Here is a 57,671-nt window from a genome sequence, read left to right on the forward strand (position 1 = left end):
ATGTGTCACGTCTCCCGGTGGCCACACGCCCGAGCCGTCTGGTGAGCGCAGACGACATTGTGGCGGCCGCGCCAGCGGACATACAACCGGCCTTGCGCAAAACGATCGAGGAAATCTTTGTTCCCGTAGGCAGCCGTGCCAAGTACCGCGGTCAGCCGATCGGCCTGGCTCTGTTCAACGATTACCAGCAGTTCTTCGCGGGGGCAATGGAGTTGCGTGCGAATTCAGCAGCGGAACTGTATGGACCGATCGTGGACGCTACCTTACTGCCCACGCTGGGCCAGCGCCTGGAACGGTGGCGCAAGTGGGACGCACCCGGGTTCGGCGGCAAGCCAGTGCAGCAGCATTACCTAAGGCGGCTGTCGGCTAATCGAGACGCACTCCTGTTTCCGACGGCGCGCGAGCATTTCATGGACCGCGACAAGCCCGCTGTCGCGGATAGCGACCGGGCTCGCGTCATGCTAGCCCTGTCCGAGGCGCTGGAGGCCTCTGAGAGGGCCGGAAAGCAGATAGTGCACAACGCTTATACGGCTTCGGTGGATCCGGCCTTTCTAGAACCGGAATGTGGCATCGCGTGGTTCGACCAGGCAAACGTCACCATGCATCTGGCGTTCGGCGCGCAAAGCATTGCAGGCGACCGTGGACGGATCAACAGAATGCTGGGCAATGTCGGGGTGGAAATTACGCCTTTGCCCATGGGCGGCAGCTTTGGCGGGCGCGAGAATTCGGGATTTCCCGAGCTGCTCGCTGCCGCCGCCTTGGTCGCTACAGGACCGGTACGTCTAGCGCACGATCGCTACGAGCAATTCCAATCCGGCTTGAAACGCCACGCCTGCGCTTCCCGCACCGCATTGGCCTACGATGCCGACGGCACTTTCAGAGCCCTGCAAAGTCATCTGGTCTTCGAAGGGGGCGCGATTGCTAACCTGACCGCTTCAGTCATGAAACTCGGTACGTTGCATGCCGCCGGGCCTTACGCCTTCGAGCTTTCGGCCGTGCATGGCGCCGCATGTGAGATGCGCGGCCCGGTCGCAGGTTCCATGCGCGGGTTCGGCATCCCGCAGTCGTGTTTCAATATCGAAGTTCTCGTGGATCGGGTGGCTACGCAATTAGACATGGATGCCATCGCATTGCGACAAAAAAACCTCTTCGTCTCGCATGGTGAGCATCACGTCGCGAACTTTGATGCAGGGGGCGCGCCCCTTGACTTTCATGTCGGGATCGCCGAAGTACTGCGACTGGCAGCGGGCGACAGCCTATGGCGTGAGCGCGATACCTTGCGCAGCCAGAAGTCCAGTGAACACAAGAGATACGGCGTGGGATTCGCCTGTTGCGCTGAGGCCTATGGCACCAGCAGTGACGGCGCTTGCGCTATCGTCCATCTTTCCCCAGCGGGAAAGATCACGGTCTTTACCCAGGTCTCGGAAATGGGGCAGGGCGCTGCTGCGGCGGTCGAAAACGCCACCTGCTTTGGTCTGGGCCAGCCCGCGTCCCACGTCAGGTTGTCCGAAGATCTTGTCTTCGAGGCGCTGCGCATGCGACTTGAGAAAGAAGCGGGTCCGGGCGACTTTTCGACCAAGGTGCTTTCTGCGCAAGGCACAAGTGCCTCGCGCACGGCTTTCTTTCACGTACACGCTATCCGACAGGCAGTCGAGGCGCTATGGCGCGAGAGCCTGCTGCCGGCACTGTGCATGTTGTGGAACGTAAGCGAGGAATCGCTGGCGAACCTTGCCCCTGAGTGGAAAGACGGGGTATTGCAAGTAGGCGATGCTCGTCCCGTGACGCTCGCAGACTTGGCTACGGTCATCCACAAGCAGGGCTGGAGTAGCGCCGCCATGGTTCATTCTTATTTCAAGCAAGGCTGGGTCGGAGCATCCTTCAAGACAGTGCGTGGCCGGTCGTTCGACCTTTATGCGGACGGCCTGGCCACCGCCAGCATTGAAAACCCTGATCAGACAGACGGCTGGCAGCGCGCTGAACGCAGCGAGCTAAAAACGCCGCCAGACGGGTCGCACTATCGCACGCTCTACGCAGCAGGCGGCCATCTGGTCGGCGTCGTGGTCGACACTCGTAGTGGCGAAGTAAGGGTCTCCGACGTAGTCAGCATCATTGATGCCGGCACTCCCTTGCACCTGCCTTCGCTAGAAGGGCAGATCGAAGGCGGGCTGGCGATGGGGCTGAGCCATGCCCTTTTCGAGAGTATGCCGGACCACGTAGGTTGCACTCGAGCGCTCAACTTCGATACCTACCGGATTGCGCGCTCGGAGAACATGCCGCTTACACACAAGAAGTACCTAGTAGAACTGGACAGGTCGATCGTGCCAGGCGGGCCGCCCCACCTGCGCCATAAGGGCGTTGCCGAAGTGACCATGACAACCGTGGCGCCGGCGATCGCCAACGCGATTGCGCACGCGCTTGGTCATAGTTTTTGGCCAAGCACCTTACCAATTAGACCGCAGCATATTTTGTCGCGGCAGGGAGAACGAAATGCGTGAGGGCAAAGTCAACGTCAGCTTCCTGGTCAATGGGCACCGTTGCGACCCCACCGTGCGTGGCGACTTGCCGTTGCTGCATTATCTGCACGAAGAACTCGACAAAACAGGTACCAAGTTTGGCTGCGGCGTCGGCGAATGCAGAGCATGTACTGTTAATATCCGTTACTCCTCCGACGGCCCCCTGTATGCGGCCCAAGCTTGTATCACTCCTTTGCGCCATCTCGACGGATGCGAAATCCTAACCGTTGAATCCTTGGCCGAAGGTGGTCAGCTGCAGGACCTTCAGCAAGCTTTCTTGGAGCACTTCAGCTTCCAGTGCGGCTATTGCACGTCCGGCTTCCTAATGGCCAGTCAAGCTTGCCTTGATTTGCTTGAGCGTGAGCCGCCCACCGAAGCAGACTTAATGAAGCGAATTGGGGCGTCGATCGGACAGCACCTGTGCCGCTGCACGTCCTACGAGCGCTACCATCAGGCTGTAGCCCAGGTGGCGCGTCAGCGTGGCTTGGTGAAAGTGCCGAAGCCTGACGTGCGCGAGGACGATAGAGAGACCGGCGGCGCGCCTGCCGCGAATGGCGGCTGGGTGTTCGAGTCGCCGCGCATGGAATTGATTCGCTTGCTGCGCATTGCCTGCGAAATCGAGCATAGCCTAATGGTGCAATACCTGTATGCGGCGTTCTCCATTCGGGTGCCTCGCTACAGTACTCTGGCCGGCTGGGGCAATCACCAGTATGCCGGGCGCCCCATGCACCTGCTTGGAGTGGCAATCGAGGAAATGGGACATCTGCATATCGTCAACCGCATGCTCGTGGCTCTGGACGCCGCGCCGAACCTGGAACGCGAGCAGTTCCCGTTCGAGGTTGATCTTTATCCCTTCCCGTTGACGCTGGAACCGCTGAGCTTGAGCAGCCTTGCTAAATATGTTTATGTTGAAGGCCCGAATGACCTGTTCTCTGCGCCCGACGGGAAATACGATCCCGCCTTCATCGCCGAGTTGGGCCACGTGTTGGGACAGAATCATTCAAATAACCGCATCGCGCCGTTATATGAACGTATCCTCAAACAGCTTGACCGGTGCGAGGAGCGCGAGCCGGCGATGATCGACTACGACAAGTGGCGTCAGCAGCTCATTGAGGTCTCTGAGGAAGGCGAAACTGAGCATTTCGAGCTGTTCAAGGACATCTTCATGGGTACACACCCGGCTTTTGACAGCGGCAATCCGTGGGACCTGCCTAATGAGGATCCTAACTATCCGTCATTGCAAACCCCGATCAACCCAAGTGCTTTCCGCGGACGCGGCAATCAGATCCGCAACGAGCGTATGCGTAACGTCGCTTGGCTGGGTAACCTGCACTACTGGTTAGTGTGCGTTCTGCTCGACCTGTCCTACACCGGCCATGACCGCCTGTTGTTGTGCGCCAGGCGTCATATGGCTGGGCCTTTACGCGCGCTCGGTGGATACCTAGCCACGCAGGGCGCGGGACTGCCGTTCGATCCGCTCAACGGCGGTTACCGGCTGGGCCAGAGCCGTGGCAGCAATCGCGAGGTGGCGGGCATGCTTCTTGACGAAATCGACCGGGTGGAAACAGAAGTGCAAGCCGATCTTCCCCAGGACTATGTGCTGCGCCTGAGCGAGTCGACGCGCGATGGATTGCGGTTGGATGCGGCTGAGTTAGACGGAAATCGAAATTGACGGGAGGCGGACAATGATTAAACATGCCGCGTGTATGGCTGGCGTGACCGCAAAGGATGTGTCCCACGGTAAACACCAGGGCAGGCTTGGGGACGTTCTTACTCTTGGCGGCACACTGCAAGCAAGCGCGCCGTTAACAAGGCGAGCAAACGGCTCTTGTGCTCGCGAAGACCGGTCTCCCTGAACAAAGTGACGCGCATCCTTGCAGATGAACGGGTCTCGGCTGCACGGACTGGCTCAAGGCGAGCGAAGCGAATAAGCGTTCAACTTCAATAGGATGGTTACGCGCGTCAGTACTTCCAAGACTATCCCCCAATTTTCTGCAGCGTCGCCCCAAGGATCTCGGCATAGCACTCTTGCATACGAGTGGCCGCTTCGCTCACCGATTGTTTCGCTTGCGCGAGCAGATCGACTCGCAGCGTATATGCCGGAATCAAGCTTCGCAATACAGCAGGCCGCAGCGTAGTGGCCGTCGATATCGCTGTTTCCACTGACAAGTGAGCACGGAAGGCCTGCTGCTTCGTGTATGAGTGACGAACGAGACATCATGTGTTCTTGCACAGGTAGGCACGGCGACGCCTTCTTACAACTGTGGAGCAAGCAATACTTACATTGGCGCCTTGCTCAGCAACATAAGCGAGCAGAACAGGCTCGCCGCTTTGATTGTGCCGCAGGAATCGGAGCGCATGTATCGTGCTTGGGTTTCCTAGTGAGGCGTACCCCGGCGGCCCTTGTCGACGACGTACTGATAAAAGCTCAGACATTCCACTTTGACACCCTCGTTCGTCAGGCGCGGCGATTTGGGATCCGCCTCATCTCGGTGGATGACTTGATGGTCGACCAAAGCCTGTTCGGCCTCGAGAAAAATCTTGTAGGCAGCCTCAGTGCACAGAAAGGCCGTCATTCCATTGCGATGCTTTTCGTAGAAAGCGTTGTAGGCCGCGTTGAGCTTGTCGAACGCGTCCAGCCCGACCAGGCTCGCTGGAATAGGGCGTGGAGCTAAGTGCTTCTCACCCGGGTTTATCGGGGCAGTAAGCCGATACATTATGTTGCCGATCTTATACTGTCCTGGATCCTCCTGTAGATAGATCACGTCTTTTACGTTGCCTAGTGTCATGATGCCAGAACATTGTGCGCATGATTCGAGCGACGTGTAGATGGTTACGCCGCGCAGTGCGTTGCCGTAACGGTTCTCTGCCGGCTCGTTTGGTTGCGGGCCAATGGCCCAGCTGTCATGGATTTTGCTGAGCTTGAAAACGCGATTAAGCAATCGGGCCTCAGCGTGCTCGACAGAGCTATTGAAGAGTTCATTGTGGTTGAAATCAAAGTCGATGATTTGGCCATTCCGGTCAACAGCGATAGCGGCGATGTTGTGACCGAGATAGTCTCGGTTCAAGAAAATACCGCGCTTGGCATATTCATGATCGGGTGGTAATAGTGGATTTATGCCATGTCCATCCGGCGCAGGCTTGTCCTTGGCTTTAGGACGATTCCCGCAAAAGTTAAACGCCACGATAGCCATCAACAGCAAACAGTAAATCCGGTGGCGTTCTTGTTCCTGTGGCGGCATTTTAATTTGGATCGGCTCTACCAATTTCCTAACAGGGCCATCCATATACTTGCTAAGTTCACTCATGATTCGGCTCCTTTATGGCGGACAATCAGGTTGGTCAGCTGCTCCCTGTTGGGTGCATCAAGCAAAGGCATCATGTAAGCTCATCCACAAATTGTCAGGCCCCGTCAACTATATCCGCGCTTCTGATGTTTTTAACTGATTTGCTTATATAAGCTTTGCCTCGCATAAATGGGCGTGTAACATTCGTACGAGATCTGGTTTCTGGAGATGAGAATGATACGACAATGCCAAAGTTGCAAGTTCATAAGGCGAAGTGGCGGCGCCTCTAAGTTCATTAAATCGCAGAAAATGATCGAGGTGCGAAAGTCCGTCAATTAATGCTCGTGATAACGCGTCATTATCACGTTCCTCTGCATCGAAAAGTGCAGGCCATTTAGCAGTATTGTCTGGCCGAATAAAGCGCTGGATGGCAAGATATATCTTGTTGTTCAGCCCTATTTGTTCAGAAAGCTTATTCAGGCACGACACATAAATTTTTTCAGAAAATGCTTCCAATGCATCAAGATATTTTTCACGAGAAGTATAGATACGTTCTACGGAACTTCTCCTAAACCGAAGAGACGGCCATAAGTAATCCCACCCTTCACCATCACCTACGGTCCTAAGTACATAAAGTAACGCTGGTTTCTCCAGGGACCACAAACTATGGATTCCTCGTTCTCCCGTCGAAATTATCTCGCAGTCTCCAACGTTTAGTACGCGTGTGTCCGTCCATTTTAAGGTTCCTACTTCCACGCCGTTGTGAGGATGGCTAGAACTTTTGAACTCATACCCGTTCAAAATTTGTGGACCTGTTACGACCTTGAACGCTCCCTCGAAGGTATGCTCGTGCATGCTAGTTGAGCGCATGTTCCAAGCAATGATTTCAAAGATCCAGTTTTCATTTAGTGCCATCGGGAACGAGGGTTCCCCAAAGTCGTGAATATGGGGTAATGTTGTAACGCTTGTGTCTTGCACTCTACTCGCGATGGCATAAAGAAATTCCTCAAAGCTGATCAGCGGTGCATGACGCAACAACCGGAAGGCCTTGCTGCGCGCATCTTCCTCAGTGCAAATATTTGCCTTAGCAATTGCGTCGATGGCGAATGCTTTTAGTTCTATTGTCCTCATGTCCCAACTAGCTCAATTGAATGATTGCTGCCCCGTCAGACGCTATCGCTACAATAGCAAATAGTTCGTCGCTCGGGATCGATGAATGTACGATTTTTGCTAAGTCCGCAGCCTTCAGGTGGGCCACTGGAAAGTGTCCAGATCTATGGTTGACAATCACGGCCCAAGTAAGCCCAGAGTGAGTTGTTCTTGGAACAAACGAAATCTCGCCGGCGGCACAAATCTTAAATTGAAACTGAGCGGCCAGGATAGGGTGTATGATTCTGCCGCTTTGCCAGCTCCGAGCGTAGAAGGTGTCATCAATGCTTGCTGCCTCTGTGCACCATAAAAGGTTCCCATTCATTGGAACAACATATAAATACTCTTCCAATCCGAACGAAACATTTAAAGGCTCAGTCGGCATTTGATTGCTAAGTAATGTTGAATGCTTCTCAGAAAGTGCTACAAATTCTGTCAAATATTGAGGTGTAGTCAGTGATATTTCTTTTCGAGGGATTTCTTCTGGTGAAACAGCTAAAATTCTCTTAACGTCAAACAGTGCTGTAGCTAATTTTTGAAGCCAATAGAAAGTTGGAGCAGACAACGTGTGATCGATAGAAATACCGATCGTAAGCGCTAGACATATACGTGCATAGTGATAAGCTGCCGTTGAATTTTCGCCACACTTACTTGCGACATCTCTGTATCGCTCCGTCATCTGCTCCAAAATACTCATTCAATAAGCCTTAAACAAAGTTGAGTTCATCAAGCCAATCTCTCGGAACCCGCTGATAGCGCAGGACTGGGGAAAGGAAGAATCCTGCTTGTTCCACCAAGCCAACAACGTCGCGAAGATCGTCATACGTTTCTGGGGAGTCCAGTTCGACTTCAACCAATTTAAAAGAAAGATTTTTTGAACGGTCTTTAGAGGTTAAATTGATGTCGTGAAGGCTGAGCCATGCAACTGTTTTGCCTTGTTCTCTCACCTGCCGCGTTGTTTTGGTAGACTTGCAACTCGATATAGAACGCAATTTCAATCCCAAAAGATCAGGTCTTGCCGAATAAAGGGCTTGCATTACGATCGATGGGAATTGAAGGGAGAGCGCGAGATCGATCTGGAACTGGTTATCCGCTTTTTCTATTTCATATTTTCGAGCAGTTACCTTAGGTCGTATATAGAAACTTGGGCCCTTAAATTCGAAGAAGTCGATAGACCCTGACTCGTTTGCTCTAGTTCGAAGCACGAGACCTGTGCTGTGGAGGTCCCCAAAGGAGGTATCGTAGAATGTGTCCAAATAAGTGACTTCAGCATCTGTGGATAGGTCGAAGTCGCCAAGCACGCCACTTTCAAGCAGATCACTATATGACTTTTCCGATTTCGGTAGTAGTTGGGTTTCAACGTGAAGAAAGCGGGCTTCCATATGTCACCTCAATCTGTCTGCTGGTTGAAAATCCCGGGACACTGGATCGTACCCTGACGGTCTTTCCAGAATAGCGCGGCTTGCGTTAAGCTTATTTTTCGTTACGGCAGAATCGATCTTATCCGATAACCGTTTTACAATTGCATCTATCTCCGCGACACTTTGGTTATCTAAGGTATTCTTTAGATTTTCAATTGCTTTTTCAACGGCCGGATCTGGTTTCTTTGCCATTTTTTAATCCTTTTTCATTTACATTTGATTAAAGTCACCTTTGAATATTCTTTAGGTCCCTCCTTTCAAATTTTGTGATGCCACGTTAATCGTTCAATTCGATGGTGTTGTAAACAGAAGACCTGCTGGAGCGCCAGGGCGGCTATCCGGCAGCTGGACACAGCGATCATGGTATTTCGTCCATGGCCAACTGGGTGTTGCAGGCGGGTGTGTGCACTTGGCAGGCATACGAAACGTTGGAGCTTGAGAAGCGTGCTCGCACTTGTCCATTGTCAAAGGTGCTTAATAGGCGCTTGCTAATAAGGAGCGGTGAAGTGTTTCGTCCATCCCGGCATGCGAGATCGAAGCTCTTTTTTCGACGCTATCGACTTGCAAAGCAAACTTGGTTACCGTTGAACAACGCAGATACCTGTACACGCGGTATTTGCGCTAACAGCCCTGTTCGCGGACAAAGCCGCAATGGCCATGGTGCGCTATTGTTGCCGCCGGTGTCGGCGCCCTGAGGCAAGCCGATCAGAAGCGCTGTCCTGTCCAGATCGAGGCCGATCCTGTCCGCGTCGTCCAGCGCACTTTGCTCCGTGACAGCCTTGGCGTTACCTGCGAACACGATCGAATAGCCGCCGCAGGAGAGCCTCACCACCGCGCTATCCGCGTTTTCCTTCGACTCGGGGAGGGGCGTTCCCGCCACCTTGGTTGCGTTCACGGTCAGGGGATTGAACGTGGCGCTGCCGCGTGCCAGATGCTTATCGTTCGCCTTGCACTCGTCAGCTTTATAGAACGCCGGAGCCGACCTGGCAGCGAGTGCCCAATTGGGAAAAGCTTGTAGGGTAGTTAGCTGGCGACTCGCCAAGGAGGATGCCGATGATATATCTACCACCCAGCCGTGCTCGGCAGTGCTGTCGTGTACTAAGCAGTGCGTTGCGAGGCCCATGCTGATCTCCTGACTTGTTAAGGCGCGTGGTGCAAGTTGACCAACAGTATGCGCTTTGGTTACGGCTCCGGAATTCCACCTTAGGTGAGAGAACAAAAAAGCAACGATTCAGCGAGTCGCTTTGATGCTGGGAAGCGCTATTGAACAGGCCAAGCGGCGCCAGCGCTCATGCTCACAGCCGCTCACCTGCCTGCGCGCCGATTTTGGGTTCTGGATCGGCCGGCCGCGCATACCGTAAGCATTTGATGTAAGCAGATTTCGCGGGTGTACGCGTCCACCCCAACCTCGACAAACGGGCTGCGAGAGGTGGAGCGTTAGTACCCTTTGTAAGGTCGCCGTACTCGATGGCATCCTCGGCCACCAGCTCGGCCGCAGAGGCGGCCTGCGCTCGGCTGACTCTGCGGTTCTCCGAACGCGCCTGCCTGTCCGCGAATGACGCCACCGCCTCCATGCCCAGTTTCTGCGGCTCGGCTCGTGTAACTTGGTGTAGGCCGCGAAGACCCTTGCCGTAGAGTTATTCGCTCCCACTGGCTGCCGGAAGCCACCGAGACCGGGAAGGCTGAATCGCTCAGGCTACCAGCAGCAATCTAAATAACTTCAGGAGGTGAAAAATGTGGTTTTCGCCTAAGTTCTTGATATTGTTGAGCTAAAGACGCCCTGCAAAGCCGTCTAGACGGGTTCGACTCCCGTCCTCGCCTCCAGAATCCTTCAAGAGAACGGGCCCTTTCAGGGCCCGTTTGCGTTGGTGTCGGTATTACTTGCCGCGATCGGCAGCCTTCAGGACGCCGGCAATCCATGCCATCGCCTCTGGTACATCAAAATTGCCCGCATGCGGCTGGTTCCAGGCCAGCGCATAATTCACATCCTTAACACGCTTGTCGGCCTGTAGCGCACGGCTCAGGTTGATCGAGATAACGAACGAGGTATCGCGATCGCGCGTGCCGTGGCGAACATACCAGTATGGGGCCGTGTCGGCGTTCGAGCCGATATAGCGCATCGGGTTGATCAAGGCAGCCTGCTCGTCGACAACGGTGTCCTGTTGCTTGAGCAGGTTTACAAAGCTCATCCCGGTGTCGTCGTAGCCGATCCCGTCGCCCTTGATGTCGTTGCGGTCCCAGCCGTAAGCCGTGAAGTTCGAGTACGCCTGGTACTTGGTGCCGAACAGGTTCGATTCGCCGGTGGCGCCCGTGATCGTCAGGCCGGTCTGGTCGAATGCGGGCGCCGCTTTCAGCGTCGCCTGGCTTGCAACAAACGCCAGGTAGCGCTCCATGTCGAGCGACACGACCTTTTTCCTCGCATTGTCGACCTGGATCCAGTCGTTGGGATAGGTCCTGGTCGTCGGTCCGCTCGTGATGGTGAAACTTTCGCCAAGGGCGGGAATGATGCCGCCCGCCTGCATGTAGCGCACGGCGGATTTCGCCACTTCATCCTTGATCGTGTCCAGCATGTTCCCGGCACTCAGGCTGGCCGTCTTTCCCGTGCTGTCCTTCGTGCGCAGATGCAGGCTCTTTTGGTAAGCGGGGAATGCTGCTGCCATTTCCGCACTGCCCGAAGGATTCGGATTGCGTCCAACGGTCGCGCGGGTGTTCAGAACGGTGTACAGCCACTCGTAGGCCAGGTCGGCATTGGCCAGGTCGGTGATCGGACAGTAGGCGTTGATTGCCAGCACGTCGTCGCGCAGTGTGCTGCGAACAGCGCCACGGTTGCTCACGATTCCGGCGGCGCCGGCTTCGTCCAGATAGGGCAGATAGTCGCGGCTGTTGCCCGACGCGCCGATGATCGAGGACAGCGCCCCGCCGCCGCTGGTGCCGTTGACCACGATGCGCTCGGCGCTGCCGGGCATCAGCGCATCGTTCAGGCGCAGGTAGCGGATGGCGGCCTTGGCGTCAACAACCGGTGCCGGAGCCTTGCCGGGATAGCTGTCGTCGGCCGCGACGATCCCGCGGCTGCGCGTGGCCACGTCGATGTACACATAGCCGGCTTTCAGGGCGGCGCCGATGTTGCTGGTGGCGCTGTTGTAATTGGCGCCCTCGGTCACGCTGGCCTTGATGTAGCTGGCCCACCAGCCGCCGTTGTTGACCGCGAAGTAGATGGCGGTCTGGCGATTGTTGGCGGCGCTCTCCGGCACGAAGATGTTCATGCTCTGGTAGCCGCAGCCGGTATTCGAGATCGTGACGGGACCGCGCAGGTCGCGCTGATCAGGCTTCATCTGCGTGGGCTTCGCCACGTAGCACACTTCCTTGTACCAGCGCACCGGTACGCTCTGGCCATCAATGGTGACGTTAATGGTGGTGAAGCTGCTCGCGTCAAAAGAAAGCAGGCGGTCGTATGTGCCTGCCGTGTTGCTGGCGGCATGCGCGGCCGCGCTGGACAGCATTGATACGGCGACAGCAACGCCAGCCGCGGTCTTGCGAAGCGCCGGAAGGCGGCGCAGGGTGGATCGGTTCATGCAAGTCTCCTTATGTGAATGGCGAATCAGAACGCATGTTTGATACCGGTGATGATGCCGGTCTGGCTCAGGCCGGCGCCGACCGAACCACCGGCGGAAATGGCGATCGCCGCAGCCCCGTCGTTGTCGACCCGGCCTGCCGCCGCGTAGATTGCGGTGCGCTTGGACAGCTCGTACACCCCACGCACCAGGATCTGCTTGGTATCGTTGGCGCTGTTGCGGTAATCCAGCTTCGACACCTGCGCATCGATGCTGAGAGCCGGGTTGACGCGGTAGGTGGCGCCGACGTACAACATGTTGCTGCGCTGTGCGGTGCTTGAGCCCTCGTTGTCGCGTGCCAGCACACCGGCGCCGATCTTCCAGGCGCCGGCCTTGGCGTAGCCCGCCACGTGCAGGCGGCTGTCGCTCAGGCTGCTGCTGTTCAGGCCAGCCGCGGCCGTCGGCCCACCATAGATGCGGTCGTAGGCGCCTTCGATGCCCCAGGTCGGCGCGTCGTAGCGCAGTAGCGCCGACCATTCGCGGCACTGCTTGCTGTCGACCGCGTTCTCGCCGGGGCAGTTGGTGGCGGCCGGGCCGCCCGCATTGGAGGTGTCGCGGCCGAAGCTATAGGTTCCTGCCACGGTCAGGCCATTGAATGTGCCCTTGTAGGCGATCGAGTTGTCGTGGCGCCCGTTCGGGATGGCCGGATCGAGCTGGCCGAGGCCGTACTGCGAGGCCGCGAACACGTCCACGTCGAAGCTCGACTGGAAGATGGCGTTGTACTGGCGCCCGAAGCTCAACTGGCCCCAGGATCCGGCCAGGCCCACCCAGGCCTGGCGGCCGAACAGGCGGTTGCCTTGGCCCGACATGCCGGTATCCACGTAGAATCCGCTCTCCACGTTGAACACCGCCTTCAGTCCGCCGCCGAGGTCTTCCGAACCCCGGAAGCCGACGCGCGACGGGAACATGCCGCCGCCCAGGCTGGGCATGCGGGTGACGCTGTTGCCGGCGGCATCGGCGTTGGTGTAGTGCTCGACGGCGCCATCCACGATGCCGTAGACGGTGACATTGGTCTGGGCCGACGCCGTTCCCAGGGTGCCGGCAATGCTGCAGGCCGCGATGGCGGCGTGGGCGACGATCTTCTTCATGGTGCTCCTCCAGTCTTTGTTTTAGTGGCGAATTCGGGATGTACGGACGTGCGCCGGGAGCCGCCCTCGCGGGAGGGCGTTCCGGGTGCTACGGTCAGGGAAGGGGGCTCAGGACTTGTTCTTGTCCCAGGCGGCGGCCGAGGCGGTAGCACCGCCGGCCACCGAATACAGCGCGCGCGTGTTGCGGGTCTTCTGGAAGTCTTCCAGTGACTCGCCGCGCATGGCCGCGTAGATATGCAGGTTCGATACGCCGACCACGGCGCCGAGCTTTTCGAGCAGGAAGAAGATCACGCCGTAGCGGATTAATCCCTGCCAGTCGCGACGGGTGATCATGTCGCGCTCCTGCGCAGTGAGGCCGGCCTCCTCGTAGGTGGCGTCGGGGTCGACCAGGAAGCGTGCGCGGAACTTCGGCTGGATCAGTTGGTGCAGGTACTTGTTGATGCGGTAGCCCTGGACGCTGCGCTCGAGGGTGAACGGGTAGGTGCCTTCGAGTTCCTCGACGCCCGCCACCTGGTGCCGCATGTGGGCGCGGTGCTGCTCGTTCGCTTTTGCGCTCAAGGCCGGGTCGCGGCTGGCTTCGCTCTCGTACAGCGCCACCGCGATTCCGGTCATCGACGGCAGGTAGTACTCACGGTGCAGGCAGTGCAGCTTGGCCGACATGGCGCCGCGCATCACCATCCACATCACCACTTCCGCGCTTTCCCAGCCGCCCAGCCGGGCGAAGTCGGCGTGGGTCATGTTCAGCAGGGTCTCAGGATCCTTCTCGAACAGGTCGAGGAACTGGTGGTCCCAGGGCGTGTTGTTGAAGCCGGCGCGCTCGCCGTGCACCTGGTGCGACAGGCCGCCGGTGGCGACCAGCACCACGTTCAGGTCTTCCGGGAAGCTCTCGATGGCGCGGCGCAGGCCCTGGCCCAGCTTGAAGCAGCGGCGCGCGGACGGCACCGGGAACTGCAGCACGCCGCACTGCAGCGGCACGATCTGCCCAGGCCAGGTTTTGTCATGCGGCCAGAGGATCGACAGCGGCGAGAAGCAGCCGTGATCGAGCGGCTTGTCCTGGAAGAAGGACATGTCGAACTCGTCGGCCATCAGCGATTGGCCGATGTGGCGGGCCAGGGCCGCGTGGCCGCCGACCGGGGGCAGGGGGCGCGCGCCGCCGCCTTCGTCAGCCACCCTGTATTCCTCGCCGATGCCCAGTGTGAAAGCCGAGTAATGGTCGAAGAAGAACGAGGTGACGTGGTCGTTGTACACCACAAGCAGCACGTCGGGCTTCTTCTCTGCCAGCCACTGCTGCACCGGCTCATAGGCCTTGAAGATCGGCGCCCAGGCAGCGTCGTTCTGCTTGTTGGTGTCCAGCGCGAAGCCGATGGTCGGGGTATGGGAAGAGGCGATCGCGCCGATGATGTTAGCCATGATAATTCCTTGTGATCCTGGTTCTGGTGTTGCTCAAGCCGCCGCGACTGCGGGACGCGGCGTGAAACGGGTAGAAACGATCGCGATTGCCGCAATGGTGGCAGGGATGGCGAGAATGGCGATCACCGCGCCGAAGCCCCAGCCCATCGACAGCAGCACGCCGCCGGCGAAGGATCCGAAAATGCTGCCGAAGCGGCCCATGCCCTGCATCCAGCTTACTCCGGTCGCGCGCACCGCGGTCGGATAGCACGATGGAGCGAAGGCGTTCAGGCCGGTCTGGGCGCCGCTCATGCAGAAGCCGGCCAGCAGCACGAAGGCAGCGAACATCGAGGTCTCGACCGAACCCGAGGCTAGGAACAGGATGAATACTGCTCCGGCGACATAAGTAAAAGCGATCACTTTGTTGGGCGTCCAGCGGTCCATCAGGTAGCCGACCATCAGCGCTCCCACGGTGCCGCCGAGCTGGAACAGGGCGGTGATGTTGGCGGCGCGTTCGATCGGCAGGCCGGCATCCTTGATCAGCGTCGGCAGCCATCCGCTCAACAGGTAGATGACGAGCAGGCCCATGAAGTAAGTGGCCCACAGCGACAGGGTCACTTTGCGGTAGGCCGGCGACAGCAGGGTCTTGGCGGGGGCGCCGCCCTGGACTGCCGGTTCGCTGCTGGTGAAGGTCGCGGTATCCAGCACGTCGGAACCCACCACACGGCGCATGGTGCGGGCGATGCGGATGGATGGGTACTTGCGCACCACCATGAAGCGCGCCGACTCGGGCACCAGCCACAGGTACAGCGGCAGGCAGACGAGGGGGATGACGCCGCCCGCCACCAGCACGCCGCGCCAGCCGTACTCGGGCAGGATGGCAGCCGCGCCGAAGCCGACCAGGGCGGAACCGAGGTTAAAACCGGTGAACATGATGGCCAGCAGGGTGCCGCGCGACTTCTCGGGTACGTACTCGGAAAGCAGGGTGGTAGTGTTCGGCATCGCCGCGCCCAGGCCCAGGCCGGTCAGGAAGCGCAGCAGCGACAGCGCGTAGACGTCGTTGGCCAGCGAGCACAGGATGCTGAAGGTGCCGAACCAGGCGACCGCGCCCATCAGGAGCTTCTTGCGGCCAAAGCGGTCGGACAGCGGGCCGACCACCAGGGCGCCGATGGCCAGGCCGATCGGGGCGGCGCTCATGACCACGCCGAAGGCAGCCTTGGAGATGCCCCACTCCTTGGTGATGGCCGGAGCCAGGAAACCCATGATGGCGACATCGATGCCGTCGGTGGTGATGATGAGGAAGCAAAGCACGAGCAAGAGCCACTGGTAGCCGCTCATCGGGCGGCTGTTGATGTGCGCCCGCACATCGAGGGTGTGTGCTGTATTCATTAAGTCTCCTGTGCGAATACGGATTGGATGTCCCGCGCTTTGTTGTCGTTCTTATGGCAGAACTGGCTGCGCGGTAATGAATATCACCCATGCATTCTGGTGATACCGCAATCGCAGTGTAGGTTTTTACTCTCCTCGAAGGGCTGCTTTTGACTGGCGCAGCGTTGCAATCTGCTTATCGGCTCATGGTTTGTGTTAAGGCCTGCCTCATTTCCAGCGGGCGCTGATGGCCTCCATTTCCTCGAGCAGCGCACGTGCGCCCGGCGCCAGGTGGGCGCCCTTGCGGGTCATGATCCCGATCGAGCGCTCCATGCCTGGCATCTCGAAGGGCAGCACCGCCAGCTGGCCGCTGGCGACTTCGTAATGGAGCTGGTGGGCAGACAGGACGGTCAGCATGTCGCTCGAGACGAGCAGGCCGCGCAGCAGGGCGAGGTCGCCGGTTTCCACGGCCGGCAGCGGGGCTGGCACGGCTTGCTTGTCGAAGAACTGCACCAGCGATTCGCGCAGCGGGGTGCCGGCGCGCGACAGCACCCAGGGATAGCCTTCCAGGTCGCCAAGGGCGAGCCGCTTGCTGGCGGCGAGCGGATGGCCGGCGCGCGCGACCAGCGCTGCCTTGTCCTCGAACAGCGCGTGCTGGACGAAGGCATCGCCCGGGGCATGCCGCATGGCGCCGACGATGAAATCGATACGCCCGCTGAGCAGGCCGGCGGTGAGCTCGCCATACGGGCTTTCGAGCGAGCTGACGCGCAGGCCCGGATGGCGTTGCAGCACGGAGGCGATCGCCAGCGGCAGCAGCTGCGAGCGGGCCAGCGGCAGGGCGCCGATCGTGACGGTGCCTTCGACCCGGCCTTCCAGCGCCGCCACGTCCTCCGGGATGTGGCGCAGTTCGGCGAGTGCGCGTTCGAAACGCTCGATCCAGCGCCGCCCGGCATCGGTCGGCAGCATGCCGTGCGCGGTGCGCAGGAACAGCGGCAGGCCGAGCATGTCTTCCAGGCGCGCCACCGCCTGGCTGACTGCCGATTGCGAGGTGCCCATCGCGTGGGCGACGGTCGGCATGTGGTGCACTTCCGCCAGCAGGCTCGCCGCGTGCAGGCGCCGTTCGTTGAGCAGGGCCTCGATGCCGCCCACCTTGCGGCCGTTCTTCTCCCGGTCCTGGGCGCGAACCGCATCTTCGCGTACCCCGTGCAGCTCGGCTTCGATGCGGTCGGCGCGCAGGCGCACGACCTCGCCGGCGGCGGTGAGCAGCATGCCGCGGCCCTTGCGCTCGAACAGCTGCACCCCGAGGCTCTCCTCGAGGGAAGCGACCGAGCGCGCTACCGCCGAGGAGGCCCGATACAGGGATTCCGAAGAGCGGCGGATGCCGCCGAGGTCGGCGACGACGCGGAAGGCGTGCAGGTGGCGCAGGCTGACGAGGTTCATTTTCGGGGCGCGGGAGACCGGTGATAAGGAAATTAGAACAGTTTGGGGCGTACAACGCAACCAAGCCGGCGGCGCTCCGAAAGATACTGCCGACATCGACAACGTATTCCCGGACAGGCCCATGCCTTACGACCATCCATCCGATCTCCGCCCGGTGCCTTGCATCCTGATGCGCGGCGGAACCTCGCGCGGCCCGTTCTTCGTCGAATCGGACCTTCCCGGCGATCCGGCGGCGCGTGACCGCGTCCTGCTGGCCGCGCTGGGCTCGCCCGACCGTCGCCAGATCGACGGCCTGGGCGGCGCGCACCCGCTTACCAGCAAGGTAGGCATCGTCCGTCGCAGCACCACCCCGGGCGTCGACCTCGACTTCCTGTTCGCCCAGCTGCAGCCGGACAAGGACACGGTGGACGTGACGCCGAACTGCGGCAACATGCTCGCTGCCGTGCTGCCGTTCGCACTGGAACGCGGACTGCTGCCGGTTGACGACGGAACGACCACGGCGCGCATCCTGACACTCAATACCGGCATGCAGTGCGACGTGACGGTGCTCACGCCTGGCAGGCGCCTGCAGTACCTCGGCGATGCGCGCATCGACGGCGTGCCGGGCACGGCGGCGCCGATCACCATCGACTTCCTGGATACCGCGGGCTCGGTCTGTCCGTCGCTGCTGCCGAGCGGCGGCGTGCGCGACGAGATCGAGTTCGGCGGGAGCAGGGTGGAGGCCACGCTGATCGACAACGGCATGCCGATGGTGATCCTGCGCGCGTCCGACTTCGGGCTGACGGGTTACGAGGGAGTCGCTCAACTCAACGCCGATGTGGCGCTGCGTGCCCGCCTCGAAGCCCTGCGCCTGGCCGTCGGTCTGCAGATGGGCCTGGGAGACGTGTCTGCCAAGAGCTACCCGAAGATGTGCCTCATTGCGCCACCCGTCGCGGGCGGCAGCATCGCTACCCGCTGCTTCATTCCGCACGTCTGTCATGAGGCCATCGGCGTGCTGGCCGCGGTCACGGTGGCCTCGGCCTGCGTGCTCGAAGGGTCGATCACGCAAGGTATCGCGCAGGTCCCACAGGGACAGCGCAAGACCGTCTCGGTGGAACACCCCACCGGCGAGTTCAGTGTCGAGCTCGAGCTCGACGCGCAGGACCGGCAGAAGGTGGCGCGCGCCGCGCTGCTGCGTACGGCGCGACCCATCATGCGCGGGGAAGTCCTGATCCCCGGCGCCAACGACGTCTGAACAAGGAGACACCCATGCGACAGCCATTGATCATAGACTGCCACGGCCACTACACGACGGCCCCGAAGGCGTTGGAAGAGTGGCGCAACCGCCAGATCGCCAACCTGGCCACGCCGGCGCTCGCCCCGAAGGCATCGGAACTCCGCATCAGCGACGACGAACTGCGCGAATCGATCGAGGCCAACCAGCTGCGCCTGATGAACGAGCGCGGCTCGAACCTGACCATTTTCTCGCCACGCGCCAGCTTCATGGCGCATCATATCGGCGACTTCGAGACCAGCGCCACCTGGGCCGCGATCTGCAACGAGCTGTGCTACCGCGTCTCGCAACTTTTCCCCGACAACTTCATCGGTGCCGCGATGTTGCCCCAGTCGCCGGGCGTCGACCCGAAAACCTGCATCCCCGAGCTGGAACGCTGCGTCAAGGAATACGGAATGGTCGGGATCAACCTGAACCCGGACCCGTCGGGCGGGCACTGGACGTCGCCGCCGCTGTCTGACCGCCACTGGTATCCGGTCTACGAAAAAATGGTCGAGTACGACATTCCGGCCATGATCCACGTGAGCACCAGCTGCAACCCGTGCTTCCACACCACCGGCTCGCACTACCTGAACGCGGATACCACAGCCTTCATGCAGTGCCTGACCAGCGACCTGTTCAAGGACTTTCCGACACTCAAATTCCTGATCCCGCACGGCGGCGGTGCGGTTCCGTATCACTGGGGCCGCTTCCGCGGCCTGGCGCAGGAGATGAAGAAGCCCTTGCTTACCGAGCACCTGCTGAACAACGTCTTCTTCGACACTTGCGTTTACCACCAGCCGGGCATCGACCTGCTCACCAAGGTCATTCCGGTGAAAAACGTGCTGTTCGCGTCAGAGATGATCGGCGCCGTGCGCGGCATCGACCCGGAGACCGGCCACTACTACGACGACACCAAACGCTACATCGAGGCGGCGAACCTGACTGACGAGGACCGCTTCCGCATCTTCGAAGGTAACGCGCGCCACGTCTTCCCGCGCCTCGATGCCCATCTTGCAAAGAAAGGATCCTGACCATGAGCACCCCCTTGATGAACCAGCTTGGCATCGTCAAGCGCAACATCGAACGCGCCGATCGCGCGACGGTGGAGCAGCTCGGGAGGCTGGGCAGCGCCACCGTACATGAAGCGATGAGTCGCGTCGGCCTGTTCAAGCCCTATATGCGGCCGATCTATCCCGGCGTTTCGGCCGCCGGCACCGCCGTCACGGTGCTGCTGCATCCGGGCGACAACTGGATGATGCACGTGGTGGCCGAGCAGATCCAGCCGGGCGACATCGTGGTTGCGGCCATCACCGCCGAGTGTAGCGACGGGTACTTCGGCGACCTGCTGGCGACCAGCTTCATGGCCCGTGGCGCGCGGGCGCTGGTCATCGATGCCGGTGTGCGCGATGTGCGTGTGCTGAAGGAGATGGGTTTTCCCGTGTGGAGCAAGTCGATCAGCGCCAAAGGATGCATCAAGGAGACGCTCGGCTCGGTGAACGTCCCGGTGATCTGCGCCGGCGCACTTGTCAATCCTGGTGACGCGATCATTGCCGACGACGACGGCGTGGTGGTGGTGCCGGCACCCGATGCCGCCCGCATCGCCGCGGTTGCCCAGAAGCGCGAAGATCTCGAAGCTGAGAAACGCGCCAGACTGGCCTCCGGTGTGCTCGGGCTGGACATGTACAACATGCGCGGTCCGCTCGAGCAGGCCGGGCTCAGGTACATCGACTGAATCCTTCCCGCCGTGGCGCCTGCGCCGCCACGGCGACCTTCGCTTCCTTCGCCTGCTCCTCCTGCCGCCGGACCGCCGGGCCCGCGGTCCTCTTCCTTTTGCGCTCATCCAGCACAGCAAAGGTGCAAGTCAAGCTCACTTTTGTGTAAAGCCACGGGTCTGCCGGTTCGCTACGATCCTTCCACTGCACATTGGAGATCCCAACCGTCGGGCCGGCACCCCCTTGGGAAGACTCGGCCCTGCCTCAGGTTTCGCGTCGCGCATGCCGCATCCCGGCAGCTGCGCCGAGACCGAGTTGACCACGCCGCCAACCGGCCGGTCAGCGCAGAACCGATAAAACCACCAAGGAGACAACGTGAAACGATTCGAACGCGTCCTGCTGTGCGGCCTGGGACTATCGGCGGTCGCCGGTCCGGCCTGCGCGCAAAGCGAGGCTACGCAAACAGAGACAAGCCAGGAAACTGGACCACCTCAAGCCAAACCCGCGACAGTCACGGTCACCGGCTCGCGCGTCATCAGGAACGGCGACAGCAGCCCCTCGCCCGTGACGGTGATCCGCAGCGACGAACTGTTGACCGGCAAGCCCGGCGCCACCCTGGCCGAGGCCCTGAACTCGCTGCCGGTGTTCGCCGGTTCGCGCGGCGCGACCAGCAACCCGACCACCTCCGGCAGCGCCGCCGGCGGCAGCGGCTCGGCCAACCAGCTCAACCTGCGCAACATCGGCGCGACGCGCACGCTGGTCCTGATGGACGGCAAGCGCATCCCGCCGACCCTCTACAACGGCGTGGTCGACGTCGACCTGATCCCGCAGCAGTTCGTGGAGCGGGTCGACATCGTGACCGGCGGCGTGTCGGCGGTGTACGGGTCGGACGCCATGACCGGCGTCGTCAACTACGTCATCGACCGCAAGTTCAACGGCATCAAGGCGGATGCCAGCTACGGCAAATCGGAGCAGGGCGATGCCGCCCGTTCGAACGCCAGCTTGGCCTGGGGCAGTCATGTCGCACCAGGCCTGCACCTGGAAGCGGGCATCGAGCTGCGCAAGGAAGACGGGATCGACCGCCGTTCAGACCGCGCCTGGCTGAACCGGGTCGGCGTCACCGGCGCCGGCACCGCCGCCAATCCATACATCCTGCAGACCGACCTGCGCCAGAAGACCTTCCCATTCGGCGGCCTGATCACCAGCGGTGTGCTGGCCGGCCGCACCTTCCGGGAAAACGGCGTGCTCAGTCCCTTCGCGGCCGGCACGGCGACCGGCACGGCGGCGGTCGAGGTCGGCGGCGAGGGCGGCTACTGGGATTCGGGCCTGCTGGCGCGCCTGGAAGGGACGCAGCTGTTCGGGCGCCTAGACTACGAGGCGTCGGCGACGACGCGCGCCTACCTGCAGGTATCGGGCAACCTCAAGACCAACACCAGCTTCGCCGAGACCAACCAGCTGAACAACGTGCAGCTGCGCCGCACCAACGGTTTCCTTCCCGCGCAGTATGCGGCGCTGATCCCGGCCACCCAGGCGACATTCGGATTCAGCAAGTTCATGGGCGATATCCCGCGCATCCAGGCCGACTCGGATTCGAAGCAATGGGTGCTCACGAGCGGACTGGAAGGCAAGGGCGGTGGACTGAACTGGAACCTCGATTACACCTATGGCAGGTCCAGGCTTGACACGCGCCTGATGAATGCTCTCGACCGCCAGAAACTGGCGGCGGCGCTCGATGCAGTGAGCAGCGGCGGCCGTACCGTCTGCAACATCACGCTGACCAACCCGGGCCTGGCGGACGACTGCGTGCCGCTGAACGTGTTCGGGCCGAATGCCGCTTCCGCCGACGCCATCGGCTACGTGACCGACGATCTCCTGTACGATGCCACCACGACCATGCGCGACATTGCGGGCCAGGTCGGCGGCAGTCCGTTTGCCACCTGGGCCGGCCCGGTGAACGCATCGTTGTCGGGCGAATGGCGCAAGCTCGAGTTCAAGTCGCACAGTGCGGCCCGCCCGACCGACCTGGTCAACTGCACCGGCCTCGCGCTGAACTGCGCCACCGGCACGCCGCGCACTGAATTCGTATTTGGCGAAAGCCCGCAAGGCGTCAGCCAGCGCGTCTGGGAAGTGGCGGGCGAGGTCGATGTGCCGCTTCTGAAGAACTCCCCCCTGGCGAGGAAACTGGATGCGAACGGGGCGGTCCGCTACACCTCCTACGACACCAGCGGACATTACGTGACCTGGAAGGCGGGTCTGGACTGGAGCGTGCTGGAGACCCTGCGCCTGCGCGCCACCCGTTCGCGCGACATCCGGGCGCCCACACTGTACGACCTGTACGCGCCGACCTCGATGGTGCAGGTGCGCCCGACCGACCTGCTGACGGGGCTCAGCCCGACTGTGCCGCAGATCGACGAGTCGAACGCGAACCTGACGGCTGAAATCGGGAACACGCTGACAGTCGGCGTGGTCTGGCAGCCCTTGCCCAAGCTGAGTTTCGCGGCAGACGCCTATCGGATCAAGATCTCGGACGCTATCACCTCGGTTTCGGGCGCGACCGCGGCCTTCCAGGGCGCCTGCTACGCCAGCGGCGGCACCTCGCCTTACTGCGCCTTGCAGCGCCGCCCCAATGGCTTCGCCGACCGCTCCGCGGCCAACGCGGTGACCAACTGGTACAACCGCAGCGTCAACATCTCGGAAATCGAAACCTTCGGCCTGGACCTGGAAGCCAATTACACGGGCAGGCTGTTCGAGCGCCCGATGTCGCTGCGCCTCCTGACGGCCTGGCAGCCGCACGTGTATTACCGGCAGCCCGGGCTTGCGACCAGCGACCAGGGCGGCGTCGCCTTCGGTCCGCTGGGCATGGCCGCCACGCCGGCGGTGCGCGTCTCCGGCTTCCTGCGCTTCCAGCCGCTGGCGGGATTCACGGTCGACGTCACGCAGCGCTGGCGCAGCGCGATGCAGCTGAGCGGCGACCCCAACGAAGTCTGGGTCAACAATCACCTGGCCTCGTTCGCCACCACGGGCCTGAACCTGGCCTACAGGCTCGACCTGGGGGCGGGGGACGCGCAGCTGTTCTTCAACATCGAGAACCTGTTCGACGCCACGCCGCCGCTTGGTGCGTTCTCGGGCAACGGCACGCGGGCCGGCCTGCGTGACGGTTTCGCCCTCGGCGACGATCCGCGCGGACGTAGCTTCGCAGTGGGGATCCGGTCAATGTTCTAGACCCGAGGCGGGAGGACGGCATCCGCCTTCTTCCCGCCCTGCCAGGACAGCCATGCTGGCCATCGATGGCCGTTTTCACCGGATGAGCATAGCGAGCGTGCCGGCTGCGGCGGCGCCAAGAGCACAGAGCCGCGCGGCCTGCAAGGCGCGCCGCGGCGCATACTGCAGCCCGAGCGTCAACACGATCGCGCTGGCCGTCAGCAGGCCGCACCACAGGACCGGCCCAATGTGCCAGCCCATGGCGCAGATGCAGGCCATGAAGGACAGCGCGAGCGCGAGCCACCCCGCCAGGGCGCAGCGCAGGCGATGGCGCGGGTCGGGCTCGGCGCCGCGTCCCACGATGTCGGCGTAGTGCCGGTCCATCGCGAAGCTCTTGGCCGCCAGGCCGCCATAGGCCAGCCCGGCACCCGTGAGAATCAGCAGGCTCATTTCGCCGCCTCCATGGCGTTCTGCATCGGCGCGATGCGCGGCGCCCGCGCCGCATGGACCTTCGGCCGCATCCACCACGCCGCGCAGCCCAGCAGTGCGCCGACCGCGCACAAGACCAGGTCGACGCCGGCCAGCGCGCGCAGGCCGGGCGTGAACAAGCTGACGCCCAGGTGGGTGCCGGTCACCGCATTCAACAGCGGCACGCCTCCCAGCAGGACGGCGCCGAGCGCAAGCTGCAGTTGCCACGTTCGGCGTGTGGGGCGAAGTTGTGCCAGGACGGCGGCGCAGGCCCAGGCCGCGAAGAAGCAGTTGGCTTCCAGCGCGGCGCGGTTCTCCAGACCGGGCGGCAGCAGACGGTTGCTCCAGAAGTAGGCGCCGAGGGCGATCGGCAGGCCGGCGATTGCGCCGATGTTCAGCGCATCGACCAGGCGCACCCCGAAGCCGGGTCGGCCGCCGCTGGCCAGCACCTTGGCACACTTCTGGCGTTCCTTCACGCCCCACAGCAGGGCGCCGGTGGCGACCATCGCGCAGCCCGCCAGGCCGCACAGGAAGAACAACGCGCGCAGCAGCGGTTGGGCGAAGTGCGCCACGTGCAGGCCATAGAAGGCCCGGCGCATGGCCGAGACGCCGGACGGCTCGCCGCTCGAAGCGAGCAGCGCACCGCTTGCCCCGCTGAACGTGAGCGAGGGTTCAATGTTGGACAGCTGGGTGCCGGCTTGACGCACCAGCTGCACGGTGGCATTCAGGTCGTTCGGATGATTCACGATGATGCGCGCGGGAGCCTGCCCCCATGCGACCTGCGCCTGTGCCAGTATCGGCGCCAGATCCGCCAGCGGCGCGTGGACCTTCGCGGACTTGATGCGCTCGTTGTCAGGGAAGACCTCGGCGAACATCGTCTTCTGGTCGTCGCCGTACAGTGCCTTGGTGGGTGCCGGCATGTACATGAACATCAGGGTCACGATGCCGGTGTAGGTGATCATCAGGTGGAAGGGCAGGGCCAGCACGGCGGTGGCATTGTGCCCGTCGAGCCAGGAGCGCTGCCCCTTCTTCGGGCGGAAGGTGAAGAAGTCCTTGAAGATGCGCTTGTGGGTGATGACGCCGCTGACGATCGCCACCAGCATGAACATCGCGCAGATGCCGACGATCCAGCGGCCCCAGATGGCTGGCATGTAGTAGAGGTCGAAGTGCATCCGGTAAAGGAACTCGCCGCCCCGGGTGTCGCGTGGGCCCGCCACTTCCGCGCCAGTGGACGGGTCGAGCATGACGGCCTGCCTGCGAAAGGCGGCGCGACGCTCGGCCATGCTCATTCCCTTCTTCGGCGGGTTGGTCCAGTTGGCGTTAACCAGCGGGGTACGCCCGTCCGGCAGGTCGATGATCCAGCGCGTCGCCTTGGGGGCGCGTTCCTGCAGCACCGTCACCGCATGGGCGACGGCGACGGCTGGCGGCGCGGCCGGCCGGGCAGCGGCCCCATGCAGTTCGGGCTTCATCCACAGCGAGATTTCGTCGCGGTAATAGGCCGAGGTCCCGCAAACGAAGATCAGGAGCAGTACCCAGCATACCAGCAGGCCGGACCAGGTGTGCAGCCAGGCCATCGATTGGCGCAGTCCCTCCTTCATGCCATCCTCCCGGCAAGCCAGAATCCGGTAGTCAGCAATCCGACGCCGGCGCAGGCGCGCAGCGCGCTCCTGGCGGCGAACACCCACATCACCGCGCAGGGATAGATGACGAAGGCCAGGATCGTGGCCAGGGTGACGGCGTCGGCGCGGTGCAGCGGCAGCAGCCTGGCCAGTAGGTAGCTGCCGGTGCTGGAGAGCAGGTAGCCGCCGCCGATAGCGGCGATTGCGCGCGCGGCCACGCCGCCGCGGTAGCGCCAGTGCAGGTTTGCGTTCATGGCTTGCCGGCCGGGGTGGCGGGACCGGCGGCCAGGGCCGGGGCGCCGTCCGGTTTATTGAAGGACAGCGAGGTCACGAAGCTGGCCGTGTCGTAGCGCTCGCCCTTGCGCTCGCCCGGCTGGCGGTCAAGGTGGTGGGCTTCCAGCACGTAGGTCCCGCGCCAGGGCAGGGCGAAGCGCACCAGGCCTTGCTCGTCGGCGGTCTCCTCGCGCTTCCAGCCGTTCGGGATGACCGCGCTGACCTTCGCGTTCGGCAGCGGCCTGTCCTTGTAATAGACGCGGAACTGGCCCGGCTGGCCGGTGGGCACGATATCAAAGTCCAGTACTGGCTGCTGCGCCGCCAGGCCAGACACCCAGCGCGCGGCCGGGGTCCACATGCCGCGCACGGTCTTGCCTTCATGGGTGCTGTCGAACATCGGCCAGGCCGCATCCTCTGCCACGATCGACTCGCCCGGCGCCGCCGTCCGCGCCAGCACGAAGCCCTGCGCCGTCTTGCGCAAGGCCAGCGCTTGCACGCCATCCCTGCCGACCAGGCGCGCAGCAGGCGCCACGAATTTGTCGAGCAGTCCGGGCGTGGTCTCACGCAGGTTGTCGCCGAACTCGCCGAAATGCAGCACGGCGGCGGTCCCTCCTTGTTCGATCCAGATCTGGTGCGCGCTCGCCGGGAGGCTGGATACGAGGGCGAGGAGGGTGGTAAGGAGCAGCTTCTTCATATGGTGCTTTCTTCTTTCGATAGTGGATGGCGATCGGTCGGATTTATTTTCAACAATTTGGACATTGCAGCAATTCGTGAATGAGAATTATAATGCGAATCATTGTCATTTACAAACAGCAAAAAGAAGGAGCAGTCGATGCCAGGTGCAGTTCCCCTCAATGAATTCATTCCTCTCGCACCACGCAGCCGACGTGGCCGCCGTGCCCAGGCCCTTTGCGCGGCCGCGATGCTGTTGGTTCCCGTGGCGGGGCTGGCCGCACCAGGCGGCGTAGAGGCGGACGCAGCCGCGTTCGACGAGAAAGGCGAGGCGCCGGTGACGGCCGTGGTGAATGTGGTCGGCAAGAGCGATACGGTGTCGGAAGGCACGAAGTCCTTCGGCGCGCGCGCGGCCACCCTGTTCAAGGGCGAGCAGGATTTGCGCGACATCCCGCAGCCGGTCACGGTGCTGACCCGCCAGCTGCTCGACGAGCGCCAGCTGCTCGACCTGCACGACGTGCTGCAGAACACTCCGGGCGTAGCGGTCGACTACACCGACAGCGAGCGGGTGTCGTACAACGCGCGCGGGTTCTCGATCGACGCGCTGCAGGTCGACGGCCTGACCATCAACCAGAGCGGCTCGTCCTTCGTCCAGCCCGACACTGCCGTGCTGGACCGGGTGGAAGTGCTGCGCGGCGCCTCCGGTATGCTGCGCGGCGCGGGCAATCCCTCCGCTACCGTCAACATGGTGCGCAAGCGCCCGGCGCGCGATTTCCAGGCGTCCGCCGCCCTGACCATTGGTTCATGGGAGCGCCGCCGGATCGAGACCGACGTTTCGAGCCCATTGAACGAGGCTGGCACGGTACGTGGCCGCGTGGTCGCGGTGAAGGATAAAAAAGAGTTCTTCCAGGACGCCAAGCGCGAAGACCGCGAGGTCATGTATGCAGTGGTCGAGGCCGACCTCGGCCCGCGCACGCTGCTGGCGGCCAGCCTGCAGCACACCGACCTGGACGCCACCGGCGCCTGGGGCGGCATGCCCGGAAACATTGACGGCACCGCGCTGAACCTGGCGCGCGAGACCTATCTTGGCTCGGACTGGAACCGCTGGAACCGCTACAACGACCAGGCCCTGGTGGAACTGACGCACCGTTTCGCCAACGACTGGACCGTGAAGGCGAATGCCGCCTACACCCACCTGGCGCTCAAGGACAATGGCTTCAAACAGACTTACATGGCGCGCCCGGCGGGCGCCACCAATCCCTACCTGATGACCGTCACAAGCGCTCAGTACACCGGCAACGAGAGCCACCAGCAAGCCATGTCGCTGGTTGCGGACGGCGCCTTCTCGCTGCTTGGCAGGAAACACGAACTGGTGCTCGGGATGGAGCGCGTGCGCGCCGTCACTACCGAGAGCTGGGGTATCGGCAACCTCTATCCGCAGACGATCGACATCCGCAACTGGAACCCGTTCACCAGCTATCCGGAACAGGCGATCGCCATGCCGGCGACGCCGAACAAGCCGAACACCACGACCCAGCACGGCACCTTTGCGACTGCGCGCCTGTCGCTGGCGGCGCCGCTGACCGCCATTCTCGGCACGCGCCTGAGCTGGTGGAAGTACGATTCGGCAGGCAGCCCGGCAAGCAACTACGAGGTCAGGCGCGAAGTGACGCCGTATGCCGGCCTGGTGTACGACATCAACGACGCCCTCAGCGCCTACGCCAGCTACACCGAGATCTTCACGCCGCAGAACGTGAAGGACGCGAACGGAAACATCCTCGCGCCGATCACGGGCGAAGACTACGAACTGGGCCTGAAAGGTGCTTTCTACGGCGGGCGCCTGAACGCTTCGCTGGGTCTGTTCCAGATCGATAACGTCGGCCGCGCGATCGAAGATACCACCTCGCGCAATCCCTGCCTGCCTTACTTCACCAGCGGCTACTGCCGCGTGGCCGCCGGCGCCCAGCGCAGCGCGGGCTGGGAAGCGGAGCTGTCGGGCGAAGTGCTGCCGGGCTGGCAGGTGATGGGCGGCTATACCAACACGCGCACCAAGTACCTGCGTGACACGGCCGCCAACACCGGCCAGCCGCTGCGCAGCATCGATCCGCGCCACCAGCTGCGCATCTTCACCAGCTACAGCCCGGACCGTGCAGGCAAAGGCTGGACCGTTGGCGGCGGCGTGCAGGTCCAGAGCGATTCATATGTGCGCTCGGGTACCGTGACCTCCACCCAGGGCGGGTACACGGTCGCCAATGCGATGCTGGGCTACCGGTTCAGCGAGAAGCTGGGCATCCAGGTCAATGTCAACAATCTGTTCGATAAGGTGTACTACAAGAAGTTCGCGCCGACAGGAATCAGCTACTACTATGGCGATCCGCGCAACGTGACGCTGTCCCTGCGCGGCAGCCTGTAATTCGACGCCGGTCGCGCGTCCCGCGCACCGTGCGCGGACGCCCGGCCTGCCGGCCACCGGGTGGCCGGCGCCGGCCTCTTCTCCCGCCGTCCCGGCTGCGGCCCTTTCCTTCGCCCCCGGAAGGAAAAATGCCAGTGAATCTCAGATTTGTGCAACGACACCTGGCCTTCCCCGAAATATTCTTGAAGCACTCAAATCGACGCTGCGCGTAGCAGGCCCCTGGGCGGAGCCTGACTGGGACGCGGCAACACCACTCGATAGAGGAGTGACGGAGACACGATGAAAGTGCTTGCTGGCGCAACCGCGTCCACACCCAATCTGGGCATTCGCCCCTGCGCCGGTCCGGCTGGGCAGCCGCTGCGCCGCCACGGCCGTCCGCATGCAGGTCCGTGGCCCGACATCTGACGCGGCTCCCACCCATCCCTTACATCCAAAAAAATACACATGGAGACAAGATAATGAAAGCGTTGTCACTCAAGAATACCAGCGCCTGCCTGGTTCTCGGCCTGGCGACTGGCCTCGGCTCTGTTGGCGCAGCCCTTGCACAGGACCTGAAATCCGGTGCACTCACTCCCTACGGCGCCGAGCGCGCCGGTAACAAGGAAGGCACAATTCCAGCCTGGGACGGGAAGCCGGTCAACACCCCGCCGGGCCCGGACAAGCGCCGCCCGGACCCGTTCGCGAACGAGAAGCCGGTGGTGTCGATCACGGCTGCCAACATGGCCCAGCATGCGGACAAGCTGAGCGACGGCACCAAAGCGCTGCTGGCCAAGCATCCAGGCATGCGCGTCGACGTCTACCCGAGCCACCGCACGGCGGTATTCTCGCAGGCGATCTACGATGCGGTCGCTGAAAACGCCAAGCGCGCCAAGCTGACCAACGGCGGCCTGACGGTGGAAGGCGCCTACGGCGGCATTCCCTTCCCGGTGCCGAAGAACGGCCATGAGGCGCTGTGGAACCACATGCTGAGCTACCGCGGCCAGCTTACCAGCTTCACTGCCGATAAATACGTGATGACCGCCAGCGGCGAACGGGTGCTGACCAACCGCCAGCGCACCAGCCTGGCCTATCCCTACTACGACCCCAAGGGCAAGCCGGAGGGTTTCAGCGGCGAGTGGGCGCGCGCCCGCCTGGACGTGACCGAGCCGCCGGCCAATGCTGGCCAGGCCCTGATGACCATCGACTACGTCGACAACTACAGCCGTCCGAAGGATGGCTGGCAGTACGTGCCGGGCCAGCGCCGGGTGCGCAAGTCGCCCTCGCTGGTGTACGACACCCCTGACGCGTCGGCCGCTGGCCTGGCCAACTTCGACGACGTGAACCTCTTCATCGGCGCCCAGGACCGCTATAACGTCAAACTGGTCGGCAAGAAGGAGTTGTACATCCCGTATAACAACAACGGCCTGTTCCGCAAGCCGATCAAGGACGTTATCGGCAAGGGAACGCTCAACCCGGATGCGGTGCGCTGGGAGCTGCACCGGGTCTGGGTGCTGGAAGCCACGCTGCGCGACGGCAAGCGCAACGTGGCGGCCAAGCGCCGCCTCTACCTGGATGAGGACACCTGGCAGGCGGTGCTGGCCGACAGCTGGGACGCCCAGGGCAAGCTGTGGAAGACCGGCCAGGCCTACACGCTGCTGGCGGGTGACGAGCCGTCGGCGAGCACCCTGAGCTATACCTGGTTCGACCTGCTGTCGGGCGGCTGGGTCTACGCCGCCGCCATCAACGAGACCGGCGGCGTGAATTACGCCGACTACGACAGCAAGCAACTGAGCCGATTCACCTCGAGCGCCCTGGCCAGCGGCGGCGTGCGTTGATCATGGCACAGATGAAGTATGCGGTGGCTGCGCTGGCGGCCACCCTGGCCGCGGACGCGGCGCAAGCCGCTGCTGCGGTGCCGGCCGCGCTGCAGCGCCCGGCCCTGGCGGTGGCCCAGCCGGCACGCGCCAACCTGCAGGCGATCGAGCGCGTCGGCAAGCGGCTGGTGGCGGCCGGCGAACGCGGCCTCGTGATCTACTCGGACGATGGCGGCAATCACTGGAAGCAGGCCCGCGTGCCGGTCAGCGTGACGCTGACCGCGCTGCGCTTTGCGAATGAACGCGAGGGCTGGGCGGTCGGGAACATGGGCGTAGTACTGCGCAGCAGCGACAGCGGAGCGTCCTGGCAGCGCGTGTTCGACGGCGAGACCGGCGCGAAGCTGGCGCTGCAGGCGGCCCAGCAGGCCTGGGATGCGGCCAGACCGAACCCGGACGACGCCGAGCACCCGTTGAACGTCCTGCTGGACGAAGCTCGGCGCCTGGTCGACGAGGGCGCCGACAAGCCCCTGCTGGGGATCGACCTGCGCGCCGACGGCTCGGTGATGGTCGCCGGGGCCTACGGCCTCGCATTCTCGACGCTCGACGGCGGCCGGACCTGGCGCGCCCACATGGCGGAGTTGCCGAATCCCGAGGGCGCTACCTACTACGGCATCGCGCGCCGTGGCCAGGAACAGTACCTGTTCGGCGAGCAGGGCCTGATCCTGCGCTCCGGCGCTCCGGGCGCACCCTTTGCCGCCACCACATCGCCCGCATCCGGGAGCCTGTTCGGCGGACTCACGCTGAAGGACGACGCACTGCTCGTATTCGGCCTGCGCGGGAAGGTCTACCGCAGTGCCACGCCCGGCGCGCCATGGGTCGAAGTCCAGACCCCGGTCGACGCGTCGCTCATCAGTGGACTACAGGCCACCGACGGGACGGTGCTGCTGCTCGGTGCGGCAGGCCAGGTCGTCGCCAGCCGCGACGGCGGCCAGCGTTTCTCGGCACTGCCCCTGAAAGAGCGATTCCCCTTCACCGGCGCCGCCGTTGCGCCGGACGGAAGCCTGGTGCTGGTCGGCACGCGCGGCCTGCTGCGCATGCCCATGCCCGGCCGCGACGCCGCACCGAAGCTGCAGGCTTCCATCAAGTCACCCACGAAACCATGAACAAGCATCACGCATCATCCCAGGCAGACGCGATCTTCGACCCCGCCACTTTCGATCCCGATTCCGGTAACCGCATCGAGCGCTTCGTGTTCGGCCAGCGCGGCTGGCTGCTGCTGTTGTGCCTCCTGACCACCGTGTTCCTCGGCTGGCAGGCGCTGCGCATCGTGCCCAACGCCAGTTTCGAGAGCATGCTGCCAATGACCCACCCCTACCTGGTCAACTACGAGACCGAACGCAAGAAGCTGGTCTCGCAGGCCAACAGCTTGCGCATCGTAGTCGAGCACAAGGGCGGCGCGGGCATCCTCGACAAGCGCTACCTCGAGACGCTACGCCGCGTCAATGACGACGTGTTCCTGCTGCCCGGGGTGGTGCGCGGCCAGATGCGCTCCCTCTGGACGCCGTCGACCCGCTGGACCGCCGTGACCGAGCGTGGCTTCGAGGGGGGCACCGTGATTCCCGACGACTACGACGGTTCTCATGCCGCGCTCCAGCGCGTGCGCCTGAACATCGAGCGCTCGGGCGAAGTCGGGCAGCTGGTGGCGCGCGACTTCCAGTCCAGCGCCCTGATCGTGCCGCTGGCCGAACGCGACGAGAACGGCAGCGAACTCGACTACGCGGCGCTGTCCGCACGGCTGGAAGAACTGCGCGCCAGGTATGACAGCCAGGGAGTCGCGATCCACGTCACCGGATTCGCCAAGGTGGCTGGCGACCTGCTCGAAGGCTTGAGCCAGGTGCTGGCCTTCTTCGGCGTGGCCGCGCTGATCGTCACCGCGATCGTATTTTGGTACACCGGCTGCCTGCGCAGCACCTTGCTCGTGGTGGCCTGTTCGCTGGTGGCTGTGCTGTGGCAGCTCGGGATGCTGCCGCTGCTCGGATACGCGCTCGACCCCTATGCGGTGCTGGTGCCTTTCCTGGTGTTCGCCATTGGCATGAGCCACGGCGCCCAGAAGATGAACGGGATCATGCAGGACATCGGCCGCGGCATGCCGCGGCTAGTGGCGGCGCGCTTCACCTTCCGGCGCCTGTTCGTGGCCGGCTTCACGGCCCTGGCCTGCGACGCGGTCGGCTTCGCGGTGCTGATGATGCTCGATATCGAATCTATCCGGCGCCTGGCCATTACCGCCAGCCTGGGTGTGGCGATCCTGGTGCTGACCAACCTGATCCTGCTGCCGGTGCTGCTCAGCTATACCGGCGTCAGCGAACGGGCCGCGCGGCGCGCGGCGCAGTCGGACCGCGAGGCGGAGGGCCAGGCTACGTTCTGGACGGGCCTGGTCAAGTTCACGGAAACACGCTGGGCGGTGGGCGCCATCGTGGTCGGCGTCGTGCTCGGCGCGGTCAGCCTGCACGCCAGCCGCGACCTGCAGGTGGGCGACCTCGACGCCGGCGCGCCCGAACTGCGTCCGGATTCGCGCTACAACCGTGACAACGCCTATCTGACGCAGCACTACAGCACCAGCAGCGATGTGCTGGTGGTGATGGTGCGCACACCCGAGCAGGGCGCCATGAAGCATGCGGTGCTCGAGCGTGTCGACGAACTCGAATGGCGCTTGCGCCAGCTGCCCGGCGTCGAAACCACGCAATCGGTGGCTTCGGTGGCGCGCCAGACCGCCGTCGGCTTGAATGAAGGCAATCCGCGCTGGTACGAGCTGCAGCCGAACCAGGCTGCCCTGAATACCGCCAGCGCGCGTGCTCCGCGCAACCTGGTCGACGCCAGCTTCTCGCTGCTCCAGGTGCAGGTCTACCTGCTTGATCACAAGGCCGACACCCTGCGTCGCGTCACCGCCGAAGTCGAGGCCTTCGCCCGCAAGAACGACAGCACCGACGCCAGATTCCTCCTGGCGGCCGGCAATGCCGGCTTCGAGGCGGCCACCAACGCGGTGGTGCAGAAGGCGAACCACGAGATGCTGCTGCTGGTGTATGCGGCGGTCGTAGTGCTGGCCTACGTCACCTTCCGCTCCTGGCGTGCGGTCGCCTGCGCCATCATCCCGCTGGCCCTGACCTCGGTGATGGCCGAGGCCTTGATGGTGTGGCTCGACATCGGCCTGAAGGTGGCGACGCTGCCGGTGGTGGCGCTGGGCGTTGGCATCGGGGTCGATTACGCTCTCTACGTGCTGAGCATCATGCTGGTACAGATGCGCGAAGGCTTGAGCCTGGGGCAGGCCTACCACCGCGCATTGCTCTTTACCGGCCGGGTCGTGATGCTGACCGGGGTCACGCTGGCGCTGGCCGTCGCGACCTGGGCTTTCTCCCCGATTAAGTTCCAGGCCGATATGGGCATCCTGTTGGCCTTCATGTTTATCGTGAACATGATCGGCGCGCTGGTCCTGCTGCCGGCCCTGGCGCGCTTCCTCCTGAAGCCCAGGACGCAGAAGGTGACCTGGGGCCGTCGCCCGGGCGAGCAGGGCCGGCCCGCACCGGAACAGGCGCCGGCGGGCGCGGTGCTGAAGCGGTATCCGCAATGAAGACCTTCGCCGGCATGGGCATCGCGGCCCGTCTTTATATCGTCTCCGGCGCCTTGTCGCTGGCTTTCGTGGGCGTCGCCATCTTCGCCTGGTTCAACCTGAGCCACACCGGGGCGGTGCTCGAGCAGACTGCCAGCCTGCGGGTGCCGCAGCTGCAGCGGGTCTCCAGCACCGAGCTTGAAGTGACGCGGGTCTTGCTACTGCTGCGCCATGCAATCCTGGCGCGCAGCACCCCGGAACTGGAGCGCGCGCTCGACGGCATCGAAGAGAAGCGTGCGCTGGTGGGCAAGACGCTGGCTACGTTCGAGGCAGGCCTGCTGACCGAGGCCGAACGCGCACGCCACGCCCGCGTGCAAGAGCTGTTCCGCACCTTCTGGGCGGTGGCGGCGGAGGACGTCGCACTGGTCAAGGCGGGCCGTCAGGACGAGGCCTTTGCCTTCCTGGTCGACAAGACTGTACCGGCACGCACTGCACTGCTCAAGGCCTTGCGCGAGACCGTACAGGCCGAGGAAGGCGCGCTGCGCGGCGAACTGGCCGATGCGGCCCGCGAGTCGCAACAGACGCTGCTCGCCCTGACCGCGCTGGCGGCGGTCGCGGTGGTAGGACTCGGCCTGCTGTCGTGGTACGCGGCTGCCATTCTGGGCCGGCGGGTCGCGGTCTCGCGCGGTGTGGCCGAGCGGGTGCGCGACGGCGACCTGACGGTGCCGGTGCACGATGAAGCGGGCGACGAGTTCTCGCCGCTGCTCAGCGCGCTGGATGACATGCAGGGCGCGCTGTCACGGCTGGTTGCGGACGTGCGCAACAATTCCGAGCACGTCGCCACGGCCAGCGTCCAGATTGCGCAGGGCAACCGCGACCTGAGCGAGCGCACGGAGGCGCAGGCCAGCGCGCTGCAGCAGGCTGCCGCCACCATGGACTCGCTAGGAACGACGGTGCGCAACAATGCCGAGAACGCCCGGCTGGCGGAACAGCTGGCCCTGGGAGCGTCTTCCGTCGTCACCCGAGGGGGCGAACTGGTCGGGCAGGTGGTTGCGACCATGCGCGAGATCGACGGCAGCTCGAAGAAGATCGCCGACATCATCACGGTCATCGACGGTATCGCTTTCCAGACCAATATCCTTGCCCTGAACGCTGCGGTGGAAGCGGCGCGGGCCGGCGAGCAAGGGCGCGGTTTTGCGGTGGTCGCGGGCGAGGTGCGCAACCTGGCCCAGCGCAGCGCGGAAGCGGCCCGCCAGATCAAGAGCCTGATCGCCGACAGCCTGGACAAGGTCGGGCAGGGCAGTGCGCTAGTGGAACAGGCGGGCAGCACGATGGACGAGATCGTCGCCGGCATCGGCCGCGTGGCAACGATCGTGGGCGAAATCAGTACGGCCAGCGCCGAACAGAGCGCGGGCGTGGGCCAGGTCGGGCAGTCGGTTTCGCAAATGGACCTGGCGACCCGGCAGAACGCCGCGCTGGTCGAGGAAAGCGCGGCTGCCGCCGACAGCCTGCGCGAGCAGGCGGCGCAACTGGTGCAGGCGGTGGCCGCCTTCAAGCTGGCGGGCCAGGCCGGCCGTGAACTGGTGGCCGTGCGTGGAGAAAGATAAAGCCCGCAGCTACCGCCACTACCTCGCTGCACGCTTCCTGGGCCTGCTCGGGAATAACATGCTTGCGGTGGCGCTTGGCTGGCAAATGTACGAGCTGACCGCCAGCGCCTGGGATCTCGGCCTGGTCGGCTTGGCGCAATTCCTGCCGGCGCTGTTGCTGACCGTCCCAGCCGGCCTGCTGGTTGACTCGCACGACCGACGCCTGGTCTTCGCGGCCAGCCTGGCGCTGCAGGGTGCGGCGGCAGTGCTGCTGTGCTGGGGCAGCACCGCCGGATGGGTCGGACGCGACGCAATCCTGCTGGTCTGCCTCGTGACCGGCGTCGGCCGTTCGCTGCAACTGCCCGCGCAACAGGCCATCGTGCCGGCGCTGGTAGCGCGCACCGAACTTCCGCGCGCCCTTGCGCAGAATGCGTCGCTCACCAAGATATCGACCATCGCCGGACCGGCCCTGGGCGGTTTCCTGTACGCCGGCGGCGCCGGTTTTGTCTACGGACTGTGCGCCGGCGTGTTCGCGCTGGGCACGGCCCTGGCGCTGCAGGCCCGGCTGGCGCCGCTCGCGCGTAGTGCCGAGCCGCTGTCCTGGACTGCGCTGTTTGCCGGAATCGCCTTCATTCGCACCAATCCGCTGGTGCTGGGCGCGATGTCGCTCGACCTCTTCGCGACCCTGGCCGGCACCAGCATGGCGCTGCTGCCGATGTTCGCGAAGGACATCCTGCACACCGGCGCGTGGGGACTGGGCCTGCTGCGCGCCGCGCCGGCGGTGGGCGGCCTCTTGGTCTCGGCATGGATTTCGCGCCGTCCGATGGACCAGCAGGTGGGCCGTCGCATGTATGCGGCGGTCCTGTTGTACGGGCTGGCGACGATCGCTTTCTCGGTCTGCACCGATCTTGCCTGGGCCATGGCGGCGCTGGCAGTCGTCGGCGCCGCCGACATCGTCAGCACGGTGCTGCGCCATTCGGTGGTGCAGGTGGAAACGGCCGACGCGCTGCGCGGACGCGTCGGCGCGGCGCATGCCACCAGCATTGCCGCCAGCAACCAGCTGGGCCAGTTCCGCGCCGGGGTGGTGGCCGAATGGCTGGGCCCTGCAACGGCGGTGTTGCTGGGCGGCTGTGCGACGGTCCTGGTCGTGGCGGCATGGATACGCCTGTTCCCTGCGCTTTACCGCCGCAGCGCCCTGTTCAGTGAACAGGGCGCTTAGTTCCTATTGCTGGCGCGAGGTCGCGCGGAACTGGCTCGGCGCCTGGCCGACTTCCTTGCGGAAGAAACGCGTGAAGTAGGCCGCATTCGAGAATCCCAGTCCGAACGCGATCTGTTCCATCGACATGTCGCCGAAGATCAGGTTGCGCTTGGCTTCGGTGATGATGCGCGCATGGATCATCTTGGTGGGGCTCTGGCCCGCCGCCGAGGCGCATGCGGCGCGCAGCTGCACCAGCGACACGGCCAGCATCGACGCATAGTCTTGCAAAGGCAGGTTCTCGCGGTAGTGCTGCTCGATCAGGTCGCGGAAGCGCTCGGTCAGGCGGATATCGTTGCGGGTAGCGATCTCGCCGTCCACTGGATCCAAGTCAACGTTGCGCACCAGGTTCAGGAGCAGGGAAGTCAGGAGCGCCTCGGTACCAGCGATATGCCCGACCGGCTTGTGCTCGACTTCACGCGCCAGCTTCTGGATGACATCGTGAAACTCGCCCGCCGTTTCGTCGAGCGCAATGACGCGCGGGTGGGCCCAGAGCCGGTTGAATTCGCGCAGCTTGGCATTTACCTGCGACAGGTAGGTCACTTCGATGGTGACCACCCAGCGGTCGACGTCCATCTCGTAGTCGAGGCCGTGCACGCTCTCGGTAGGCAGCAGCAGCACGCAGGGGCCGGAAAAGGGCACGGCGGCGCCCTCCAGGTTCATCACGCCGCAACCGCTGCGCACGAAAATTACCTGGCCATAATCGGGATGAGCATGTGGCGCGGTACGCCAGCGGCCACGATCTGTTACGTGGCCCACGTTCACCAGCCAGCTCTCCTCCTCGGGGCGCTCGACGTACAGGCGGACTTTCGGCACTGTCGTCAGGGTCACCGTGGGGTTCGCGAGGCGCTGATCCTTTGTCATCGCACTTCGTGTCATTGTCGTCTCCTCCGTACTGCTGTTCCATTCTAGGCCTGTCGCGCTCCGAGCTCAATCCCCGGCGCGCGCCGGAGAATAAAAATGCCAGCGAATCGCATTTTTGTGCAGAGACCCGCGACAATACATCCACTACGCTAGACCTGAAAATTGATCGGAGATCAGGAGATGACGCGGTTCTTCCAGCGCGTATTGACAATGATGGCGCTGTCGGCGGCGCTGCTCGACACATCGACCGTCGCGCAAGCGGCGCCGCCGGAGCTGATTTATGTGGGTACCCAGGCCGGCGAGATCCGCGCGCTGCGCTTCGACCCGGCAGACGGCCGCATGGCGCCGTTGGGCACGGTGGCGCGGGACGGCGCGCCCACCTGGACCGCCGTCCATCCGCGTCTGCCGGTCCTGTACGCGGTCAACGACAACAAGGCGGGAGAGGGCAGCATCAATGCCTATACGGTCGACCGGGCTACTGGAGGAATCAAGAAGATCGACGAGGCGCCCGCCGGCGGAGCCGGCACCACCTACCTGGCCCTGGACGCCGGCGCGACGACGCTGTTCGCGGCGAATTTCGGCGGCGGCTCCGCCTCCAGCATTGCCGTCGAGCCGGACGGCAGCCTCGGCGCCCTGGTGTCGACGATCAAGGCCACCGGATCGGGACCGCACCGGCGCCAGACGAGTGCGCACGCGCATTCGGTCGCGCTCGACCCTTCGGGCCGCTATGCGCTGGTGCCCGACCTCGGCGCCGACCGGGTCTTCGTGTATGCCTTCGACCGCGCCAGCCGCTCGCTGGCGCCGGATGACACCCGCAGCCTGGCGCTGGCTCCGGGCAGCGGGCCGCGCCAGCTGGTGTTCGGCGCGAATGGCCGCCACGCCTACCTCATGAACGAGCTCACGGCGCAGGTGCAGGTCCTGCGCTGGGATGCGGAGCAGGGGCGGCTGGCCGCGGTGCAAGCCTTGCCGCTCAGCAGCCAGGCCTTCCAGGGCACCAGGAGCGGTTCCGCGATCGCGATCAGCCCTGACGGACGTTTTCTGTATGCCGCCAACCGCGGCGAGCACGAGCTGCAGGTATTCCGTGTGCACCCGGACAACGGCGAGCTGACGCTGGTGCAGCGCATCGCCTCGGGCGGTCAGACTCCCTGGGGCTTCGCCCTTCACCCTTCCGGCAAGTGGCTGGCGGTGGCACACCAGCGCAGCAATACGGTCAACCTTTTCAGTATCGATCCGGCGTCCGGCCAGCTTGCGAATACCGGCCAGGCGGTGGAAGCGCCCACCCCGGTCAGCGTCAGCTTCCTGAAGTAGCTCACGTCTTCGTCCACGCGGCCAGGTGGTCATTGCGACCCGCCTGCGGCCGCGCACGTCCCCACTCTTTCAATCCAGGAGTTCACATGTCCGTTTTCGGTCACCTGCTCATCGGCGCCCGCGCCATCCCTGGCGCCAACGGCGCAGTCCGCGCCACCAATCCTGCCACCGGCGAAACGCTCGAACCGGCGTTCGGCGGCGCCACCCTGGAAGACCTCGACCAGGCCTGCGCCCTGGCCGACCAGGCCTTTGACAGCTTTCGCGAGACTACGCCCGAGGCACGTGCGGCTTTCCTCGAACGGATCGCCGGCCACCTGCTGGCGCTGGGCGACGTTCTGGTAGAGCGCTGCATGCTGGAGACCGGGCTGCCGCGCGCGCGGATCGAGGGCGAACGCGGACGCACCGTGAACCAGCTGCGCCTGTTCGCGGCCATGGTGCGCGATGGCGATTACCTGGACGCGCGGATCGATCCAGCCCAGCCGGACCGCACGCCGCTGCCGCGTCCGGACCTGCGCCTGCGCCACATTCCGCTCGGCCCGGTCGCGGTGTTCGGCGCCAGCAACTTTCCGCTGGCGTTCTCGGTAGCCGGCGGCGACACTGCCTCGGCGCTGGCGGCCGGTTGTCCCGTCGTGGCGAAAGCCCACTCGGCGCATCCGGGCACGTCGAGCCTGGCCGGCCTGGCGATCCAGCGCGCGGTACACGACTGCGGCATGCCGGAAGGGACCTTTTCGCTGCTGTTCGATAGTGGCCGCCAAGTGGGGCAGGGGCTGGTGGCGGATCACCGCATCAAGGCGGTCGGGTTCACCGGCTCGCGTGCAGGCGGCGCTGCGCTCATCGCCCTTGCCGCCGCCCGGCGCGAGCCGATTCCCGTCTATGCCGAAATGAGCAGCATTAATCCGGTCCTACTGTTCCCGCGGGCACTGGCGGTCCGTGCGGAGAGCATCGGCCAGGCCTTCGCCGCTTCGCTGACCCTGGGCGCCGGCCAATTCTGCACCAATCCCGGCCTCGTGCTGGCGGTGGAGGGCCCAGACCTGGACCGCTTCATCGCCGCCGCCGGGACCGCGCTCGCCGCCATCCCGGCCTCGACCATGCTCACGCCCGGCATCCACGGCGGCTATGCCTGCTCGGTAGCGGCAATGGAAGGGCATGCCGCCGTCAAGCTCGAGGCGCGCGGCCAGGAAGGCGCCAGGTACCAGGGCCAGGCGGCGCTGTTTTCGACCACGGCGCAGGACTTCCTGCGGCATCCGGCGCTGCGCGAGGAAATGTTCGGCGCCGCCTCGCTGGTCGTGCGTTGTGACGACCTCGCGACGGTGCGCGATGTCGTCGCCAGCCTGGAGGGGCAGCTCACCGCGGCGCTGCACATCGACGAGGCCGATCACGTCGACGCGGCCGCGTTCCTGCCGCTGCTGGAGCGGCGCGTCGGTCGCATCCTCGTCAACGGCTTCGGCACCGGCGTGGAGGTCTGCCATGCGATGGTCCATGGCGGGCCCTTTCCCTCGACCGCCGATGGCCGTTCGACTTCGGTGGGGAGTCTGGCCATCGCGCGCTTCCTGCGTCCGGTGTGCTACCAGGACCTTCCGGAAGCCCTGTTGCCGGAGGCGCTCAGGAGTGGCAATCCGCTCGGGCTAAACCGGCGCGTCGACGGCAGGCTCCAACTGGCGCGCTGAGCTCGGGGGCGACACGAAAAATGCCAGCGAAACTGATTTTTGTGTAGAGACCAATACCCGCCCATCCCATATTCTGCTTGCCAAGGACAAGCAGGATGGCGCGCCCGATCCGATTCGGCGCGCCATGAGAAGCACACACAAGGAGAACCAATTGGTCAACAAAGTCAAGCTCAAGATCGCTATCGCCGAGCACCCGCACACCTCCGCCATTCGCAACGGCTCGATCCCGATCGAGGGCGTGGAACCGGAATTCGTCACTGTCAAGCCGCAGATCGGCGCCTTCCGCCGCATGGTGCGCGACGTCGAGTTCGACGTCTGCGAGATCGCGCCGACCACCTACATCATCGCCCGTGCTTACGGTGCCCCGTTCGTGGCGCTGCCGATTTTCGTAGTGCGCCGCTTCCACCACGGCGGCCTGCTGGTCAATCCGTCCGCCGGCATCAAGACTCCCAAGGACCTCGAAGGCAAGAAGGTCGGCGTGCGCGCTTATTCGGTGACCACGGGCGTGTGGAATCGCCAGGTGCTGATCGACGAGTTCGGCCTCGATGCCTCGAAAGTCACCTGGGTGGTCGACGACGAGGAGCATGTCACCCAGCTCCGGCTGCCGGAGAACGTCATCCATGCGCCGGAAGGCAGCTCGCTGGCCGACATGATGGCCAAGGGGGAGCTTGCAGCGGGCATGGAGGCGGCCGCCGGCATCGGCCGCACCGGCAACCCGACCGGCGGCTGGCAGGAAGTCGACGCCGATTATCCGGACCTGCTGCCGAACGCTGCGGAACTGGAAAAAGAGTACTACGGCCGCACCGGGGTGTACCCGATGCACGGCACCATCGTGGTCAAGGATGCCATCCTGGCGGAGCATCCCTGGATCGCGAAATCGCTCTACGACGCGTTCGATCGCGCCAAGAAGGAGTGGCTGGCGCGCCTGGACGCCGGCGAAGCCACCAGCGCCACCGACAAGAAGTACCTGGAACTGCGCAAGATCGTCGGTCACGACCCGCTGCCGTACGGCCTGCAGGAAAACCTGAAAACCATCGAAACGCTGGAAGCGACCGCCTTCAAGCAGGGCCTGACGCCGCGCCGCATGGCGATCGACGAGCTGTTCGTCGATCCGCAGGCATAACAACAATAACGGAGACACAAGCATGATCATCGATTGCCACGGCCACTTCACCACCGTTCCAGCATCCTTCCGTAACTGGCGCGCCAAGCAGGTCGAGTTCGCCAACGACCCTGTGAACGCCCCCAGGCGCGAAGCTGCTTTCGTGTCCGACGACGAGATCCGCGAAGCGATCGGCAACGGCCAGCTCAAGCTGCAGCGCGAGCGCGGCAGCGACCTGACCCTGTTCTCGCCGATCGCCGGCCTGATGAGCCATCACCTCGGCAACGAGCGCACCAGTCTGGAATGGGCGGAAATCTCGAATGACCTGGTGCACCGTGTGACCCAGCTCTACCCGGAGAATTTCGCGCCCGTCTGCCAACTGCCGCAGTCGCCCGGCGCCGCGCCGGCCAACAGCATCCCGGAATTGCGTCGCTGCGTCGAGGAACTCGGCTTCGTCGGCTGCAACCTGAACCCGGACCCGAGCGGCGGCTACTGGACCGGCAAGCCGCTGACCGACCGCGAATGGTATCCGCTGTATGAGGCGATGGTCGAGCTGGACGTGCCGGCCATGATCCACGTGGCCGCCTCCTGCAACCCCTGCCATCACGGTACCGGCGCCCACTATCTGAACGCCGACACCTCGGTCTTCATGCAACTGCTGCAGTCGGACCTGTTCAAGGATTTCCCGACCCTGCGCTTTGTGATCCCGCACGGTGGCGGCGCCGTGCCTTACCACTGGGGCCGCTATCGCGGCATGTCGCTCGAGATGATGCAGCGTCCGCTCGAGGGCCTGCTGGACAATGTGTTCTTCGACACCTGCGTCTACCACCACCCGGGCGTCGAACTGCTGACCAAGGTGGTCCCGACCGACAACGTGCTGTTCGGCTCGGAGATGATCGGCGCCGTGCGCGGCCGCGACCCGAACACCGGCGAGTACTTCGACGATACCAAGAAGTACCTGGATGCCTGTTCGGCACTGAGTGGCGAAGACCGCTACAAGATCTATGAAGGCAACGCCCGCCGCGTGTACCCGCGCCTGGATGCGCGCCTGAAGGCCCGCGGTAAATAAGCGAGCGACACAAGGAGACAACATGAATCAGCAGATTATCGACATCCATCCCCACATCATCTCGGACGATGAGCGCCGTTATCCGCCGGCGCCGCTGTTCGGCAAGCGCTCGGAATGGTCGCAGGAGCGTCCGACCACGGTCGAGACCCTGATCGCCGCCATGAACGATGCCGGCGTCGCGAAGGCGGCCGTGGTGCATTCCTCGACCACCTACGGCTTCGACAACAGCTATGTGGTCGAGGGCTGTGCGCAGTACCCGGACCGCCTGGCGGCGGTCGGCTCGGTCGACGTACTGCAGCCGAATGCGCCGGAAATCATCCGCGGCTGGCACGACCGCGGGCTGGCCGGCCTGCGCCTCTTCACCGGCGGCAGTACCAAGGAGTTCGATCCGAGCGAACTGGATGACCCGCGTTCCTTCGCCGCCTGGGACCTCTGCGCCGAGCTGAAGCTCCCGATGTGCATCCAGACCGGCCCGATCGGCCTGCCGCAGGTGACGGCAATGGCCAAGCGCTTCCCGGGCGTGGACATCATCCTCGACCACCTGGGCCGTCCCGAGGTGGCCGACGGCGCGCCCTACGCCAAGGCGCAGAGCATGTTCGAGCTGGCGGCGCTGCCGAACATCTACCTCAAGCTCACGCCGCGCATCTTCGGCGACGTGCGCAAGGGGAGCGCCAGCCCGGAGACCTTCTTTCCGAGGGTAGTCGAGGCCTTCGGCGCCCATCGCCTGGCCTGGGGCTCGAATTTCCCGACCTCGCCAGGTAGCCTTGCGGAGATCCTGGCCACCGCCCAGGAAAGCCTCGCCTGCCTCTCTGAGGAAGACCGCGCCTGGATCTTCAGCAGGACCGCACAGAAGCTATACCCGGCACTGGCCTGAAGCACAGACAGTCGACCATAAGAAAAGAGGGGACAGATGGAGACAAGCAAGGATACCGGCCCGCGGGTCGGGAACCCCTGGGGCATCCTGGCGCTGCTGGCGTTGGGGCTGCTGATATCGTTCGTCGACCGCACCAGCCTGTCGTCGGCGCTGGCCGACAAGAGCTTTGTCGAGCATTTCGCCCTCACCAGCGTGGAGCGCGGTTGGCTGAACTCGGCCTTCTTCTGGTCCTACGGGCTGTGCCAGCTCGCCATGGGCTGGATCGTCGACCGCTACGGCGTGAAGTGGCCGTACACGGTGTGCTTCACCATCTGGTGCCTGGCCACGGCCCTCACCGGCGCGGTCACGACGCTGGGCGCACTGATCCTGATGCGGCTGCTGGTCGGAGCCGCCGAGGCGGTAGTCATCCCGGCCAGCTACCGCTGGATGGGCAACAACTTCATGGAGAGCCAGAAAGGGCTGGCGGTCGGCATTTTCACCACCGGCGGCAAGATTGGCCCGGCCATCGGCGCGCCGATCGCGGCCTGGATCATCGTGCACCACTCGTGGCAGATGATGTTCGTTGCCACCGGCCTGGTGGGCCTGGTCTGGCTCGCACCATGGCTGCTGGCGGTGCGCAACGACTATCCGTCGAAGGCCGAGCAGGCCGTTCGCAGGGACGGCAAGCCTTCGATCACGATCGGCCGCCTGTTGGCCAGCCCGGTGGTATGGGGCGGCATGATCAATAACTTCTGCTATGGCTACTTCACCTTCTACTGCATGAGCTGGATGCCGGCCTACCTGGTCGAGCAGCGCGGCCTGTCGCTCAAGGAATCAGGCCTGTACACCTTCTTCAGCTTCATCGGCATCGCCATCGTGGCGACCATCGCCGGCTGGGCCGCCGACTGCCTGATCGCCGGCGGCCGCGACGCGGTCCTGGTGCGCAAGAGCTTCGTGATTGCCGGCTTCATTGGCGGCACCACGGTGCTGCTCGGCGCCTATGCCCCGAGCCTGGAGATGGCGCTGTTCTGGAACGTGCTCTCGCTGTCCCTGCTGGGCCTGACCACGGCCAACAACACGACGCTGTGCAAGCTGACTCTGATCCCGAAGCAGGCCATTGGCCTGAATACCGGTCTTCAGCAGGTCGCCACGAGCCTGGCGGGCGGCATCTCGGCCAGCTTCTCGGGCTGGCTGCTGCATGTGAGCGGCAGCTACCACGCCCCGATGCTGGCGATCTTCGTTTTCCTCCTGATCGGCGCGGGCAGCTCGGTCGTCCTGTTGCAGCGAAAGTGGGCGCCGAAGGTGGCTGATGCGACGCCTGAAGCAGCCGCAGCCGGACCGGTGGCGGGCGCAGCAAAACCATAACACTTAGAAAATCGAGGTATATAGATGGCAAAGATCGTATTCGGGATGGCGGTGCCCCACAGCGGCATGCTCGGCCAGAAGCCCGAAGACTGGCTGATCAACGGGGAACGCGACCGCAATAACCCGGAACTATGGTTCCGCAACCGCACCTGGACCTATCCGGAGCTGGAAGCGCACCGCGGCGCCGCATTCGAGCAGTACCTGACACTGGAAGAGCGGACCGTGCGCGCGGGGCGCTGCCGCGCCGCGCTGGACGAGATGGCGCGGGTTTATCGCGAGGCGAAGATCGACGTCGCGATCATCCTGGGCAAGGACCAGAAGGAGATCTTCACCGACTTCTCGCCCTCGATCGCGATCTACAGCGGCGAAGAGGTGCACAACGGCCCGCCGCAGCGCTCGGTCTACGCGCCCGACCGCCACGTGACCCACCCGTGCCATCCGGAGCTGGCGAAGTACCTGATCGACGCGTTCCAGCGCGAGAACTTCGACCTGACCGACTTGTTCCAGTGGCCGGACAACGTCTGGATGAAGCCCTTGCCCGAGTATCCGGTTGCGCCGCACGCCTACAGCTTCGTCTATCACCAGATCATGGGCGACGAGGTGCCGCCGCACGTGCCGGTCATCATGAACTGCTTCTACCCGCCGACCCAGCCGTCGATGGCGCGCTGCATCGAGTTCGGGCGGGTTCTGCGCGACGCGATCGAAGCCTGGCCGGCCGACGTCCGGGTCGGCATCTTCGCCTCCGGCGGCCTGTCGCACTTCGTCAACGATGAAGAATTTGACCACCGCATCATGAAGATGCTGGGCGAGTACGACTACGACGGCCTGGCGGCGGTGGAAGACGGCTACTACCAGTCCGGCACCTCGGAGATCAAGCTCTACGTCAGCGTGATGAAGGCGCTCGAAGGCACGGGCGCCCGGATGACGGTGGTCGACTACGTGCCGTGCTGGCGCACCGCCGCCGGCACCGGCGAAGGCATGGGCTTCATGTACTGGAAGCCGGAAGAATAAACCCTGAATAAGACACGAGGAAGAAAATGAGCAATACCCGTCTGAATGGCATCATCCGCGCCTGGGAACAGGGCAAGCCGGCCTTTGGCGCCTTCTCCAAGATCGACAAGCAGAGCGCCATCGACATGAGCGACGCTCCCTACGACGGCATCGTCTTCGAGATGGAGCACAATCCCTACGACGTGTCGGCCCTGGGCGACGCCATGCAGTATCTGCTGAACCGCAAGCAGATCCTGGCCGCCGGCTCGCTGGCGCCGACGGTGACGCCGCTGGCGCGCATTCCCGCCAACGGCGTCGAGATGAACCAGTCCTTCGCCAAGCAGGTCCTGGACCGCGGCGTCTATGGCGTGATCACGCCGCACGTGGCGACTGTGGAGCAGGCCTGGAACGCCGTGGCCTCGTGCCGCTACGCCCGTCCCAAGAACGCGCCGCTGTACGAACCGAAGGGCGTGCGCGGCGACGGTCCGATGAACGCGGCCCGCTACTGGGGCCTGACCCAGTCGGAATACTATGCCAAGGCTGACGTCTGGCCGCTGGCGCCTCAGGGCGAGATCCTGGTCGGCCTGATGATCGAGAGCACGCAGGCGATCGAGAACCTGGACGACATGCTGAAAAACGTGCCGGGTATCGGCTTCGTGCTGATCGGCGAGGGCGACCTGAGCCAGGAACTGGGCCTGGCTCGCAAGTACGAGCACCCCGAGGTGCTGGCCGCCATGGGCCAGATCGTGGCCACCTGCCACAAGCACAAGATGCGGGTCGGTAATCCGCACGTCACCGCCGCCAACTACGAACGCCTGCTGAACGAGGGTTACAGCTTCCTGATGTCGGCGCCGCAGCGGACATATGGCGTCATCGGCAAGGCCCGCGAGATGGCGGGGTACTGAGCATGAACGGCGCCGAAACCCTGGTTCATACCCTGGTCGAGCAGGGCGTGGACCTCTGCTTCGCCAACCCCGGCACCTCGGAGATGCACTTCCTACGCGCCCTGGAAAACCCGCGCATGCGCAGCGTGCTGTGTCTGTTCGAGGGAATCTGCACCGGCGCGGCCGACGGCTATTACCGCATGAAGGACCGGCCGGCATCGACCCTGCTGCACCTGGGGCCGGGGCTGGCCAATGGCCTGGCCAACATCCACAACGCCAAGCGCGCCTCGTCCGGCATGCTCAACATCGTGGGCGAGCATTCCGCGGCGCACCTGAAGTACGATCCGCCCCTGATGTCGGACATCGAGGGCCTGGCGCGCCCCCTGAGCCACTGGATTCGCCGGGTCGAATCGCCGGCGGCGATGGCCTGGGACGCGGCGAGCGCCGTGGCCAAGGCCAGCGAAGTGCCGGGACAGATCGCGACCTTGATCTTGCCGGGCGATACCGCCTGGCAGGAAGCCGGCGCACCCGTCGTGCCGCGCCAGGTGGTGGCGACCCCGAAAGCGCCCGCCGCGGCGCGCGTCGAACACGTGGCGCGCATCCTGAAGTCGGGCGAGCCGGCACTGATCATCCTGGCGGGACGGGCGACGCGTGGCCGCGCCCTGGAACTGGCCGGTAAGATCAAGGCCGCCACCGGCTGCCGCCTCGGCACCCAGTTCTTCACTTCGCGCATCGAACGCGGGGCGGGGCGGGTGCCGCTCGAGCGCATCCCCTATGCGGTGGGACAGGCGACTGAGTTCCTCGCCAATTTCAAGCACATCATCACGGTCGAAACCACGGAGCCGATCGCCTTTTTCAGCTATCCCGGCAAACCGAGCCTGTTAAAGGCGGAGGGCACCAGCGTCCATACGCTGATCGAAAGCGGCGAGGACAGCATCGAAGGTCTGGACATGCTGGTCGAGGCGCTCGGCGCGGCCGCGACGCCGGCCGTGCTGCAGATGCCGGGCGACACGACGCCGCCGACCGGGGCGCTCAACCCCGGCAGCATCGCTCGCGCGCTGGCGGCCGCACTGCCGGAAGATTGCATCCTGGTCGACGAATCGCTCACCACCGGACGCGAGACCATGGGCCTGACGGTCGGCGCCACGCGCCACGACCTGATCAACAACATGGGCGGCTCGATCGGCTACGGCACCCCGGTGGCGGTTGGCGCCGCGCTGGCCTGCCCGGACCGCCGGGTGTTCTGCATGGTCGGCGACGGCAGCGCGATGTACACCATCCAGTCCCTGTGGACGATGGCGCGCGAAGGCCTGAACGTCACCACCATCATCTTCGCCAACAACAGCTACGCGATTCTCAAGGCCGAGTACGCGAACATGGGCGCCGGCGCACCGGGCCAGCAGGCCCTGAACATGATCGACATCGACCGCCCCAGCATCGACTGGCGAGCGATGGCGACCAGCATGGGCGTGCCCTCGGTGTCGGTCGATACCGCGGAGGGCTTCCACAAGGCGATGGCCGATTCCGTGCATGCGCAGGGGCCGCTCCTGATCGAAGTCCGGCTGTATTAACAAGACGAGAGGAATCCACTGCATGATAACGATTGAAAACGGGGTGCCGGTCCTGCGCACCAACCTGTCCGAATACAAGCAGACCAAGGCGATCCTCGACGGCCGTGTGACGTCGAGCAAGGTCAAGCTCGACCTGTGCGGCCCGACGCCGGCCCACAACGGCTTCAAGGCGATGGTGCGCGAAAACGCATTCGACGCCGGCGAGCTGGCAATCGTCACCTTCCTGCAGGCGAAAGCCTACGGCAAGCCCTGGGTGCTGCTGCCGGCGCCGATCTCGGGCCGCTTCCAGCATCACTGCGCCGGCTTCAACAGCGACTTCGGTCACCTGGACCCCAAGGATATCGAGGGCAAGCGGGTCGGCGTGCGCACCTACACCCAGACCACCGCGCTGTGGATCCGCGGCATCCTGCGCCATGAATACGGCGTCGACCTCGACAAAGTCACCTGGATGACGCTGAACGACGGCCACCTGGCGGAATACAGCGATCCGGCCAACTGCGAGCGCCTGCCGAAGGGCTCGTCGATCCCGGACTTGATGGTGCGTGGCGAGCTGGCCGCGGCCCTGCTGGGCGAGGACATGCCCAAGGACGAACGCGTGCGCACCCTGGTGCCGGACGCCCAGGCGGCGGCCAAGGACTGGTTTGCGCGCGAGGGCGTGGTGCCGGTCAACCACTTCTTTGTGGTGCAGCAGGACGTGTCGAAACAGCATCCGGAAGCCGTGCGCGAGATCTACCGCATGATCAAGGAGAGCCGTGAGCTGACCGAAGGCGGCCTGCCGGCGATCTTCCCGCCGATGGGACTGGAGGCGAACCGCAAGGGCATCCAGCTGGCGATCGACTGGGCGCTCGACCAGAAGATACTGCCGCGCCGCCTGTCGGTAGACGAGCTGTTCGACGATGTGACCGGCAGCCTGGGTTAAGAAAGCGTTGTGCATGTTTGGCAGGCGCGATGCGCCTGCCTTTTTTTTGCCCTTGGATGTAGTCGGGACGCCGTGGAACGCAATGAAGCAAAAGAAAATGGCCGCGCATGCGCGGCCATTCAATCGTTTGTGACGCAGGATCAGAAGCTCGTCTGCAGGCTGAAACGCAGGTAGTCCCGGTCCAGCAGCGCCTGGGTATCTGGCTTGCCGACGTAATGGATCGCCGAGACGTTGCCGATCCACTTGTTGAGGTAGGTGCCAGTTAGGCCCAGGATCACTTCGCCGCCCTTGTCCGGGCTGCCGCCGAAGGGGAAGGAATTGTCGACCATCGACTTGCCCTTGAAGGCCCAGCCGACGTTGACCGGCACGCTCAGGTCCAGGCCCGACAACGCCTGGTAGAAGGTCGGCGTCCAGATCACGCGCATGCCGTAGCTGGTCTTGTTGCGGTCCGTATTGACCTTGGGGGTGCCGACAGGAAAGCGGCCGCCGATCCTGGTGCGCACATCGTCGATGTCCATCACGTGGTTGGCCGCCAGTTCGCCCACCAGGCTGGAGCCGCTCCAGAGCGAGGTCGCGCCCATGATCGCGGTCCAGGACAAGTTCAGGTGCGCGGTACGGCCGGTGACGTAGGTGGGGTCGGCGCCGGTGATGACGGCTTCCTTGACTGCGAGTTGCTGGTCGTTGCGCACCGACACTTCGAGGCCGACGTTGGTGATGCCGACCAGGCGCGAAATGCTGGCGCCGATCGCGGTGACTGGCTTGGCGGGCACGACCAGCCTGTAAGTGCCGGCTGCGGTATTGGTTTCGATGTACTGCGAGCTGTCGACGTAGCGCACCGCATAGAAACCGATGTCGGAATCGAGCACCGCGCTGCGGGTGTTCAGCGCCAGGCCCGCGCTATTGGTGCCGGGGGCTTCGCTCACGCCGGTGAAGTTCAGGTAGCAGTTGGCGAAGCGCTGCGCCGGCGCGACGGCGGTGCTGCCGCACTGGCGGCCATTCAAGGCGGGATCGCCGATGAAGAAGCGCTCGGCGCCGTCGCCCAGCATGTCGGTGCTGCTCAGGTAGCTGCCCGAGGGGTGCAGTCGGGTGCGGCGGTACTTCGTCTGGACGAAGGCTTCGACACTGGTGTCGTCGGTGAACTGCAGCGTGCCGGAAATGCGCGGAACGGGGAGGGTGGTTTCCTTGGCCTGCGTGCCCGGAATGCTGAGCTTGTACACGTCGATGGGGGACATGCCCTTGGCGATGCCGTTCATTCCGAAGAAGAGGCTGGTGCCCCAGATCAGCGAATGCTGGCCGACGCGATATGACAGGGTGGTGCCGCCGATCTGGTTGCTGCCGAAGACGAACAGGTCGAGCAATTCGCCGTCGCGTCCCGCGACCTCGCGCGTGCCCGGCGTGAATTCGTTGTAGGCGACGGTGCGCCGGTTCGCAGTGCCCGGCGAGTTGTGGTCGTTGCTGCGGTTGTAGACACCGTCATACCACGCGGCGGCGCTCGCGCGCAGGCCGAAGCCGTCCTTCTGCACGTCGAACTCGGACAGGATGTCGAATCGGTTCGACACAATGCCCTTCTGCAGGCTGCGGTTGCCATCGTCGAGATTCGGTCCCAGCAGATCGGGGCGCATCGACTCGACGCGGTAGCCGAGGCTGTAACGAAGCGTGTTATCCCAGCGGACCGTCCAGTCGCCGCCCGGGTTCAGGTCACCCGCACAGGCCATCGGGCTGGCAAAAGCAGCCGCAATCAACATGCCAAGCCGCGCGCGCCGCACCCGCTCGAAATTGTAGTTCATATCTCCATCCTTTTTTGGTTTGTTATGGTGTTCCATGTCGTGCCGCACACCGAACATCGTGTCCTAGCGCAATCGATCTTATTGGAGGAAAGTCGCCATGCCTTTACACAGAAACGAGATTCGCTGGCATTTTTGTGCGGAGCTGGAGGGCGGGCGCGAGCAGCGGCCGCGGCCGGCGCCGGTGGTCGCGCCGCGCCTGGAAGAGGAAGGGGATGGGAGGGGAAAAGACGCGGTGGGCAGGATGCCGCCACCGCGTGTGACGCGCGCTTAAGGCAGGTACAGCGGCATGGAATCTTCCCAGCGGCTGTCGGTGAGGAGGCGCTTGTTGGAGCCGTCGGCGTTCATGATGTAGATCTGGCCGTACTGCTGGAAGGTCTGCTCGTACAGGGCGGCCTCGTCCCGGAAGCCGTGCTGCGATCCGCTCCACATGATGCGACCGTCGGCACTCCAGACCGCATGGCCGTCGCTCGATGGATGGTCGGTGCAACGGAACAGATTGCTGCCGTCGGGATGGATCGTGTAGACGTCGAAGTTGCCGTCCTCGCGCTTGCGGGTGAAGACAATGCGCTTGCCGTCGGGTGACCAGCCAGGCAGGTTGTCGTAGCCTTCGGTCAGCACACGCGTCTGGCGGGTCTCCAGGTTGAGGATGCGCAGGCCTTTTTCCTTGGCGCTCCAGACCCGGAACACGACTTCTTTGCCGTCCGCAGAATAACTCGGGAAGCCGGAGTGGATGCTGCCGTCGGTGAGCTGCTCGGCGCCGCTGCCGTCGCGCCGTACGCGCCACAGTGCGGCGGTCGCGGTGTTGCGCTCGCCGAACCAGTAGCCAAGGCCGAAGACGATCCATTCGCCGTCGGGCGACCAGCACGGCTGGAAGGCGCCGGCCAGGCCCATGCGCACCTTGGCCAGGTCGAGGCCGCGGCCTTCCGAATCGAAGACCTTGCGCCGCTCGGAGCCATCCGGACGCATGATGAACACGGAGCTGTTCCCCAGCTGCTTCTCGGTGTAGACGATCCAGCCGTCGCGCGACATCAGGGGGAAGACGTCGACGTGGCGGTACTCGAATTTCTTGTCCCAGCTGAACAGCGGTTTGAACAAAGGGCGCACGGGTTTAAACGCCACCTTCTCGTAAATGACCTTCCCGCCGGCGACGAAGCTTGGCGAGCGGATGAAGGCCTGCTTGAGGGGAGCGCGCCCCGAGGTGTAATGCAGGCCTTCGTTGGGACCATACTTGACCAGGTAGCCGATCTCGCTGTCGCTGATGTATTGCGGCTGCAGCTTGAGATCGGTGCCGGTGGTGTGCTCTTCGCGCTTGCCGCTGGCGACATCCACCGACACGATCTGCGAGTAGGCCTTGTTGATGTAGTTGGGGCGGCGCGCGCCCCAGGTGGCTTCCACGGTCATCTCGTAGAACACCACGCGCTTGCCATCCGGCGACCATGAAGGGGAGCCCAGGCAATGACCGGCTTTCGAGGCCAGCTTGCGCAGGCCGCTGCCGTCGGGGCGAATGATGTAGACGCTCAGCTCCTGGGTGTGTTCCCAGCCATGGCCCTCGTCGTGGCCGGTCCACTGCGTGTTGCGGTCGCTGGAGAAAGCGATCCATTTGCCGTCCGGGGACCAGGCCGGGCGGAAGTAACCGTCGGGCATGCCTTCCTTGCCCTTGATCGCACCCACGCCGGTCAGTTGGCGGGTGCGTCCGGTCTTCATGTCGCGCAGCCAGATATTGGCGCGGTAACCGTTGGCGGTGGAGACGTAGGCCAGGGTCTTGCCGTCGGGGGAGAGAACCGCCGCGTCCTCCATGGCATCGTTTGCCAGAACGGGTTCGATGCCGCTGCCGTCGGCGCGTGCGCGGTAGATGTCCGACTGGCCGTCACCGCGGCGTTCGGACGTGAAGAACAGCCACTTGCCGTCCGCCGACAGGCTGGCGTTGTATTCGAAGGCGGTGTCGGCAAGCAGCTTGCGCTCGTCCGAGCCGTCCAGGTTCGCGATGTACAGCTCCGACACGGATGGGGCGATGCGGTTCATCAGCATCGTCCCCTTTTTGCTTGCCGCTGCGGTAGCGCCGCCCTGGGCGCGCGCCAGGCCAGCCAGTGGCATCTGCGCCATGACACCGGCTGAGCCTAACAGACGGAGGGCTTTTCGTCGGTCCATTTGATCTCCTGATAATCATTATGAAGTGCTGCGGAGGCCTGCATAGGACCTCAGAGAACAGTATGGCGATTGGGCAATGGTGTGTCCTTAGACAAAAGTGAACTTCGCTGGCACTTTTGTCGCTGTACATTGGCCTGGAAGCGGATCCGGACGGAACGCGACTGTCGGCTGCTACGCCGTCCAGGATCAGGCTGGTGCAGCGTAACAAGGGCCCGGTATATGTGGAGCTGAATCCCGATATCTACCGCATGCCCCCTCCCGGTTCACGTCATTCGCCAGCAGTCTTGCATCTGACCGCTGACGAAACGTCAAAGCAGGGCGGCATGGCGTCGCGCTCCAGCAGCGCAAGCAGCTCAGGCACCGGCATCGGCCGCGCAAACAGATAGCCCTGCATGCCGCCGACGCCGCTGGACGTGAGCAGCGCGGCCTGCTCGTCCGTCTCCACTCCTTCGGCAATCACGCGCAGGCCGAGGTGCCCGGCCATTGCCAGGATCGACTGGACGATGGCGGTGGCGCCCGCGTCGCCGGGCGTGTCGCGGATAAAGCTCTTGTCGATCTTGAGTTCGTACAGCGGCAGGCGCTTGAGGTAGCCGAGGTTCGAATAGCCGGTACCGAAGTCGTCGATCGACAGCCGGATGCCCAGCGCCGCCAGCTGGTGCATCCGGTCGATGGTCTCCTTGTCATCGACCAGCACCCCTTCGGTCACTTCCAGCACCAGCTGGCTTGCCGGGGCTCCGGTCTCCGCCAGGACCGCCTGTAGCTGGTCGACAAAGTCCGGCTGGCGGAACTGGGACGGGCTGACGTTCACCGACAGCGGCAGCGGATGGCCGGCGCGGTTCAGGTGCACCACGCTATCGCAAGCCTGGCGCAGGGCCCACTGGCCCAGCCGCAGGATCAGGCCGATTCCTCGGCGACCGGAATAAACTGGTCGGGCGGCACCATGCTGCCGTCGGCGCGGCGCCAGCGCATCAGCATTTCCGCACCGGCCGGCATGCCGTGGCGGTCGACCTGCAGCTGCAGGTGCATCGCCAGCTCGCCGCGATCGAGCGCGGCGGCCAGGTCGCGTTCGAGGGACAGGCGTTGCTCGACCTCGGCCTGCATGGCCGCCTCGAACACCGCCACCCGGTTGCGGCCGGCCAGCTTGGCGCGGTACATGGCGGTGTCGGCTTCGCGCAGCAGGTCGTCGGCGCCCTGTTCGGGACCGCGCAGGAAGGCTACGCCGATACTGGCCGACGCCATGTAAGCCTGGCCGTCGATCTCGAACAGCGTGTCCATCGCGTTCCGGATGTTCTCGGCAGTGGCGAGGGCGCGGGCGTGAACGTTCGCGCTGCCGCGGCCGAGGTCCGCCAGCAGCACCACGAACTCGTCGCCGCCGATGCGGGCCACCATGTCGCCATCGCCGGCGATGCCGGAGAGGCGCGCAGTCACGCTTTTGAGCAGGGCGTCGCCGGTCGCGTGGCCGCGCCCGTCGTTGATTTGCTTGAAGCGGTCGAGGTCGATGAACATGACCGCGGCGCCGCGCCCGCCCTGGCGCGCCTGGCCGACCACTTCGTCGAGGCGCTGCATCAGGAGGCGGCGGTTGGGCAGGCCGGTGAGCACGTCGTAGAAGGCGAGGCGGTGCAGGTCGTCCAGCGATTTGGCCAGGCGCCTGAGCAGGAAGGCGCAGGAAAGCGTCAGGACCGCGCCCACGAACAGGAAGTTCAGGGCTACCGACAGCGCGGCGAACAGGTCGGTGGCGGGCATGCCCACGATCTTCTGGTCCACGTAGCCCGCATGACACAGCAGGAACAGGACAAGGCCGCTGCCGGCCAGGATCCACACCGCCGGCCAGGTGCCAAGCAGGATCGCGGCGAGCACCGGGGCTGCGAACAGGTAGATTTCGCTGATCGGGCCCACCACGACCATCAGCGCGACGCCGATCAAGAGGTTGATGGCGAGGAAGTTGAGTACCCGTGCCGTGTAGGACAGGCGACGCCACCACCACAGCACGCCGACCCAAGCCATCGCCGCGGTATTGATTGCCGCGACATCCCACATGCGCTGGTACAGCAGGATGCCGGTGGTCGGCAGCCAGAGCACCACGCCCAGCACGAGCACGATGGACAGCAGCGAAGTGAAGAGGCGGGCGCGCCAGTGCGCGATGGTGTCGAGCGTTTCCAGGATGTGCCTTTGTCGGTCGCGCCCGGATACAGTCCCATATAAGCGCCACGATGAATGGTGCGGCGCACCAATAGATAGACACTATACCACGACTTACTTGCTCAATGGCATTCTTTGTTTCATTTTTGAAACCTGCAGCGGACCATGTGCTCCGATCAGGAAGCGCTTGCCTACCCCTGTACCATGTCGATGCCGATCTTGAGCGCCGCAGCGACGTTGCGCGCCGCCGCCTGCACGTTTGGCGCGGCTTCCTTCAAGGCCTCGGCCAGGGTGCATGCCCTGGTGACGCTGGCGAAGGCGGCGTCGATGCCGTGGGCGTGCACCTGAGCCGTGTCCGGCGCCAGGCTGCCGCCGATGGCGATCACCGGAACGCCGTGGCGGCGGGCGACGCGCGCCACTCCGATCGGGGTCTTGCCATGCACCGTCTGGCCGTCGATACGGCCTTCGCCGGTCACTACCAGGTCGGCTCCCGCCAGCGCCGCATCCAGGCCCACGGCCTCGGCCACGATCTCGCTGCCAGGGCGCAGGCGCCCGTTGAGGAAGACTCTCATGGCCGCGGCAATCCCGCCGCCGGCGCCGGCGCCGGGCAGGTCGGCGACGTCCTGACCAAGGCAACGTGCAATCACCGCGGCGTAGTGGCGCAGGTTGTCGTCGAGCTGGCGCACCATGTCGGGCGTTGCGCCTTTCTGCGGCCCGAACACGGCGGACGCGCCTTGCGGGCCCACCAGCGGATTGGTGACATCGCAGGCGATGTCGAACACGCAGTCCGGCACGCGCGCATCCAGGCCCGTAAGATCGATGCCGTGCAGGCGGCCGAGCTGGCCGCCGCCGGGGCCGAGCTCAGCGCCCCCTTCATCCAGCAGGCGCACGCCGAGCGCCTGCAGCATGCCGGCGCCGCCATCGTTGGTGGCGCTGCCACCCACCCCGAGGACGAAACGGCGCGCCCCGGCGTCGAGCGCGGCCTTGATGAGCTCGCCGGTGCCGCGGCTGCTGGTGTACCAGGGATTGCGGAGCAGGGGGGGCAGCTGTTCCAGCCCGCTGGCCGCGGCCATTTCAATGACGGCGGTGGCGCCGTCTCCCATGAGGCCGTAGAAGGCCCGCACCGGCTCGCCCAAGGGGCCGCTCACCTCGAGCTCGACCAGCCGTCCGGCGCTGGCGTCGATCAGTGCCTGCACCGTGCCTTCGCCGCCATCCGCCACGGGAATCTTCCGATAGTGGGCCTCCGGGAAGATTTCCCTGAAACCGGCCTCGATCGCATTTGCGACCGCAAGCGCCGACAGGCTCTCCTTGAAGGAGTCTGGTGCGATGACGATGTTCATGAAGCGTTCCTTTCCCGTATCGACGCGCTGCGCTTGCCAGCTGGCAGGCAGGCGCAGCGCCGGCATGATGCTCAACAGTATATAGAGAGCGATGTGCGCGCTGTTGGCCGCTCCCTGGCTGCCGTCTGTGTGACCAGTGTATGTGGCACAAATGATTCTTCTGTCGAATTTGATGAAATTGCTGCGCACGATTGATAAATACTATCAACTTCTGGGTGAAGTTTAGGTATTCTCTCGGTCTTAATGTTTCCATACGGAATCAAAGTTAAATCCCAGGCAAGGTGGTCCCTCGTACATCCTTGCTCGTCAATCACCCAAAGCACGCCATTTCCTCTTGAACCAATGCGAACTCCAATCGACCTCGAATTCCCTCTGACGTCCGAATCACGGCATGACATGGCGCATGCCGCCCTCGATGCGATCCATCGCATCCAGGCCGTCGTCGAATTCGACCTCGCTGGCCATGTTCTGCACGCGAACCAGAATTTCCTGGACGTGATGGGATATGAGCGTAGTGAAGTGGTAGGGCTGCACCACCGCATGTTCTG

The 57,671-nt window shown here is 64.1% G+C and carries 41 protein-coding genes and 2 pseudogenes (2 of these 43 running past the window's edge); 23 read left to right on the forward strand and 20 right to left on the reverse strand.

Annotation, left to right across the window (positions count from 1 at the left end; all coding sequences use genetic code 11):
- Together LK539_RS16785 and LK539_RS16790 are read left to right on the forward strand one after the other, a co-directional pair.
- Window positions 1-2,495 carry the 3' portion of a xanthine dehydrogenase family protein molybdopterin-binding subunit gene (locus tag LK539_RS16785; RefSeq protein ID WP_227802197.1) on the forward strand. The gene continues 151 nt to the left of window position 1, outside the view, so the window shows 2,495 of its 2,646 coding nt (coding positions 152-2,646); its start codon lies beyond the left edge, outside the window; it ends in the stop codon at window positions 2,493-2,495.
- Window positions 2,488-4,185 carry a ferritin-like domain-containing protein gene (locus LK539_RS16790; RefSeq protein ID WP_227802198.1) on the forward strand — a complete coding sequence of 566 codons (1,698 nt, stop codon included), beginning with the start codon at window positions 2,488-2,490 and terminating at the stop codon, window positions 4,183-4,185. Before LK539_RS16785 ends, LK539_RS16790 begins: the two co-directional genes overlap by 8 nt.
- Window positions 4,186-4,891: 706 nt before the next feature.
- On the opposite strand, the gene LK539_RS16795 is transcribed toward LK539_RS16790, so the two are convergent.
- The 11 genes from LK539_RS16795 to LK539_RS16845 form a co-directional block, all read right to left on the reverse strand.
- The gene (locus tag LK539_RS16795) at window positions 4,892-5,821 is read right to left on the reverse strand and encodes a hypothetical protein (protein ID WP_227802199.1); all 930 of its coding nucleotides are present in this window, start codon (window positions 5,819-5,821) and stop codon (window positions 4,892-4,894) included.
- Window positions 5,822-5,965: 144 nt separating this feature from the next.
- A complete protein-coding gene (locus LK539_RS16800; RefSeq protein ID WP_227802200.1) occupies window positions 5,966-6,931 on the reverse strand; it encodes a hypothetical protein in 966 nt (321 codons plus the stop codon).
- A 7-nt stretch (window positions 6,932-6,938) separates the two neighbouring features.
- Window positions 6,939-7,646, reverse strand: a complete 708-nt coding sequence (locus LK539_RS16805; protein WP_227802201.1) for a hypothetical protein — start codon at window positions 7,644-7,646, stop codon at window positions 6,939-6,941.
- Window positions 7,647-7,656: 10 nt separating this feature from the next.
- Complete coding sequence (locus tag LK539_RS16810; protein WP_227802202.1) at window positions 7,657-8,331, reverse strand: CYTH domain-containing protein; 675 nt, start codon at window positions 8,329-8,331, stop codon at window positions 7,657-7,659.
- A 3-nt stretch (window positions 8,332-8,334) separates the two neighbouring features.
- Complete coding sequence (locus LK539_RS16815) at window positions 8,335-8,562, reverse strand: hypothetical protein (protein WP_227802203.1); 228 nt, start codon at window positions 8,560-8,562, stop codon at window positions 8,335-8,337.
- A 361-nt stretch (window positions 8,563-8,923) separates the two neighbouring features.
- Window positions 8,924-9,493, reverse strand: a complete 570-nt coding sequence (locus LK539_RS16820) for a hypothetical protein (protein ID WP_227802204.1) — start codon at window positions 9,491-9,493, stop codon at window positions 8,924-8,926.
- Window positions 9,494-10,247: 754 nt separating this feature from the next.
- A complete protein-coding gene (locus tag LK539_RS16825) occupies window positions 10,248-11,942 on the reverse strand; it encodes a subtype B tannase (protein WP_227802205.1) in 1,695 nt (564 codons plus the stop codon).
- 26 nt (window positions 11,943-11,968) lie between these two features.
- Window positions 11,969-13,069 (reverse strand): porin, encoded by a 1,101-nt coding sequence (locus LK539_RS16830; RefSeq protein WP_227802206.1) that lies wholly within the window; start codon window positions 13,067-13,069, stop codon window positions 11,969-11,971.
- Window positions 13,070-13,177: 108 nt separating this feature from the next.
- Window positions 13,178-14,479: a gallate dioxygenase gene (locus tag LK539_RS16835; RefSeq protein WP_227802207.1), complete on the reverse strand. Its 1,302-nt coding sequence runs from the start codon at window positions 14,477-14,479 to the stop codon at window positions 13,178-13,180.
- A 33-nt stretch (window positions 14,480-14,512) separates the two neighbouring features.
- Entirely contained in the window at window positions 14,513-15,847 is a 1,335-nt protein-coding gene (locus LK539_RS16840; protein WP_227802208.1) for an MFS transporter, read from the reverse strand.
- Window positions 15,848-16,054: 207 nt separating this feature from the next.
- On the reverse strand, window positions 16,055-17,266 hold the full coding sequence (locus LK539_RS16845; protein WP_227802209.1) for a LysR family transcriptional regulator: 1,212 nt from the start codon (window positions 17,264-17,266) through the stop codon (window positions 16,055-16,057).
- Between the two features lie 121 nt (window positions 17,267-17,387).
- Between LK539_RS16845 and LK539_RS16850 the strand changes: the two genes are divergently transcribed.
- The 4 genes from LK539_RS16850 to LK539_RS16865 all read left to right on the forward strand — a co-directional run bounded on the left by LK539_RS16850 (window position 17,388) and on the right by LK539_RS16865 (window position 23,455).
- Window positions 17,388-18,500, forward strand: coding sequence for a 4-oxalomesaconate tautomerase (locus LK539_RS16850; RefSeq protein ID WP_227802210.1), 1,113 nt, complete (start codon window positions 17,388-17,390; stop codon window positions 18,498-18,500).
- A gap of 26 nt (window positions 18,501-18,526) precedes the next feature.
- On the forward strand, window positions 18,527-19,552 hold the full coding sequence (locus LK539_RS16855; protein WP_227802408.1) for an amidohydrolase family protein: 1,026 nt from the start codon (window positions 18,527-18,529) through the stop codon (window positions 19,550-19,552).
- 17 nt (window positions 19,553-19,569) lie between these two features.
- Entirely contained in the window at window positions 19,570-20,253 is a 684-nt protein-coding gene (gene ligK / locus LK539_RS16860; RefSeq protein ID WP_307729118.1) for a 4-carboxy-4-hydroxy-2-oxoadipate aldolase/oxaloacetate decarboxylase, read from the forward strand.
- A 355-nt stretch (window positions 20,254-20,608) separates the two neighbouring features.
- The gene (locus tag LK539_RS16865; protein ID WP_227802212.1) at window positions 20,609-23,455 is read left to right on the forward strand and encodes a TonB-dependent receptor domain-containing protein; all 2,847 of its coding nucleotides are present in this window, start codon (window positions 20,609-20,611) and stop codon (window positions 23,453-23,455) included.
- 75 nt (window positions 23,456-23,530) lie between these two features.
- Here LK539_RS16865 and LK539_RS16870 read toward each other — a convergent pair whose 3' ends face one another.
- From LK539_RS16870 to LK539_RS16885, 4 genes are read right to left on the reverse strand one after another with little or no spacing between them, the layout of a single operon-like run.
- Window positions 23,531-23,884 carry a DUF3325 domain-containing protein gene (locus LK539_RS16870; protein WP_227802213.1) on the reverse strand — a complete coding sequence of 118 codons (354 nt, stop codon included), beginning with the start codon at window positions 23,882-23,884 and terminating at the stop codon, window positions 23,531-23,533.
- Complete coding sequence (locus LK539_RS16875) at window positions 23,881-25,500, reverse strand: PepSY domain-containing protein (protein ID WP_227802214.1); 1,620 nt, start codon at window positions 25,498-25,500, stop codon at window positions 23,881-23,883. Before LK539_RS16875 ends, LK539_RS16870 begins: the two co-directional genes overlap by 4 nt.
- Window positions 25,497-25,775 (reverse strand): DUF3649 domain-containing protein, encoded by a 279-nt coding sequence (locus LK539_RS16880; protein ID WP_227802215.1) that lies wholly within the window; start codon window positions 25,773-25,775, stop codon window positions 25,497-25,499. The genes LK539_RS16875 and LK539_RS16880 overlap by 4 nt, the downstream gene beginning before the upstream one ends.
- Window positions 25,772-26,488: a DUF4198 domain-containing protein gene (locus LK539_RS16885; RefSeq protein WP_227802216.1), complete on the reverse strand. Its 717-nt coding sequence runs from the start codon at window positions 26,486-26,488 to the stop codon at window positions 25,772-25,774. Before LK539_RS16885 ends, LK539_RS16880 begins: the two co-directional genes overlap by 4 nt.
- A gap of 228 nt (window positions 26,489-26,716) precedes the next feature.
- Here LK539_RS16885 and LK539_RS16890 point away from each other — a divergent pair, with 228 nt between their 5' ends.
- From LK539_RS16890 to LK539_RS16915, 6 genes are all read left to right on the forward strand, one after another.
- Complete coding sequence (locus LK539_RS16890; protein WP_227802217.1) at window positions 26,717-28,879, forward strand: TonB-dependent siderophore receptor; 2,163 nt, start codon at window positions 26,717-26,719, stop codon at window positions 28,877-28,879.
- A 458-nt stretch (window positions 28,880-29,337) separates the two neighbouring features.
- Entirely contained in the window at window positions 29,338-30,693 is a 1,356-nt protein-coding gene (locus tag LK539_RS16895) for a DUF1329 domain-containing protein (protein ID WP_227802218.1), read from the forward strand.
- 2 nt (window positions 30,694-30,695) lie between these two features.
- Window positions 30,696-31,835: a YCF48-related protein gene (locus LK539_RS16900; protein WP_227802219.1), complete on the forward strand. Its 1,140-nt coding sequence runs from the start codon at window positions 30,696-30,698 to the stop codon at window positions 31,833-31,835.
- Entirely contained in the window at window positions 31,832-34,297 is a 2,466-nt protein-coding gene (locus LK539_RS16905) for an RND family transporter (RefSeq protein ID WP_227802220.1), read from the forward strand. The genes LK539_RS16900 and LK539_RS16905 overlap by 4 nt, the downstream gene beginning before the upstream one ends.
- Window positions 34,294-35,883: a methyl-accepting chemotaxis protein gene (locus tag LK539_RS16910; protein WP_227802221.1), complete on the forward strand. Its 1,590-nt coding sequence runs from the start codon at window positions 34,294-34,296 to the stop codon at window positions 35,881-35,883. The genes LK539_RS16905 and LK539_RS16910 overlap by 4 nt, the downstream gene beginning before the upstream one ends.
- The gene (locus LK539_RS16915) at window positions 35,870-37,081 is read left to right on the forward strand and encodes an MFS transporter (protein WP_227802222.1); all 1,212 of its coding nucleotides are present in this window, start codon (window positions 35,870-35,872) and stop codon (window positions 37,079-37,081) included. The genes LK539_RS16910 and LK539_RS16915 overlap by 14 nt, the downstream gene beginning before the upstream one ends.
- 3 nt (window positions 37,082-37,084) lie before the next feature.
- On the opposite strand, the gene LK539_RS16920 is transcribed toward LK539_RS16915, so the two are convergent.
- Window positions 37,085-37,981 (reverse strand): helix-turn-helix domain-containing protein, encoded by an 897-nt coding sequence (locus LK539_RS16920; protein WP_227802223.1) that lies wholly within the window; start codon window positions 37,979-37,981, stop codon window positions 37,085-37,087.
- 180 nt (window positions 37,982-38,161) lie between these two features.
- Here LK539_RS16920 and LK539_RS16925 point away from each other — a divergent pair, with 180 nt between their 5' ends.
- The 10 genes from LK539_RS16925 to LK539_RS16970 all read left to right on the forward strand — a co-directional run bounded on the left by LK539_RS16925 (window position 38,162) and on the right by LK539_RS16970 (window position 49,709).
- Window positions 38,162-39,289: a lactonase family protein gene (locus tag LK539_RS16925; RefSeq protein ID WP_227802224.1), complete on the forward strand. Its 1,128-nt coding sequence runs from the start codon at window positions 38,162-38,164 to the stop codon at window positions 39,287-39,289.
- 86 nt (window positions 39,290-39,375) lie between these two features.
- On the forward strand, window positions 39,376-40,956 hold the full coding sequence (locus tag LK539_RS16930; protein ID WP_227802225.1) for an aldehyde dehydrogenase (NADP(+)): 1,581 nt from the start codon (window positions 39,376-39,378) through the stop codon (window positions 40,954-40,956).
- 151 nt (window positions 40,957-41,107) lie between these two features.
- Window positions 41,108-42,079 carry an ABC transporter substrate-binding protein gene (locus tag LK539_RS16935; RefSeq protein ID WP_227802226.1) on the forward strand — a complete coding sequence of 324 codons (972 nt, stop codon included), beginning with the start codon at window positions 41,108-41,110 and terminating at the stop codon, window positions 42,077-42,079.
- A gap of 22 nt (window positions 42,080-42,101) precedes the next feature.
- Window positions 42,102-43,127 carry an amidohydrolase family protein gene (locus tag LK539_RS16940; protein WP_227802227.1) on the forward strand — a complete coding sequence of 342 codons (1,026 nt, stop codon included), beginning with the start codon at window positions 42,102-42,104 and terminating at the stop codon, window positions 43,125-43,127.
- 22 nt (window positions 43,128-43,149) lie between these two features.
- Window positions 43,150-44,001, forward strand: a complete 852-nt coding sequence (locus LK539_RS16945; protein ID WP_227802228.1) for an amidohydrolase — start codon at window positions 43,150-43,152, stop codon at window positions 43,999-44,001.
- 36 nt (window positions 44,002-44,037) lie between these two features.
- A complete protein-coding gene (locus tag LK539_RS16950; RefSeq protein WP_227802229.1) occupies window positions 44,038-45,345 on the forward strand; it encodes an MFS transporter in 1,308 nt (435 codons plus the stop codon).
- A gap of 24 nt (window positions 45,346-45,369) precedes the next feature.
- Complete coding sequence (locus tag LK539_RS16955) at window positions 45,370-46,356, forward strand: protocatechuate 3,4-dioxygenase (RefSeq protein ID WP_227802230.1); 987 nt, start codon at window positions 45,370-45,372, stop codon at window positions 46,354-46,356.
- Window positions 46,357-46,382: 26 nt separating this feature from the next.
- Entirely contained in the window at window positions 46,383-47,240 is an 858-nt protein-coding gene (locus LK539_RS16960; protein ID WP_227802231.1) for an HpcH/HpaI aldolase/citrate lyase family protein, read from the forward strand.
- A gap of 2 nt (window positions 47,241-47,242) precedes the next feature.
- Window positions 47,243-48,790, forward strand: a complete 1,548-nt coding sequence (locus tag LK539_RS16965; protein ID WP_227802232.1) for an acetolactate synthase large subunit — start codon at window positions 47,243-47,245, stop codon at window positions 48,788-48,790.
- Window positions 48,791-48,812: 22 nt separating this feature from the next.
- Entirely contained in the window at window positions 48,813-49,709 is an 897-nt protein-coding gene (locus LK539_RS16970; protein ID WP_227802233.1) for a phosphate ABC transporter substrate-binding protein, read from the forward strand.
- A 140-nt stretch (window positions 49,710-49,849) separates the two neighbouring features.
- Here the strand turns inward: LK539_RS16970 and LK539_RS16975 are convergent, their stop codons facing one another.
- The 4 genes and pseudogenes from LK539_RS16975 to LK539_RS16990 all read right to left on the reverse strand — a co-directional run bounded on the left by LK539_RS16975 (window position 49,850) and on the right by LK539_RS16990 (window position 57,123).
- Window positions 49,850-51,496, reverse strand: a complete 1,647-nt coding sequence (locus tag LK539_RS16975) for a DUF1302 domain-containing protein (RefSeq protein ID WP_227802234.1) — start codon at window positions 51,494-51,496, stop codon at window positions 49,850-49,852.
- Window positions 51,497-51,763: 267 nt separating this feature from the next.
- A complete protein-coding gene (locus LK539_RS16980; RefSeq protein WP_227802235.1) occupies window positions 51,764-53,599 on the reverse strand; it encodes a hypothetical protein in 1,836 nt (611 codons plus the stop codon).
- A gap of 313 nt (window positions 53,600-53,912) precedes the next feature.
- Window positions 53,913-55,741 (reverse strand): annotated as a pseudogene (locus LK539_RS16985) (putative bifunctional diguanylate cyclase/phosphodiesterase).
- 233 nt (window positions 55,742-55,974) lie between these two features.
- Window positions 55,975-57,123 (reverse strand): glycerate kinase, encoded by a 1,149-nt coding sequence (locus LK539_RS16990; RefSeq protein ID WP_227802409.1) that lies wholly within the window; start codon window positions 57,121-57,123, stop codon window positions 55,975-55,977.
- Between the two features lie 489 nt (window positions 57,124-57,612).
- Here LK539_RS16990 and LK539_RS24400 point away from each other — a divergent pair.
- Window positions 57,613-57,671, forward strand: a pseudogene (locus LK539_RS24400) (PAS domain-containing protein) (its annotated part continues 139 nt past the right edge of the window); the annotation flags it as partial.

Origin of the sequence: Massilia sp. IC2-476, assembly GCF_020707295.1 — a bacterium.
Taxonomy (GTDB): Bacteria; Pseudomonadota; Gammaproteobacteria; order Burkholderiales; family Burkholderiaceae_D; genus Telluria.

Excerpts from the sequence above, each read along its gene's own strand:
- LK539_RS16790 (WP_227802198.1), top strand. The coding sequence starts at position 2,488 with ATGCGTGAGGGCAAAGTCAACGTCAGCTTCCTGGTCAATGGGCACCGT.
- LK539_RS16795 (WP_227802199.1), bottom strand. The coding sequence starts at position 5,821 with ATGAGTGAACTTAGCAAGTATATGGATGGCCCTGTTAGGAAATTGGTA.
- LK539_RS16800 (WP_227802200.1), bottom strand. The coding sequence starts at position 6,931 with ATGAGGACAATAGAACTAAAAGCATTCGCCATCGACGCAATTGCTAAG.
- LK539_RS16805 (WP_227802201.1), bottom strand. The coding sequence starts at position 7,646 with ATGAGTATTTTGGAGCAGATGACGGAGCGATACAGAGATGTCGCAAGT.
- LK539_RS16810 (WP_227802202.1), bottom strand. The coding sequence starts at position 8,331 with ATGGAAGCCCGCTTTCTTCACGTTGAAACCCAACTACTACCGAAATCG.
- LK539_RS16815 (WP_227802203.1), bottom strand. The coding sequence starts at position 8,562 with ATGGCAAAGAAACCAGATCCGGCCGTTGAAAAAGCAATTGAAAATCTA.
- LK539_RS16820 (WP_227802204.1), bottom strand. The coding sequence starts at position 9,493 with ATGGGCCTCGCAACGCACTGCTTAGTACACGACAGCACTGCCGAGCAC.
- LK539_RS16825 (WP_227802205.1), bottom strand. The coding sequence starts at position 11,942 with ATGAACCGATCCACCCTGCGCCGCCTTCCGGCGCTTCGCAAGACCGCG.
- LK539_RS16830 (WP_227802206.1), bottom strand. The coding sequence starts at position 13,069 with ATGAAGAAGATCGTCGCCCACGCCGCCATCGCGGCCTGCAGCATTGCC.
- LK539_RS16835 (WP_227802207.1), bottom strand. The coding sequence starts at position 14,479 with ATGGCTAACATCATCGGCGCGATCGCCTCTTCCCATACCCCGACCATC.
- LK539_RS16840 (WP_227802208.1), bottom strand. The coding sequence starts at position 15,847 with ATGAATACAGCACACACCCTCGATGTGCGGGCGCACATCAACAGCCGC.
- LK539_RS16845 (WP_227802209.1), bottom strand. The coding sequence starts at position 17,266 with ATGAACCTCGTCAGCCTGCGCCACCTGCACGCCTTCCGCGTCGTCGCC.
- LK539_RS16850 (WP_227802210.1), top strand. The coding sequence starts at position 17,388 with ATGCCTTACGACCATCCATCCGATCTCCGCCCGGTGCCTTGCATCCTG.
- ligK (WP_307729118.1), top strand. The coding sequence starts at position 19,570 with ATGAACCAGCTTGGCATCGTCAAGCGCAACATCGAACGCGCCGATCGC.
- LK539_RS16870 (WP_227802213.1), bottom strand. The coding sequence starts at position 23,884 with ATGAGCCTGCTGATTCTCACGGGTGCCGGGCTGGCCTATGGCGGCCTG.
- LK539_RS16875 (WP_227802214.1), bottom strand. The coding sequence starts at position 25,500 with ATGAAGGAGGGACTGCGCCAATCGATGGCCTGGCTGCACACCTGGTCC.
- LK539_RS16880 (WP_227802215.1), bottom strand. The coding sequence starts at position 25,775 with ATGAACGCAAACCTGCACTGGCGCTACCGCGGCGGCGTGGCCGCGCGC.
- LK539_RS16885 (WP_227802216.1), bottom strand. The coding sequence starts at position 26,488 with ATGAAGAAGCTGCTCCTTACCACCCTCCTCGCCCTCGTATCCAGCCTC.
- LK539_RS16890 (WP_227802217.1), top strand. The coding sequence starts at position 26,717 with ATGCTGTTGGTTCCCGTGGCGGGGCTGGCCGCACCAGGCGGCGTAGAG.
- LK539_RS16895 (WP_227802218.1), top strand. The coding sequence starts at position 29,338 with ATGAAAGCGTTGTCACTCAAGAATACCAGCGCCTGCCTGGTTCTCGGC.
- LK539_RS16900 (WP_227802219.1), top strand. The coding sequence starts at position 30,696 with ATGGCACAGATGAAGTATGCGGTGGCTGCGCTGGCGGCCACCCTGGCC.
- LK539_RS16905 (WP_227802220.1), top strand. The coding sequence starts at position 31,832 with ATGAACAAGCATCACGCATCATCCCAGGCAGACGCGATCTTCGACCCC.
- LK539_RS16910 (WP_227802221.1), top strand. The coding sequence starts at position 34,294 with ATGAAGACCTTCGCCGGCATGGGCATCGCGGCCCGTCTTTATATCGTC.
- LK539_RS16920 (WP_227802223.1), bottom strand. The coding sequence starts at position 37,981 with ATGACAAAGGATCAGCGCCTCGCGAACCCCACGGTGACCCTGACGACA.
- LK539_RS16925 (WP_227802224.1), top strand. The coding sequence starts at position 38,162 with ATGACGCGGTTCTTCCAGCGCGTATTGACAATGATGGCGCTGTCGGCG.
- LK539_RS16930 (WP_227802225.1), top strand. The coding sequence starts at position 39,376 with ATGTCCGTTTTCGGTCACCTGCTCATCGGCGCCCGCGCCATCCCTGGC.
- LK539_RS16940 (WP_227802227.1), top strand. The coding sequence starts at position 42,102 with ATGATCATCGATTGCCACGGCCACTTCACCACCGTTCCAGCATCCTTC.
- LK539_RS16945 (WP_227802228.1), top strand. The coding sequence starts at position 43,150 with ATGAATCAGCAGATTATCGACATCCATCCCCACATCATCTCGGACGAT.
- LK539_RS16950 (WP_227802229.1), top strand. The coding sequence starts at position 44,038 with ATGGAGACAAGCAAGGATACCGGCCCGCGGGTCGGGAACCCCTGGGGC.
- LK539_RS16955 (WP_227802230.1), top strand. The coding sequence starts at position 45,370 with ATGGCAAAGATCGTATTCGGGATGGCGGTGCCCCACAGCGGCATGCTC.
- LK539_RS16960 (WP_227802231.1), top strand. The coding sequence starts at position 46,383 with ATGAGCAATACCCGTCTGAATGGCATCATCCGCGCCTGGGAACAGGGC.
- LK539_RS16965 (WP_227802232.1), top strand. The coding sequence starts at position 47,243 with ATGAACGGCGCCGAAACCCTGGTTCATACCCTGGTCGAGCAGGGCGTG.
- LK539_RS16970 (WP_227802233.1), top strand. The coding sequence starts at position 48,813 with ATGATAACGATTGAAAACGGGGTGCCGGTCCTGCGCACCAACCTGTCC.
- LK539_RS16975 (WP_227802234.1), bottom strand. The coding sequence starts at position 51,496 with ATGAACTACAATTTCGAGCGGGTGCGGCGCGCGCGGCTTGGCATGTTG.
- LK539_RS16980 (WP_227802235.1), bottom strand. The coding sequence starts at position 53,599 with ATGGCGCAGATGCCACTGGCTGGCCTGGCGCGCGCCCAGGGCGGCGCT.
- LK539_RS16990 (WP_227802409.1), bottom strand. The coding sequence starts at position 57,123 with ATGAACATCGTCATCGCACCAGACTCCTTCAAGGAGAGCCTGTCGGCG.